The sequence below is a fragment of the Mesoflavibacter profundi genome, from assembly GCF_014764305.1.
GTDB classification, from domain to species: Bacteria; Bacteroidota; Bacteroidia; order Flavobacteriales; family Flavobacteriaceae; genus Mesoflavibacter; species Mesoflavibacter profundi.
This window is the reverse complement of sequence record NZ_CP061703.1, coordinates 2177646-2235316: the sequence shown is the minus strand read 5'-3', so window position 1 is coordinate 2235316 and position 57671 is coordinate 2177646. Positions and strand designations below refer to the sequence as shown.

Genomic DNA, 57671 nt, shown 5'->3' with positions numbered 1-57671 from the left:
TTATTTTTACTGCAGGATATTGCTCTAAGATTAGTTTTGTCGCATTTAGATTCGCTTCTTCTAAAATATTATGATCTAGAACTAAATTTCCGGAATTTACAGCTGCATGACAACAATAAATTATATCTATTTTGGATGGTATATCCTCTAAATTATTACAAACAGTAACTTTTGGATTTAATGTTCTAGATACAGTTTTATTATATAATCCATAAACTACATAATCTTGGTCTACCAAATGATTTGCTATAGCTGTACCTAAAAACCCATAAACTCCTGTTACCAGTATATTCATAATACTTTTATTAATCTAACTTCTCTTCAAAAGCTTTATCCCAATTAAATTGATATTCGTTTTTTAAAGGTTTTATAAAACCGCATGATTTCCATGGAGAATTAATATTATTTATTAAAAAATCTTTACTCCATTGATTTACCGGATTTATAGTTTTATAATAAATTTTATACCCTTTAATATCTTCTTCTAAAGTTTCATAATACCTTAAATATGGCAATAATCCTTTTTCGTACTTATTTAAATTAAAATGAGGTCCGTTAACTCTAAAAGTAGAATTAACCCAAAATGCTCCTCTTGCAACACTTTTTACAACCATTGCATCGTTATTTAATAATGGAATTATAGTTTCTTCATTTTTAGAATTTATTGAAACAACTTTAAAAACGTACTTATAATCTTCAAAATGATTTTTGTACATAAATACAGGATGATGAGTAAGACCTAAATAATCCTTGTATTCATCATTAAGTTTTTTGTAAGGATAACTTAAAACTTTATCTATTATAGAAACATTATAGTGTTGCTGAAATAATGGTGAAAACCAAATCATTAATACTTGTCCAAAAAACATTATAACTATTACTACCTTCCAAAAAAGTTTAGTAATTTTTAATGTAGTTACTCCAGATATATATAATTCTTCATTTTCTGAAATTGGATTTGTAAATACAGGTACATTACAATTATCTACCGTACATCTTTCTGTTATTCGATTTCCTGCTATTAACTGGTATAATTTACGTCCTAATACATTAATTAAAGGTAAACTTAAAATTAAACCTAAAGGATAGGTATAAATCATTGCTTTTAACAACTTTACGTAAGCGTAGTAACCTATGTAAACCTTTCCGTTTTTATCTACACCATGTATATTTATTAATACATCTTCTTCTGGTATATTCTTAAAAGCCTCTTCTTTAGTAAAGTTATTTTGTACATCTACACATTGTATTGCGTTAAAAACATCAAAATGTTTAATTATAATAATGATTTTATTGCATAACGGACATTCTAAATCATAATAAAATTTATAAAGTGGACTTTTTAATTTAAGGCTATTAGAAATCTTTAACCAAAAAGAAATTGGAACCATTAAAACATATACAACTATTGCTGTTAGTGCAAACCAAGGTATTGGATATGTAATTAAAATTCCTATATGCAAAAACAATCCTATAGATAGAAGTACAATCCTGTAGCGTTTAAACCAAAATAAAGCTATAAAAACGGTTTCAAACACTAAAACTAAGTATCCTAAAAATAACATTAACCATTTTTGGTTTAGAAGCCAAGTAGAATCTGTCCAAGTAACCATTGGTAAACTGGAAGGCAACCAAACGCCTAATCCTTTGGTCCACATAACACTTGATAATTTATGAAAAATAGAATCAAAATAAACTAATCCTAATGCTGCAAAAACAACAATTAGATAATTTATTTTTAAAATTTTTCTATCAATTTTATATTGCCTACTCATGACAGAGTATTTTAATTTTTCTATTAATGCATCTATAGACAATACCCTATTTATAGGCATAAACATTAATAAAAAATTTATACCTACGTAGGCATAAAACACATGATACTCAAATGTAATTGCAGAACTAAATATTACTACAGAAAATATGTAGTTTATTATTGTTGTTAATCTTTTAAATATACCTACACATAAAAACAATACGATAACAAACCAAAATTTAAAGATAAATGCTACATCTAATTCTCCTATAATTCTGTAAGGGTCTTTATCATAAATTAAATGTCTAAAGGTGTAAAGTTGTTTAATTTCAAAAAACAACACAATAGAATATAAAATTCTAAATATAGATAAGCCTATTGCATCTACTTTTTTATTAAAAACAGTATTAATCCACTTCATAAAAACTAGTTTATAATATTCCAATTTAATTTTGGTCTTACCATACCATTAACCTTACCTAAATAACCAGATTCGCGTTTAATATCCTTAACATCAAATGCTAATAATTCTCTGTTTTCAAATAGTTTGTACATATTACTATTATGAATATATACATGTACTTGATAAGTTATATTGTTTAAAAAATTGCTAGGAATTTCGCAATTTAATGTAATTGTTTCTTCCTTTTTAATTGAAATTAAATGACCTGTACTAAAAATAACTTCACCTCTAATTGTTTTTAAATCAAAGCCAACAGATAAGTCTTCAAAATTAGATTGGTTAAGGATTTGTAATTTAAAAATTGCTTTAGAAGAAACATCTATTACAGAATCTGAAGTATTCTCTGGTAAAATAGAAGCTTCTAAAATTTTAATCCCATTATTACCTATTGCTTCATTTACCGAAGCTGCTTTGTAAGTTTGAGTAGAAAATGATTTATCTTTTAAATACTCTGAAATGATATCTTTTGGTAATCCATTAGAAACTAATTTTCCGTTTTGCATCATTATTACTCTAGTACACAAACTCTCTACAGCTGCCATATTATGACTTACAAAAAGCACTGTTCTTCCTTCGCCTTTACTTAAGTCTTGCATCTTCCCTATAGCTTTTTTTTGGAAATCTGCATCACCTACAGCTAAGACTTCATCTACCACCAAAATTTCTGGTTCTAAAAATGCAGCAACAGCAAACGCCAGCCTAACTGTCATACCACTACTATATCTTTTTACAGGTGTATCTATGTATCTCTCGCAACCACTAAAAGCTATTATATCTTCAATTTTAGAAGAAATTTCTTTTTTAGTCATCCCTAAAATTGCACCATTTAAATAGATATTTTCTCTTCCAGTCATTTCGCCATGAAAACCTGTTCCAACTTCTAATAAAGACGCTATTCTACCTTTAGATTTTATTTCTCCTGTTGTAGGTCCAGTAACTTTAGATAATATTTTTAATAATGTAGATTTTCCTGCTCCATTTTTTCCTATAATACCTAGTACTTCTCCTTTTTCAACCTCAAAACTAACGTCTTGTAAAGCCCAAACGTAACTGGATTTTGCTTTTTTACTGCGATCGTTTTCTTCACCTATTTTTAAATAAGGGTCTTCTTTTCCTCTTATTCTATGCCACCATCTATTTAAATCATGACTTAAAGTACCAGTACCAACTAATCCTAATCGGTATTGCTTCGAGATATTGTCTACTTTTAATATTACTTTATCTTTTGTCATTTTTTTTCTCTAAAAACTATAAAACAAACACTAAACGTCAAGCACTAAACAGTGTCTATAAAAGATTTTTCTGTACGGTTAAAAATTACTAATCCTAACAAGAAAACGACTATACTAATTATTAGTGTGTATATAAATTTACTCCAATCAAAACTACCAGTATTTAATAGCATGTATCTAAATCCTTCAACCACTTGAGTTAAAGGATTATACTCTACAAAATTAGATATGTAAGTTGGGAATTTTGCTTTAGCTTCTGCAACTGGATAAGGAACAGCAGATAAATACATTAACAATGATACACCAAAACTAACTAATACGGTTAAATCTCTATATTTTGTAGTTAACGAGGATAAAATCATACCAAATCCTAGACCTAACAATGCCATTATTAACACATAAAATGGTAATAAAACTATGTGTGCATTAGGGGAAATATGACTTCCCGAAAAATAATAGTAAAGGTAAAACAACAAGAAGATAAGCAACTGAATTCCAAATTTTAATAAATTAGAAATAGTTACCGTCATAGGCATAATGACTCTTGGAAAATAAACTTTACCAAAAATAGCTTGGTTTTTTACAAAAGTATCTGATGTTCCTGATAAACATTCCTTAAAATAATTCCAAGCTGTTATTCCTGCCATATTAAATAAAAAAGCTGGAACAGCTCCAGTTTCTATTTGACCTAAATTATTAAAAATTAAAGTAAAAACAACAGCAGTAAATAAGGGTTGAATTAAAAACCATAACGGTCCTAAAATAGTCTGTTTATAAACCGTAATAATGTCTCGTTTAACAAATAAAAAAAGTAAATCACGATATCGCCAAATTTCTTTAAAATTAAAATCTACTAATTTTTTTTTTGGCGAAATGGTATATAACCAATTTTCAGACTTGTTTTCTGTATTCAAAATCTGTGAATTTATTTATAATAAGCAAATAAACGATTTTTTTGGTATTTTAACGCAAAAAAGATGCTGTTTATGGATAAAAATTTCAGAGTTTACTTAGATTTTTTAAAACTATCTTTAAATCTATTTAAAAAGCTTTTGTTGGTATTAGAATCTTCATGGTAGCCATTACCATACGCTCCATAGCCATAACCGTAGCCATAACCATAACCGTAGCCATAAGTTCCTTTTAAATCATAATAGTTATATAAGAAACTTATATTAGATACTTCTCCTTTTTTATGTTTATCCTGTATTAGATGTAACATGTCTTTTTTGGTATAGTCTTGTCGCACTACATATAAAGAGGCATCTGCATATTCTATAAGCTCTAAAGCATCTGCAACTAATCCTACTGGCGGCGTATCTAAAATAATATAATCGTATTTAGATTTTAACTCTTCTATTAAATCATCCATTTTTTCGCTAATAAGCAATTCTGATGGATTTGGTGGTATTGGACCAGATGTTATCACATCAAGATTTTCCATTAAAGTTCCTTGCGTAACTTCATCTAAACTCTTTTGACCAATTAAATAATTAACTGCTCCAATATTATTATCTATATTAAAATCTCCAAAAATCTTTGGTTTTCTTAAATCTAAACCTACTAACACGGTTTTCTTTCCCCCAAGTGCAAAAACAGACGCTATGTTTATAGAACAAAACGTTTTTCCTTCTCCACTAATTGAAGATGTTACCATTACTGTTTTAGATCCATCTAAATCATGTTTCTTGTAAATAAACTCTAAACTGGATCTTACAGCTCTAAAAGCCTCGGCAACAGCAGACTTAGGTTTATTTAATACCGCTAAATTATTATCGGTTTGATTTTTACCTACAACACCTAATAATGGTAATCTACTAAGTTTTGTTAAATCATTAGGAGAATGTATTTTATTATCAAAAAATGTAATTAAAAATGCTAGTAATAATATTGGTATTAATGCTCCTAAAAAAGCAAACACATATCTAATATTTAAATTTCTTGCGTTTCTTTTTTGACCTGTATCTTTTGCTGGCTCTAGTAAATTAATATCAGACACGTTAGAAGCTTTTACAAGCTCTGCTTCACCACGTTTAGCTAAATAAAGATTATATGTATTTTGGCTTAGTAAATACTCGCGCTCTATGGCTTCTAATTGTTGCTGGCTTTCTGGTAAATTAGAAAATTCTCTTTCTACATTATAAATCTTATTATTAATAGATCTAATTTGAAATCTTATATTATTTTTTGCAGACGAAATTGTTTCAAACAACACCTGTTTTAATCCATCTATTTGTCTATTTAAATCATCAAAAATAGACACATTGTCTCTTACCGAATATTGAAGTTTAGATTTTTCTGAAGAAATTTGAATTATTTGAGCTATTAAATTTTGTGTATTTCCATCTACTATACCTTCTATAACTGGCGCAGGAAAACTAGTAAAATCCTCACTTGTTTCTAAGTAATTTTTAAGTAAGTCGTAGGATAATAATTGCTTTTCGTAACCTTCTTTTTGGTTATTGTATTCTAAAATTTTATTTGATAACTCACTTGTTTCATTGTCTATATTAAAAAGCTTGTTATCTCTTTTAAAATCGTTTAAAGAGTCTGCTTTTTTAGTTAAATCGTTTTTAACTCTAGCCAATTGCTTATCTATAAAGTTTATAGTATTTACAGCATATTGATTTTTTTTCTGTAACTGATCACGATCTAATATATAAATTGAAGTATTTAAATAATCTACAATTTTAGCTTTATTTTTATTTGTTAATCTAACGCTAAGTAAAGGTGATCGCTCTTCATTTGTAACTACATAAGATCTTAAAAAACTTGATACAGTACTATTAAAACCATTATACTTTATAAAAAACACCTTACCTGGTTGGATTTTGGCATTTTCCTTTAATTCAATACTTCCTTTTAATATTGGTAAATCTATAAACTCTCCTACTTTATACGTTTGATTAAAAGTAGCAGAAGCTATAGATTGTCGTAAAACATTTTTAGTGACAAAATTTTGAGTAGCAACACTTTGTTCTTCACCAAAATCGTAAGATAATTCAAAAGAATTTTCATCTTTAAATTCTATTTTTATTGGATATCCAACAACTTGAAAAGCTGTATCTAATGGCTGAAATTTAAATGGTGCTGCTGTATATATATCTGTTTTATAAAATCGTCCTTGTGTAAGATAACTTAAATATAGATCTAAACTATCTACCACTTTTTCATGATGTTCTCTAGATTTTAGATTTAATAATACTTCTTGTACTTTACCAGATATTCCGCCATAATTAAATATTAAACTAGTATTAGATGTAAATAAAGGGTTTTTATCATCTTGCACAGTAATTTTTGTATCTAACGTGTAAGGAAATTCTTCTCTAATATTTTGTTGATACACAATGTATACACCAATAATTAGAAGTAAAACAAACCATTTCCAATAACTTAAAGCTCTAAAAACAAAAGCTTTAAAATCAAAGATTTGTTGATTTTGATCAATTGTATTAGACTCCATTGGCTATAAGTTTTTGGCTAAGAAATAAGTACTTACAATAACTGAAAATATACTCGCAACTGTAGTAATAGTTTGGGTTGCTGTTTGTCCAGCACCTAAAGCTTTACGCTTTAAAGGTTTAACCATAATGATATCGTTTGGCTGGATATAATAATATTCAGATTTCATAGCTGCAATATCTGTTAAATCTATATGATGAATTTTTTGTCCATCAGGATACTGCCTAACAATCAAAACATCTTTTCTATCTCCTGTTTGAGCAATATCACCTGCATTTGCAATTGCTTCTAAAATATTAACGCGTTCTCTGTATAAAACTTGTGTTCCTTTATTACCAATTTCTCCTAATGTAGTATAACGCAATCCTGCTAATTTTACAGTTACAAAAATTTGAGCAGTTTCTTTAAAATACTTTTCAAGCAATAACGCTTTTACTCTATCTTCTATTTCTTCGACAGTGTATCCTAAAACATTTATTTCACCTAAAATAGGAAACTCTATACTACCATGAAGATCTACGGTAAATCCATTAAAATATAATCCTTGTTCTGATAGCCCAATATTTCCAGAGGAAGAAGATGTTGTTGGATTAAAAATTTGTACTAATTCTTCATCTAAAGCCTTAACGTTGATACTTAATATGTCATTAATTTGTACACGATAAGGTTGTGCTAAAGATTTTATTTGTAAAGAATCATTTGCTACGGTACCTTTATTTTGCAAATAAACGACGTCTTTATTAGTAATACAAGATGTACTAAATACACCTAAAACAAGTAAAATACAAGCTATTAATGGCTTCATAAAGCGATTATTGTTAATTCACAAATATAACTTTTCGTCGTTAAAAACAAAACATTTACCGAATAATTTGGCGTGTTAACATAGCTAATTTTCATCATTACATTCAATTTAACTCAATCACTTAAAAATTATTAATTAAACCATAAATCTTACACTTTAAATGTTTAATCCTTGAACTTTAAACTAATATTCTCATCTTTGCAAAAAAGTACATTTTGAATTACTTAACAGTAGAAAATATATCAAAATCTTATGGAGAGCTTACGCTGTTTAAAGATTTATCCTTTAGCGTACATAAAGACCAAAAGATAGCTTTTGTAGCTAAAAACGGAACAGGTAAAACTTCAATATTAAATATACTTGCTGGTTTAGATACTGCAGATTCTGGTCAAGTTATTTATCGTAAAAACGTTAAAGTTTCTTTTTTACCTCAAGAACCTAATTTAGATCCTAATCTTACCGTAGAGCAAGCTATTTTTAATGCAGATAATCCTGTATTAGACATTATAAAAAATTACGAAAACGCCTTACTAAACCCAGAAGATACAGATGCTTACCAAAAAGCGTTTGAACAAATGGATAGGCATCAAGCATGGGATTTTGAAACCCAATACAAACAAATTCTTTTTAAACTAAAATTAGAGCAATTAGATCAAAAGATTAGTAGTCTTTCTGGCGGACAAAAAAAGCGACTTAGTCTTGCTAATGCATTAATTAACAAACCTGACTTATTAATTCTAGATGAGCCTACCAACCACTTAGATCTAGAAATGATAGAATGGCTTGAAGCGTTTTTTGCTAAAGAAAATATTACCCTGTTTATGGTGACTCACGATCGTTACTTTTTAGAACGCGTTTGTAACGAAATTATAGAGCTAGATCACGGACAATTATATAATTACAAAGGAAACTACTCTTACTTTTTAGAAAAAAAAGAAGAACGTATTTTAAGAGAACAAACCGAAGTTGACAAAGCCAAACAACTTTACAAAAAAGAACTTGGTTGGATGCGAAGACAACCTAAAGCTCGTACAACAAAATCTAAATCTAGAATAGACGACTTTGCCGAAATTAAACACAAAGCACATCAAAGACGCAAAGATCATGTTGTCGAACTAGAAATTAACATGGAACGTTTAGGAAGCAAAATTGTAGAGCTTGTAAAACTTTCTAAGTCCTACAAAGACAAGATAATCTTAGATAAATTTAGCTATAATTTCCAAAAAGGTGAACGTGTTGGAATAATAGGAAAAAACGGAACTGGAAAATCTACTTTTTTAAATATCCTTACCCAAACCACGCAACCTGATAGCGGTAAAATAATTTTAGGCGAAACCGTAAAATTTGGCTATTATACACAAGCCGGTATTACACCTAAACCAGATCAAAAAGTAATCGATGTTGTTAGAGATTTTGGCGATTTCATTCCGCTAAAAAAAGGAAGACAAATTAGCGCACAACAACTTCTAGAACGGTTTTTATTTGACCGTAAAAAACAATACGATTTTGTAGAAAAATTAAGCGGTGGAGAACGTAAACGACTGTATTTATGTACCGTATTAATTCAAAATCCAAACTTTTTAATTTTAGACGAACCAACTAACGATTTAGACATCGTAACACTTAACGTTTTAGAAGATTTTCTTTTAGATTTTCCTGGTTGTTTAATAGTCGTATCGCACGATCGCTACTTTATGGATAAAATAGTAGATCACTTACTTGTTTTTAAAGGCGAAGGTATTGTTGAAGATTTTCCTGGAAATTACTCAGATTACAGAACGTATGAAGATAGTAAAGCTCCAGAAAGTTCTTCAGACGATAAAAAAGAAAAGAAAACTTGGAAAAAAGACAGCAACAGTAACCTATCTTACAACGAACAAAAAGAATACAAAAATCTAGAAAGCAAGATTAAATCTTTAGAGTTTGATAAGAAAGAATTGGAACAACAATTTTTAAATCCAGATCTTACTCAAGATCAAATTACAGAGCTTTCTAATAAAATGCAAGATATTATAGACGATATTGAAGAAAAAGAATTACGCTGGCTAGAACTAGCTGAAAAAATGGAAAACGAATAAAAATAAATTAGTGTTTAGTGTTTAGTGTTTAGTGTTTAGTGTTTAGTGTTTAGTGAAAATATTTAGTAATCGTACAATCTAACTGTCTAACAAACCTAACCATCAACCTATTGACAAACCAAAGAAACACTATAATATCACACTAACCATAATACTCTAATGAGAAATCTAATCATAGCATATATAAAATTTTGGTTACGATCTACAAATCAACATGGCGTACATTCGCCTTTTGTTTATAATTTGGTTACAAAATGTTTTTACGATAAGTCAAATTTTAGCGCTTATAAAACGTTGTTAGACTATAGAAAAGCATTAAAATCTAATCAAACTAAAATTGAAGTCACAGATCTAGGAGCAGGATCACACGTTAGCAAATCTAATATCAGAATCGTAAAAGATATTGCTAAAAATGCAGGAACTACAAAACAAAGAGCTAAATTATTTTATAGACTCACCAATTATTTTCAACCTAAAAACATTTTAGAGTTAGGGACATCTATGGGAATTGCGACACATGCAATGCATTTGGGTTGTCCTGAAGCTAAAATCACGACTATAGAAGGTTGTCCAAACATATCCAAGTTTACAAGACAAACCTTTAACACATTTAAGGTAACAAACACAACTGTTTTAACTGGCGATTTTAAAGACGTTTTATCAAACATAACAGCAGAAAACTACGATATAGTTTACTTTGATGGTAATCATCAAAAAGATGCGACATTAGATTATTTTAATACATTATTACCAACTGCGCACAATAATTCCGTTTTTATTTTTGATGATATATATTGGTCTAAAAGCATGACCGAAGCTTGGGAAACCATAAAAAAACATCCTAAAGTTACAGTCACAATAGACACATTTTTTTGGGGAATTGTATTTTTTAGAGAAGAACAAGCCAAAGAACACTTTACTATTAGAATCTAGTTGTTAACTGTTAGTTGTTAGAAACTTATTTCGAATAATCTAAAGAATATAAAAATTTATTAATCCAAATATCTAATCATCGTCACTTCGTGTGATGCCGAAGCATGTGGCATTGTATCGAGAAGCATTAACTAGGAAGCACGAAGACAAATGACCGATGACCAATAACTGATAATTGTTAATTAATAAAAATACACCTTAGTCATTTCGAGCATAGCGAGAAATCACACAAGAGTGAGTAGTTTACAAATATCTCAAATCATCGAAACATCTAAACTTTTTAAAATCGAGTAATCGAAACATCTAATAATCTAAAAAACTTTTACTTTAAACTATAATCTCCTAACTTTGATTTTTATGAAAATATACACAAAAACAGGAGATAAAGGTACAACTGCATTATTTGGAGGAACAAGAGTACCAAAACACCATATAAGAATTGATAGTTACGGTACAGTAGACGAGCTAAACAGTCACATTGGATTAATTAGAGATCAAAAAATAGATAGTCATTACAAAGATATTTTAATAAATATCCAAGACAAGCTATTTACAGTAGGCGCAATATTAGCAACAGATCCAGAAAAAGCAACGCTTAAAAATGGTAAACAACGCCTTAACATTCCAAAAATAAATCAATATGACATTCAGTTATTAGAAGATGAAATGGATAAAATGGATGCGCAATTACCACCTATGACACATTTTGTATTACCTGGCGGACATCAAACCGTGTCATTCTGTCACATTGCACGTACAGTTTGTAGACGTGCAGAACGATTAGCATCTGCCTTATATGATTTAGAACCTTTTCAACAAGACACTTTAACTTACCTAAACCGTCTATCTGACTACCTTTTTGTATTGGCACGAAAGTTGTCTCAAGACTTAAAGGCTGAAGAAGTAAAATGGATTCCTAAAAAGGAAGATTAAACTTTTAACAGCAAACTTTAACACTGCAAAAGACTTAATAGTCAAGTAGTTTAAGAAAATAACACACGTTCATATTAATACTGAAAAAATAATTCACTTTTTTCTTGACTATTTAAACTAAAAATTTATTTTTGCAAAAAATTAAAACGAATAAAGAATGTATTGGACTTTAGAATTAGCATCGTATTTAAGTGATGCACCTTGGCCAGCTACTAAAGATGAGCTAATTGATTACGCAATTAGAACAGGAGCACCTTTAGAAGTTGTAGAAAATTTACAATCCATTGAAGACGAAGGAGATTCTTACGATTCTATCGAAGAAATATGGCCAGATTATCCAACTGACGAAGATTACCTCTGGAACGAGGACGAATATTAAATAAAACAATTAAAAAGTCTCTAAATAGAGGCTTTTTTTGTGACTAAAATTTAGCTTTACTACGCTAAAACCGTATATTTAAGCCCTTTTTAATAAGGGTTACTTTTGTATTTAATCATAAATACAAAAACTAACACAATGATAACCAAAAGACAACGAAACTTAACCATTTAAGTTTCAAATAAATAATATAAAAACTATGAGTTTTTTAAATTCTGTATTAAAAATGTTTGTTGGCGACAAGTCTAAACAAGACGTCAAAGCCATCATGCCAATTGTAGATAAAATAAAATCTTTTGAAAGCGCACTAGAAGCCTTATCTACAGATCAATTAAGAGATAAAACAAAAGAGTTTAAAGCAAAAATTGCCGATGCTAGACAACCTTTTTACTCTAAAATAGAAACTTTAGAACAAGAAGCAGAAGCTACAGAAGATATAGATAGACGCGAAGATATTTATCAAGAAATTGATAAAATAAAAGACGATGCGTATACCGCTACAGAAGCAGTATTAAACGATATCTTACCAGAAGCATTTGCTGTTGTAAAAGAAACTGCAAAACGTTTTAAAGACAATACATCTATAACTGTTGAAGCAAACGAGTTTGACCGTTTAATCTCTGGAGAACACGATTATGTTACGCTAGAAGGAGATAAAGCAATTTGGGCTAACTCTTGGGATGCAGCAGGAAAAGAAGTAACTTGGGATATGGTACATTACGATGTACAATTAATTGGTGGTATAGCCATGCACCAAGGTAAAATAGCCGAAATGCAAACTGGAGAAGGTAAAACACTAGTTGCTACATTACCAGTATATCTTAATGCTTTAGCAGGTAAAGGCGTTCATCTTGTTACAGTAAACGATTACTTAGCAAAACGTGATAGCGCTTGGATGGCTCCTATTTTCCAATTCCATGGGTTAAGTGTAGATTGTATTGACTATCACCAACCTAACAGTGATGCGCGTCGTAAAGCTTATAATGCAGATATTACATATGGTACAAATAACGAGTTTGGTTTTGATTACCTACGTGATAACATGGCGCATGCACCAGGAGATTTAGTACAACGTCCGCACCATTTTGCAATTGTAGACGAGGTAGATTCTGTATTAATTGACGATGCACGTACACCGTTAATCATTTCTGGTCCTGTACCAAAAGGTGACGAACATGAATTTACTTTACTAAAACCTAAAGTAGAAGACATTGTTAACGTTCAACGTAAATATTTAACTACCGTATTAGCAACTGCTAAAAAATTAATAGCAGATGGAGACGTAAAAGAAGGCGGTTTTCAATTATTACGTGTGTACCGTGGTATGCCTAAAAACAAAGCATTAATTAAGTTTTTAAGTGAAGAAGGTGTAAAACAACTACTTCAAAAAACTGAAAACTACTTTATGCAAGATAACAACCGCGAAATGCCAAGAATTGATGCGGAGTTATACTATGTTATTGAAGAAAAAAACAATCAAATAGAATTAACAGACAAAGGTGTAGATTATCTTTCTGGTAAAGACAATCCAGACTTCTTTGTCATGCCAGAAATTGGTGTAGAAATTGCCAAAATAGAAAACCAAAATCTTTCTAGCGAAGAAGAAGCAAATCTTAAAGAAGATTTATTCCGTGATTTTGCTATAAAGTCAGAACGTATACACACATTAAACCAGTTATTAAAAGCTTACGCATTGTTTGAAAAAGACGTACAATACGTAGTTATGGATAATAAAGTAATGATTGTAGACGAGCAAACTGGTCGTATAATGGATGGTCGTCGTTACTCAGACGGTTTACATCAAGCAATAGAAGCAAAAGAAAATGTAAAGATTGAAGATGCAACACAAACTTTTGCTACAATTACATTGCAAAATTACTTCCGTATGTACCGTAAACTTGCCGGTATGACAGGTACTGCTGTGACCGAAGCTGGAGAATTCTGGGAAATTTACAAACTAGATGTTGTAGAAATACCAACAAATAGACCAATTGCAAGAGACGACCGTGAAGATTTAGTATATAAAACAAAGCGTGAAAAGTATAATGCAGTTATAGAGGAAGTAACAAAACTTTCTCAAGCTGGACGACCAGTATTAATTGGTACCACAAGTGTAGAAATCTCAGAATTACTAGGTAAAATGCTTTCTATACGGAAAATACCTCATAATGTCTTAAATGCAAAACTTCATAAAAAAGAAGCAGATATTGTAGCAGATGCAGGTAAACCAGGACAAGTAACCATTGCAACAAACATGGCTGGTCGTGGTACAGATATTAAATTATCAGACGAAGTTAAAGCTGCTGGCGGATTAGCAATTATTGGTACAGAACGTCATGATTCGCGCCGTGTAGACAGACAGTTACGTGGTCGTGCTGGTAGACAAGGTGATCCTGGAAGCTCACAATTTTACGTATCGTTAGAAGATAACTTAATGCGTCTTTTTGGTAGCGAACGTATTGCCAAAATGATGGATAGAATGGGATTAAAAGAAGGCGAAGTGATTCAGCATTCTATGATTTCAAAATCTATTGAGCGTGCACAGAAAAAGGTAGAAGAAAACCAATTTGGTGTACGTAAACGTCTTCTTGAATATGATGATGTAATGAACTCGCAACGTGAAGTCGTTTACAAGCGTCGTTATCATGCATTATTTGGTGAAAGATTAAGAGTAGATTTAGCAAATATGCTTTATGATACGTCTGAGTTAATTGCTGAAACTAATAAAAACGCAAACGACTTTAAGAATTTTGAATTTGAATTAATTAGATTCTTCTCAATGTCGTCACCAATTTCTGAAGCAGAATTCAATAAATTATCAGCTTTAGATATAGCGCAAACCATATACAAAGCAGCGTTTGATCATTATAAAAACAAAATGGAACGCAATGCCGAAATTGCTTTCCCTGTTATAGAAAATGTTTACGAAAACCAACGTGATCGTTACAAACGTATTGTAGTACCATTTACCGATGGAACTAAAACATTACAAGTGGTTACCGATTTAGAAAAAGCATACGAAACTAAAGGAAAACAGCTAATAACAGACTTTGAAAAAAACATAACACTTGCCATTATCGATGATGCTTGGAAAACTCATTTACGTAAAATGGATGAGTTAAAACAATCTGTACAGTTAGCAGTACACGAGCAAAAAGATCCTTTATTAATTTACAAGTTTGAAGCTTTTGAACTGTTTAAAGGTATGATAGACAGTGTAAATAAAGACGTTATTTCATTTTTATTTAAAGGTGAACTTCCTACTGAAACTACAAATGCAATTAGTGAAGCAAAACAGGTGCGTCAAAAAGAAAATCTTAAAACTCAAAAAGACGAAATTCCGAACCTTGACGAACGTGCTGCGCAAAACAGAGCTGCTTCAAATACGCAACCGCAACAACAAGTTATAGAAACTATTGTAAGAGACCAACCTAAAATAGGTCGTAATGATAGAGTAACTATAAAAAATGTTATGACTGGCGAAAATAAAACAGTTAAATACAAACAAGCAGAGCCTTTAATTGCTAAAGGAGAATGGGTTTTAGTGAATAACTAAAAATTAAATTATAATCAATTAAAAAATCTCAAAGTATTTGCTTTGAGATTTTTTTGTAATTTTATTTAACTAACTAAATCAAAATTTATGCTTAAAAATATATTAGCAACTATTGTAGGGTTAATTGCTTCTAGCCTTTCAATATTTATCATAGAAAAATTAGGACACACTTTTTTCCCATTTCCAGAAGGTGCAGAACCTTCTAATATGGAATGGTTAAAAAATAATATAGAAGCGATACCAAAAGGCGCTATGTTTGCTGTTATAATTGCACATGGCGTTGGACTAGCTATAGGTATGTATGTTGCAGGACTAATTTCAAAAACATCTATAATACCAGCTTACATCGTAGCTGCTTTTATGGTGTTTGCGACTGTTGCAAATTGGATCATGATCCCTTCTCCTACATGGTTTTACATTTGTGATGGAATTAGTGTTATTGCTGGATTTTTCTTCGGAAAATCTTTAGCACATCGTAATATTTATGGTAAAATAGAAACTATTAGATAAATAATCATGCAACAACAATTTAAAGTTTTTAAAATTATCCATATAGCCTTAGTAATAGGTCTTATACTAGCTTATATTGTATTAAACAATAATAGTATTGATATTAAAAATTTATCTTTTCCAAAAGTGAATAGTGAAGATTTATTTTATGCTTTAATACCCTTAATCGCATATTTTATTAGTCAATTACTATATAAACAATTAATTTCTAAAATTGATACTACTCAAGACCAACAACAGATTTTACTAAATTATCAAAGCGCCAATATTGCTAGATGGGCAATTATTGAAGGTGCAGCTTTTTTAATTTTAATTCTAAAACCAGAATTTATCTTGTTTGGATGTATTCTAATAATATACCTAGCTTTATTACATCCTACAGAATATAAATACAAAAGAGATTTAAACCTTTTTAGTTAATCTAAACCTAAAACTAATTTTGGATCTATTGTGTTTTTAGTATAAAAATCTAAATCTTTAAGACTACAAACACCAGGATAATCTCCTTCTTTTTCTTCTATGTCAATAATAATTTGAAAATGAAGATGTGGCGCGTAATCTCCGTTTACTTCGGCTGTTCCTAATTGCGCTATAACTTCACCTTGCTTAACCTCTTTACCTTTAGCTAATTTTTCTAAAGAATTTATAGATAAATGTCCGTATAAAGTGTAAAAACTAAAATTGTCTATTTGGTGTTTTAAAATTATTGTAGGTCCATAATCACCAAAATTTGTGTTGTTATTAAAACTATGTACAACACCATTAAAAGCAGCTAAAACGTTTGTGTTTGCTGGACACCATAAATCAAGTCCTATATGAATATTTCTTTGATTTTCTTTAGATACAGTATTAAAATAACTACTTCTGTCGTATAGATTTCTAGTTTCTAAATAACCACCATACGCTAATTCTTTTTGATTTGATTTTAAATAGTCATTAATATATTTTTCCCAAGCACTAGAAGAAGACACGTCAAACTGCAACAAATCGTTGTTATTTTTAGACAAATCGATTGGAATATAATCTGACTTTTTAATTGAAGAATCAATTACATTAATTGAAGCAGGTTGGATAGTTTTAAGTAATTTTTCAGTTAGCATAATTTCTTTTTTTAGGGCATGTAAAGATAACATCTAAATTAATTTTTCGTTATGCGTATATTCAATTAATTTAATTTAATTTTGTTAACTTAATTAATCTTTAGTTTTAGAATGAATACATTTTTAAAGTGGGTAATTTACGCATTAATACTTTTAGCAATTTCGGTATTAGGATATCAATTTTTTACAAAAACTGGTGTTTTTGAACAGCGTTTAAGTCCACCTAAAACTGTTGCATTTAAAGTAGACGATTTAAAATTAGAAGTATTTTACAATAGACCTTCTAAAAGAAACCGTCAAATTTTTGGTGCTTTAGTCCCATTTGATCAAGTTTGGAGAACTGGTGCAAACGAAGCTACTACTTTTGAAACTAATCAAGACCTAACAATTCAAGGCATGTATCTTCCTAAAGGAAAATACACAATTTGGACTGTTCCAATGGAAAAGACCTGGAAAGTTATGTTTAATTCTAAACTATACGAATGGGGAGTAAATGAAAAAATGGAACCAATGTGGGATCCAAATTTTGATATTATCGAAGCTGAAGTTCCTGTAGAGAAATTAAAAAGTCCTGTAGAGCAATTTACTATCGCATTTGATAACTCCACAGATGATTTAAAAATGACTATGGCTTGGGATATTGTTAAAATAGAAATCCCTTTAAATAGATAAATACCAACTATTTAATTGGCAAAAAAATCGCAACATAAATCGGCATTATCAGAAAAAGAAGGTGTTTTAGACACTAAAAGTACTAATGCCAAAGCTATTGCAAAATTAAAAGCCAAACGTAAGTCTAAACGCAATACGCAAGATCTAATTAATGCGTTACTAAACGGAGATATCACTGCACTAAGCCAAGCTATTACTATTGTAGAAAGTAAAAATCCTAACCATAATTCTCAAGCAAATCAAATTATTAAAGCTTGCTTACCGCATGCTAACAAATCAGTTAGGATTGGTATTACAGGCGTTCCTGGTGTTGGAAAAAGTACTTTTATAGAAGCTTTTGGTAATTATCTAACGACTCAAGAAAAAAAAGTAGCTGTTCTTGCGGTAGATCCAAGTAGTACTTTAACCAAAGGAAGTATTTTAGGTGATAAAACTAGAATGGAATCTTTAGTAAATAATCCTAATGCTTACATACGTCCTTCAGCTTCTGGAGATTCACTTGGTGGCGTAGCCAGAAAAACTAGAGAAACTATAATATTATGTGAAGCTGCTGGATTCAATACTATTTTAATTGAAACTGTTGGTGTTGGACAAAGTGAAACTGCTGTACATAGCATGGTAGATTTCTTTCTACTTTTAAAATTAGCTGGTGCAGGAGACGAATTACAAGGTATAAAACGTGGAATTATTGAAATGGCAGATGCTATTGCTATTAATAAAGCCGACGGAGACAATCTAAAAGCTGCTAAACTAGCTAAAGTTGAATTTAACCGTGCTTTACATCTTTATCCTCCTAAAGCTTCTACTTGGCAACCTAAAGTCACTTTGTGTAGCGGACTAAAAAATGAAGGTATTGATAATATTTGGTCTGTAATTAATGATTACATTTTATTAACTACAGAAAATTCGTTTTTTAATCATAAACGAAAAGAACAAAATAAATTTTGGCTACTTCAAACTATTGAAGAACAATTAAAAAGTGATTTTTTTAATCATCCTACCATAAAAATAGAATTACAAAAACAATTGGATTTAATAGAAGCTAATAAAACTACACCTTTTGTTGCTGCTGAATATTTATTAGGATTAAAATAACTAAAAGTTTTCCTTATACCATTCTACTTGCTTCTTTACCGCTTCTAACAAGGTTGTTTTTGGATTATAATTAAGTAGCGTTCTAGCTTTATCTATATTAGCTTTTGTACGTAATTGATCACCTGCACGTTTAGGGATAACTTCAATTTTTATAGATTTTCCTAGAACTTGTTCTACTGCTTCTATACCTTCTTTGGTCGTATGTTCAACTTCTGTTCCTAGGTTAATAATTTCGCCATTTACTTTATTTTCATTATCAATAACGCTTACAACACCATCAACAATATCGCCTACATAAGTAAAGCTTCGTAAATGTTTATCACTGCCTTCATACAAAGGAAAAGCTTCATCATTTAAACCACAAGCAATAAGCTTAGTGTACATTTTCTCTGGACGTTCACGTGGACCAATGACAGAATACAACCTTAAAGAACAAGATTTAAACTGCTGTTCTCTGCTTTTTTGAAGTACTAATTGTTCAGCAGTTAACTTGGTTACACCATAATGCGAAGCAGGTTTTGGCGCTACATCTTCGGTGAACGTAGCCTCTAAGCCATAAATAGAAGATGTTGCTATGTTTACAAACAATTTTAAATCTTCTAATTGTAAAGCATAGTCAATAAGGTTTTTAGTTGCAATTACATTGTTAGTAAAATAATCTTCAAAAGTAGATGTTACAGATATTCCTGGTTGTGCAGCGTAATGAAAAATATAGTTTATATGCTTAGGTAATTTTTCTAAAGCATTAGCATCTCTTAAATCTAAATGCATAACAGAAATACCTTTGTCTTTTAAAGCATTTTCATTTAGTTGTTTTAATTCTAAACTGTAATAATCATTAAAATTATCTACTCCAATAACATGATGTCCTAATTCTTGTAAACGTTCTGCGGTATGAGAACCTATAAATCCTGCTGCTCCTGTAACTAATATATTCATTAAAAAATTATAATGTTTAACAAAATAACAACTTTTAAGTGAAACTTAAATTGCTATTCATAAAAAATAATACTTTTGCAAGACTAAGCCATGTATAATGAATTACGAATTTACAATTATAGTTCCTGTTTATAATGAAGAGGACAATTTAGCAAGAGTAGAAAAAGAACTTTTAGCTTACACAAAAATAGCTACTAAGACTACTAAAATCTTATTTGTAAATGATGGTTCTAAGGATAAAAGCCAGCAATTAATAGAAGACATTTGTAATCGTAATGAGGCTTTTTACTACATTCTTTTTAAAGAAAATAGAGGTTTAAGTGCTGCAATAAAAGCAGGCTTTGATTACACAGATACACCTTTTGTTGGTTATATAGATTCGGATTTACAAACTGCGCCTTCAGATTTTAATTTACTTTTAGAACATATTAATGAGTATCAATTAGTAACTGGCGTACGTGCAAATCGTAAGGATAGTTTTGTAAAAAATATGTCGTCTAAAATTGCAAATGGTATTAGACGTGCTTTTACAAAAGACGGTATGGACGATACTGGTTGCCCATTAAAAGTAATACGAACAGATTACGCCAAACGCATACCAATGTTTAAAGGACTACATCGTTTTTTACCGGCTATGATATTATTACAAAACGGTAAAGTAAAACAAGTTCCTGTGCAACATTTTCCTCGTATTGCTGGTCAAGCTAAATTTGGGCTTTGGAATAGGCTTTTAGGTCCATTAATGGATTGTTTTGCATATTTATGGATGAAAAAAAAGTACATTAATTACGAAGTTGCTAAGAAAAAATAGATGAGTGATTGGTTAATTTATAGTATTGGCTTTTTAGCGCAAATCTTATTTTCTTCTAGGTTAATTATACAATGGATTACTAGCGAAAAGCAAAAAAAAGTTATAACACCTACTCTATTTTGGACTTTAAGTTTAATAGCTTCTTTCCTGTTATTTATTTATGGCTATTTACGTAATGACTTTGCAATAATGCTCGGTCAAGGCTTAACGTATTATATCTACATTAGAAATCTTCAACTACAAAATCAATGGAAAAACTATCCAAAACTAATGCAATGGATATTGTTATTAATGCCTGTTTTTGTTACCGTTTTCTATTTTAATAATAATGAAATTGATACTGTAAAACTATTTAAAAACGAAGCTATTCCACTTTGGTTATTGCTTTTAGGAATAATATCGCAAATTGTATTTACCTTTAGATTTGTGTACCAATGGATGTATTCTGAAAAACATAAAGAATCTTCCTTACCTTTTGGCTTTTGGGCATTAAGTTTAATTGGATCTATTCTTATTTTAACGTACGCTATTTTTAGAAAAGATCCAGTGCTTTTAGTCGGTCATTTACTTGGTGCTACCATTTACGTAAGAAATCTAATAATTTTAAAAAAACAATATGCCTAAATACATAAAAAGTAATCCAATTGTAATACTGTGTTTATTTATTAGCATTATGTTGCTACCAAATCTAGACAGTTTACAAGTTACAATTATGGAAGCGCGTAATTTTATTACCGCTAGAGAAATGATTACAGATAACAATTGGTTACTAACCACAATGAATGGTGTACCACGTTATCAAAAACCACCTTTACCAACGTGGCTTACTGCATTTTCTGGATTAGTATTTGGTGTAAAGAGCGTTTTTGGAATGCGATTACCAGCTATATTAATGGTTATGGTTTTAGCTATTTTCACCTTTAAATTGTCTAAATTCATTTTAAAAAGTAGAGCGCATAGTGCTATAAATGCTTTTATTTTAATTACCTCTTTTTATGTAATTGGCATTACCATAGAAGCACCTTGGGATGTTTTTACTCACGGATTTATGATGGTGGCTATTTACTATTTGTTTCTTTTATTTAAAAATGAAACTGTTAATTGGCAACACGTCATTTTAGCAAGTTTAGGTATTGCTGCTTCCTTATTAAGTAAAGGACCTGTTTCGTTTTACGCACTGTTATTACCGTTTTTAATTGCGTTTGCACTAACATTTAAATTCAATAATATAACATATAAACTACCAGCTTTAATTACTATTTTGGTACTTGCTCTAATTTTAGGCGGTAGTTGGTATTTATACGTAAGACTAGAAGATCCTAAAACTTTTGAAGCTATAACAAGTAAAGAAACTGCAAATTGGACAAGCTACAATGTTAGACCTTTTTATTATTATTGGAGCTTTTTTACGCAAAGCGGAATTTGGACTATTCCTGCATTTATTGGGTTATTGTATCCTTACATGAAACGTAGAGCTATTCATTACAAAGCTTATAAATTCACGTTTTTATGGACTGTAATTGCTGTTATCTTGCTTTCAATTATTCCAGAAAAAAAATCGAGATACTTAATGCCTGTTTTAATTCCGTTAGCACTAAATACGGGATTTTATATAGAATATTTATTTAGAAGATTTAAATATTTAGATAGCAAAAAAGAAACTATTCCAGTGTATTTCAATTTCATATTAATTGCAATTATAGGTCTAGTAGCTCCATTTGGATTAGCATATTTGTTTTATGAACAATTCCATAATCATATCGTTACCTTTTCTGTATTTGGATTTGTGCTTTTAGTTATTTCAATTTTAATATTAACGCAACTATACAAGAAGAAAATTAAGCATGTATTTTTACTAACAGTAGTCTTTTTTGCTTCTATTTTTACTTTTGGCTTACCTGTTTTTAAAACCTTTACAAGCGAAAACTATAAACCAATTTCTAAGTTATTACAGAAGAATGAAACCGACGGTATTAAAACTTATAGCTTTGGTGATGCTACTCCAGAAACCATTTGGCAGTACGGTGAAAAAATTCCAACAATTCATAATTTAAATACTATTGAAAGTCTTCCAAAAGACTCAAAATTTGGATTGTTAACTTACGGATTATCTAAAGAACATATGGATGTCTTAAATCCATATTTCAACATTGAAAAGATAAATCGTTTTGATTTAAATGAAGCGGAACCTGAAAGTCGCCAATACAAAGACCGATTGACGTTTGACTATTATGAATTAAGCAGAAAATAAAAATTATCTAAGTGTAAAACGCTTATGTAAGTAGCCTTCAAACCTATAAAACATATATCCTGAAAGTCCGCCAAAAATCATTCCTGTAAGTACATCTAATGGGTAATGCACACCAATATAGATACGACTAAAGCCCATTGCAATAGCCCAAATTATCATAAAATATATCAAGTATTTAAAACGATATTTTAACATCATTCCAGAAAATATAGCAACTGCCATACTATTACTTGCATGTCCAGAAAAATAGCCATATGCGCCGCCACACCAAGATTTTACTAATCGCATTACATTAGATAATTCTTCTACATGACAAGGTCTTGGTCGTTGCAAACCATGCTTAAATAAGTTTGTTACTTGATCTGTAAATAAGATCATTAACGCTACAACAACTGCGGTTAGAATAATAGATTTATCATTTCTTTTTTTATACATAAAAAAGAAAAGGACAGCGTAAAAAGGAATCCAATGTAATTTATCTGTATAAAATAGCCAAAATCCGTCCCAAGTTGGACTTCCTAAGTTATTTAAATATAAAAAAAGTTGTTGATCTAGTTCTAAAAGTTGTTCAAGCATTTAATTAGTCTTCATATCTAGCTACTTCTCTATCGTAAAATGCGGTAGCTTCGTTGATTAAATTTTCCATTTCTAGCTCAAGTTGTTTTTCATCATGTTGATCAAAATCTTCAAGCCATTCTACTTCATCGTCCTCTAAATTAATAATAAATCGAGGAAAATCGGTATGAATTACAAAAATTGCGTTTGGAAAATCTGTATTATCGCCTAATATGTATTTTGGTAGTTCCATTTAATTAGTGTCTAAAGTTAAAAGTATTTAAAGTGGCTAAAGTTATGAGTACTTTTGATACAATATTTTTTTATTTTTCAAAGTTAAAACTTATTTGCGATAGAAGTGAAAAGTGCGAGTAGTTCTTTTGCTTCATTTCTTATTTCTTTTAAATTTTTACTTTCAACAAAACCTAATTCTTCTATAATTTCTAACCAATAATCTGTTTCGCTAGCTTCTGCTAAAGATATTTTTAGTTTATTAGAAAAGTCTTTTGTGCTTCTACTTCTATTGGCTTCTCTATAATTTGCTCCAATGCTAGTTCCTGATTTTGATAATTGATTTCTCTATACAAGTGCTTCTGGCGTATTGGGTAAACTTCCTGATAATTTTAAGATTTTAATAGCAAATGTTATTGTTCTTTTTTCTAAAACTTTAGCAAATTCTTTATTGGTCATAATCACTTATTGTTTAAACAAATATAACCAACAGAAATAATTAATCTTGAGTATTATCCAATACTTTAAACACTCTAGACACTCTAATCATTTTAGACACTTTAGACACTTTAGACACTTTAAATACTTAAAAAACTTTAAGAATGAGTAACCAAAAGTTTTTTTGTAAGATAATTAAACCTAATAAACAATAAAATTGCAGCACTAGTTAAGCCTGCTAATAAACCAATCCAAATTCCAAAGCTTCCGTACGCATCTTCTTTTCCTAAAATCCAGCTTATAGGAAAACCAATTAACCAATAGGCAATAAACGTGATTAGTGTTGGTATTTTTACATCTTGCAAGCCACGCAAAGCGCCTAAAACAATGACTTGTAAACTATCACTAATTTGAAAAATAGCTGACGCAATTAGTAACTGTGATGCTATTGTGACAACTTCAGTATTGTCTTTAAAATTTATTACATCATCAAAATCTACGTACAGTTTTGGCAAAGCTTCATTAAAAATCAAGAATAAAATTCCGAAAACTACCGCAAAAATAAATCCTAATAAAAACAACGAGAATGCAATACGACGTAACTCAAAATATTTTTGAAGTCCTTTTTGGTTACCTACTCTAATCATAGACGCTACACTTAATCCCATTGCGACCATAAAAGTCATAGAGCTTAAATTTAAAGCGATTTGATTTGCTGCTTGCGGATTTTTACCTAACAAGCCACTTAACCAGATTGCTGCTGTAAAAATAGCAACTTCAAAAAACATTTGCATTGCACTTGGTGCACCAAGACCAATAAGTTTATTAATCATTGTTTTGTCTAAAACCAATATTTTAATATTGGTAACAAAGTGTTTTGATTTTTCTCGTCCTTTTAATAACCACCAAATATGTGCTACCATTACAAAACGAGATATTAAAGTACCATAAGCTGCACCAACTATACCCATTTCTGGAAAACCAAACTTACCAAAGATAAGCACATAGTTAAAACCAACATTAACCACGTTGGCTACTATAGTGGCATACATTGGATATTTGGTTAAAGACAATCCATCACTAAATTGTTTAAATGCTTGAAAAACTACTAAAGGTATCAAAGAAAATGCGACCAAATCTAAATACGGAATAGCTAATTCTACAACCTCAACTGGTTGCTTCATTAAATACATTAATGGTTTCGCAAAAAACACTAACAGAAACAACAACACACCTAAAACAGTACATAAAAATAATCCGTGTTTAAAAGCAGATTTTCCTTTAGCAAAATCGTTTGCTCCATCTGCCTCGGCTACCAAAGGTGTAATAGCTGTACTAAAACCAATACCTAAAGACATAGCTATAAACATAAAACTATTGCCTAAAGACACAGCTGCTAACTGCGCCGTACCTAATTGACCAACCATAATGTTGTCTATAAAACTAACAAAGGTATGTCCTAACATACCTAACATGACTGGTGCTGCTAGTTGCCAATTGTACTTAAACTCTTTTGTGTAATTGCTCAAAACCATGAAGCAAAAGTAGTGGTTTTAAGCAGAAATTTTTATAGAAAGTTATTTTAATAATTCGTTAAAAATTAGCCACATCTTTTTTAGCCTTTTCAAACTCATCAACCATCTCTTTTACAATCTCAGCAACTGGTTTTATGTCATGAATTAATCCTGAAATTTGTCCAATTTCAAGCTCACCTTCATCTAAATCGCCTTCAAACATTCCTTTTTTTGCTCGAGCACGACCTAATAATTCTTTAAGTTGTTCTGGTGTTGGAGCTGTTTTATACAATGCTTCAACATCATTAAAAAACTTATTTTTTATTAATCGTACTGGCGCTAATTCTTTCAAAGTTAATTGCGTATCGCCTTCTTTAGCATCAACAACGACTTGTTTAAAAGCTTGATGCGCACTACTTTCTGTACTCGCTACAAAACGACTACCAACTTGTACGCCATCTGCGCCTAAAACCATACATGCCAACATAGCTTTTCCTGTTGCGATACCGCCTGCTGCCAATAAAGGAATTTTTAAATGTTCTTTTACCATTGGTATTAGCGTAAGTGTTGTTGTCTCGTCACGACCGTTATGTCCGCCAGCTTCAAAACCTTCTGCAACAACAGCATCTACACCAGCATCTTGCGCTTTTAATGCAAATTTCACACTACTAACCACGTGTACAACGGTTATCCCTTTGTCTTGCAACCATTTAGTCCAAGTTTTTGGATTTCCTGCAGAAGTAAATACAATCTTCACACCTTCTTCAACAATAATATTCATAATCTCCTCAATGTTAGGATATAACATTGGCACGTTTACCCCAAAAGGTTTATCGGTTGCTTGTTTACATTTTTGAATATGTTCTCTTAGCACATCTGGATACATACTTCCTGCGCCTATTAAACCTAAAATTCCTGAATTACTTGCAGCAGAAGCTAATCGCCAACCGCTATTCCAAATCATTCCGCCTTGTACTATTGGATATTTAATATTGAATAAGTCTGTAATTCTATTTTGCATTTTTATTATTGAGTTGTTGATTTATGACCTCTCGACTGCGCTCGAGGTGAATTAAATTTTACTTTTAATTTTTGCGAAAGTTTAAGTTTTTTTAAAACTAATTTTTTATAATTTTTTTGGTGATACTTAATCCGTTAGCTTCAATTTTTGCTAAATAAACACCTTTAGATAGATTACTTACATTGATTTTTTTCTGTGTTGAAGACACTGTTTTTTCAAGTACTTTTTTCCCTAAAATATCATATAATTTTACGTTTGCAGTATCATATTGGCTAGGAATTTCAACATACAATAAATTACTTACTGGATTAGGATATACTTTTAGTTTAGTATTTTCATTCTGAAATTCGACCAAAGACAATCCATTTGCTAATGCTAATGATAAATCAGGAATTCCATAACCTAAAAAGTTATCAGGACTATTGTATTGTGAAGCAGATTCACGAACCAATTGCATAATTTGCTGATTGTTTAATGTTGGTAATGCTTGCCACAAACATACAACGCCGCCAGCTAATATTGGTGAGCTAAACGAAGTACCGTTTAATGTAATAATAGCATCGTTTGTACCAATTACATAACTTGCTTGACCTTGCGCTACAACGTCTGGTTTTTGTGTTGGTTGTGCGCTACTTCCTTGAGAACTAAACGAGGCGTAATTACCAGATGCATTGACTGCTCCAACACTTAATACGTTAGGCGAATCTGCTGGCGCACCAACAATTTGCCATGAAGAATTACCAGAATTTCCTGCAGAATTAACCAATAACATTCCTTTTTGGGCTGCAAAATTAGCTCCACGAGTTATAAACGCGGTTTGCCCATCCATTTCGGCTGGAGTATAACTATAATTTGGATTATCAAAAGTAGTGTAACCAAGTGATGTATTAATCACATCTACACCCAAACTATCTGCACGTTCTGCGGCTTCAACCCAAAGTGTTTCTTCAATTGGAGTTTCTGTAGCTGCGTTTTCGGTTCTAAATAAATAATATTCTGCATCTGGAGCAGTACCAACAAATTGGTCTTGGACATAACCAGCCATATCACTTAAAACCCATGTTCCGTGTGCATTTCCTGTGTAAGCATATACGTCTGGATTTCTATCTACAAAATCATATCCGCCTAAAATTCCGTTATTGGTATTTAAACGGTTGAAGCCTGACATGGTTTGCACATTTGGGAAACCTGCATCTAAAACCGCAACGGTCATTCCTGTTCCTGTAAAATCTGCTAGATGCAAATCGTCGCCATTAAACATTTCTATTTGGTTAGCAGCGCTTCCGTAATTAAAAACCGTTTGGCTTGATTCGATATTAAATTTATTCTGATTTTGAGATTGTCTTGCATTAAGATTATCATCTGCAAATTCGATATGATCAACAAAAGGTAATCCTGTTAAGGCATTAATATCGGTTTCGGTTCCTAATACATGAACCACGTTTAACCATTTGGATTTAGCAAGAACTGAAATTCCTGTTTGGGCTTTGATTTGTGATATAAAACTTTCGTCTACAGGCACATCATTATAATCTACAGCAACATTATGCGCCGCTTTACGGTCTAGTGCTTTTTGAGTTAAAATTGAAATTGGATTTGCTAACGCAGTTGCACTATTTGGTTTGTCATTAAGATAAACCCAAGCGTGTTCTTGAGCAAAAACTGAATAGCTTATTAGAAAAGCAATTATAAGTAAAGTCTGCTTCATTTCAGTAACCATTTATAGTTACTGCAATTTAAGAAATAACTCCGGAACCAACTAATTCTTCACCTAAATACCACGCGACAAATTGACCTTCGGTAATTGCAGATTGTGCGTCTTTAAATTCGACATACAAACCAGTTTCTACTTTATGTAAAGTGGCATCTTGTAAGGGTTGTCTGTATCGTATTCTGGCATTAACTTGCATAGTTTCGCCTTCTTTTATTGATAAATCTTCACGAATCCAATGTAATTCGTCATTAGACACAAATAACACATGGCGTAATAATCCTGGATGATTTTTACCTTGACCTGTGTAAATCACGTTTTCATTTACGTCGGTTTCAATCACAAAAAGTGGTTCTACTGTACCGCCAACCGCTAATCCTTTACGTTGTCCTTTTGTAAAATAATGCGCACCTTGATGCTTGCCTACTACTTTTCCATCGGATAACGTGTAGCTTTTTTTCTGACTTAAAAAGTCTAGTTCTTCTAATTTATTATTGAAGTTTGGCTGTGTTTGATTATAGATTTGATTAGATTTTTCAACTTCAACAATAACACCTTCTTTTGGTTTTAATTGTTGTTGAAGAAATTCAGGTAATCTCACTTTACCTATAAAACACAACCCTTGCGAGTCTTTTTTATCGGCTGTAATTAAGTCTTGCTCTTTAGCAATTGCTCTAACTTCTGGTTTTAAAAGTTCGCCAACTGGGAATAAGGCTTTTGCTAATTGGTCTTGAGATAATTGACATAAAAAATAAGATTGATCCTTATTATCGTCTTTACCTGCTAAAAGTTGATAAATTTCTTTTCCGTCTTTTTCAATCGTACTTTTTCTGCAATAATGACCTGTTGCTACATAATCTGCACCAAGGTCTAAAGCAATTTTCATAAAGACATCAAATTTGATTTCTCTATTACAAAGTACGTCTGGATTTGGTGTACGACCTTTTTCATATTCGTTAAACATATAATCTACAATACGTTCTTTATACTGCTCGCTTAAATCTACAGTTTGAAAAGGAATACCTAATTTATTAGCAACTAACATGGCGTCGTTACTATCTTCTAGCCAAGGACATTCATCTGAAATTGTTACAGAATCGTCATGCCAGTTTTTCATAAATAATCCAATAACTTCGTAACCTTGTTGCTGTAACAAATAAGCTGCTACACTTGAATCTACACCGCCTGAAAGCCCTACTACTACTCTTTTACTCATCACTAATTTTTTGCAAATGCAAAGATACATTATTTAAAAAAAGTAATCACTTTCTACAAAGTATTTAGATACTTGATAAGTATTCCCAAAATAACTTTAACATAATTTAAAGATTTTTTTGTTTAACTTTTAATTACATTTGTTAAACAAAATTTACAAACCAATAAAAAATTGCTATGAAAAATTTAAAATTTTTATCGTTGTTATTACTAACAACTATCGTATTCTGGTCATGTAGTGATGACGATGACGGAACTATTGTTATTGAAGAACAACCACAAAACATTGTAGAATTAGCACAATCTAACCCTAACTTAAGTAGTCTAGTAGCTGCTGTAGTAGAAGCTAATTTAACAGTGACATTAAGCGGTCCAGGACCTTTTACCGTTTTAGCGCCAACAGACGAAGCTTTTGCTGAATTTATGTCTGATAATGGATGGAATACTGTTGCAGATATACCTGATGAGGCATTAGAACAGACTTTATTAAATCATGTGATCTCTGGAACTGTAACATCTTCAGATTTAATTAATTTACAATCGGGATACACAAGTACTCTTGCAAGTGGTCCAGCTAATTCAAATATTAGTTTAAAGTTTGATGCTACAAACGGTGTAATGTTTAATAGTGCTTCTGAAGTGACAATTCCAGACGTGATGGCTTCAAATGGTATAGTTCATGTTGTTGACCAAGTAATTACTTTACCAACTGTTGTAGACCATGCGGTAAATAATTCTAATTTTTCTAGTCTTGTTGCTGCATTAGGCGCTGCAGAAGGAGATCTTGTTACAGTATTATCTGGAGAAGGACCATTTACAGTATTAGCGCCAGATGATGCTGCTTTTACTACATTTTTAGACGGAGCAGATTTAGCCGATGTTGATGCTGGTGTATTATCTCAAATCTTATTAAACCATGTAATTAGTGGAGCTATAACATCTACAGATTTAACTACTTTAGTTGAAGGTTATTCTAATACAAACGCTTCTGGTCCAAATATGACCAATTTAAGTATCTATTTTAATACTTCTAACGGCGTTATGTTTAACGGATCTTCTACAGTTACAACAGCAGATATAGTAGGAACTAATGGAATTATTCATGCTGTAGATTCTGTTATAGACTTACCAACAATAGCTACATTTGCAACTTCTAACCCAGCATTATCTAATCTAGTAGCTGCATTACAATATGCAGACACAGGAATGCCTACTGTACCTTACATAAATACAGTATCTGATGCAGATGCTGGACCTTTTACAGTTTTTGCTCCTACAGATGCTGCTTTTGGAGATTTATTAACCGAGCTTAACGCAAATGCTTTAACAGATTTACCAACAGCGACAGTAGATGCTGTATTAACGTACCACATTGTTGCTGCGAATGTACAATCTAGCCAATTAACATCTGGAACAGTTAATACATTAGGAGGAAACATAACAGCAGATGCTACCAACTTTACATTAGTAGATGCTAATAATAGAACAAGTAATATAATTACAACACTTGTAGATATTCAAGCTACGAATGGTGTTGTACATGCAATAGATAAAGTTATATTGCCACCGCAATAGGTTTTAGTTAGTTGATGTTTATTTGAATGGTTAAAATTATTCTACAAAATTTATAGCTATTTTAACCATTTTTAAGTCAAAACGCCTCGAAAATTCGAGGCGTTTTTGTTATTGTTTTTTATAAGGATTTTTGCTGCGTCTGGTTTCATCTTTTTCTTCTAAAAGTTTACCGTTTTTATAAGTTTTCCAAATCCCATGACGGTAATCATTTTTATACTGTCCTTCTATAACTAAATTTCCTTTTTCGTCGTAAGACTTATATAAACCATGCAATTTATTTTCCAAATAGTTGTATTCTCTAATTAAGATACCATCACCAGAAAACCATTGTGATAGTCCATCTAATTTTCCGTTTTTATAGTTTGCCTTTTCTGCTAAATTTCCGTTTAGATAATAGGTCGTTCTTAATCCGTTTAATTCGCCTTTATCATTATAGAATTCAGATGTCATTAATTGGTCACTATTTTTATGATAATACGTCCATTTACCCACGTAAGTTTTACCTCGCATTGTCCCTTCACTAACTTTTTTTCCTGTTGATGTGTAAAATACAACTTGCGCTAAATCTGAATCTTTAGTAAAACTTCTGGTTGCTGCTAATACTGCTTTATTTTCTAAGTTTTGGTAAAATTTAAAAATACCAACTTCTTTACCATGGTCAAATTGACCTTCGTACCTTAGTACTTCTGTACCTTCAAAATTTTTCTTCCATTTTCCATGACGTTTACCATTACTATCAAACTGATTAAACTGTTGTCCTAGCATTGCTGTTGCAGATAATGTAAAGATGAAAAAAGTTAATATGTATTTCATTTTTAATATTGTTTCGCTTTCGCGGAAATTGAATTAAACTTATGAGTTGTTAACGAGCTAAAGCCTGTTTTGTTATAACAAAAAAGCTGCCAAATTTAATTTATTTTTTTGACAGCTTTAATTTTTGAAATTATAAATACTATTTACGTTTCTTTCTTTGTTGCTCTTGCATTTGTTTTTGCTTTTCTGCCTGCTCCATCATTTCTTTCATCTTTCTTTGAAATTTACTTTCCTTTTTAGGCTGCGCTTTTTTCACTTGGATGTTAGCATGGATTTTGTCTTCATCTAAAATAAAATTCTTGATGACTAATAAGATACCAATACTAATTAAGTTTGAAATAAAGTAGTATAAACTTAAACCAGATGCGTATTGGTTAAAGAAAATAAGCATCATAATGGGTGCAAAGTAAATCATGTACTTCATCATTTTTGCCATATCAGGCATACCTTCTTGTTGTGGCGCAGACATTTGGTTTTGTCCCGTTGTTAATTTCATATAGAAGAAAATAGCAATTGCTGCCAAAATCGGGAATAAACTTACGTGATCACCATATAATGGAATATTAAAAGGTAATTCTGCTACAACATCATACGATGATAAATCGTCTGCCCATAAAAACTTTTTCTGTCTTAAAGCAAATGCTGTTGGGAAAAACATAAACAACGCGTAAAACACTGGCATTTGGATTAATGCTGGTAAACAACCTGCAAGTGGACTAGCGCCTGCTTTGTTTTGTAGCGCCATAGTTTCTTGCTGTGCTTTTAACTTATTGTCTTTGTATTTTTCACGAATAGCATCTAATTCTGGCTTTAAAATTTTCATTTTCATTTGTGATAAATACTGCTTGTATTGCACAAATGACATGGCTAATTTGATTAAAACCGTCATTACAATAATTGCTATCCCGTAAGGTAAGAAACTACTTAAACCGCTAAATAATGGTATGAATAAAAACTTGTTAATCCATCCAAAAATTCCCCATCCAAATGGTATACTTTCTACAATATTTCCTTCGTATTGTTTAAGTATTTGACTATCTGTTGGACCGTAATATAATTTTAAATTACTGTTTAGGTTTGCTCCGCTTAACGGTAAATCTAATTTTGTAGAAAATTGCTTTGTGTAAATAGAATCTACTTCTTCGTCTTCTACAAGATTTTTAGATCGTAATGCAACATTATTAAATGGTTGATCTGCTACTAGAATTGTGCTAAAAAAATGTTGTCTGTAACTTAACCATTCTAACTCGTCTACAGTTTCATCATCATCACTCATTTGTGATAATTTATCTACATCACCATCGTTTTGATAAGTTAAACGTGTGTATCTATTCTCGTAAGAGATACTTTGATCGTGTCTATATAATTTTTGAGACCAATCTAAAGTTATTGGGTTAGATGTATTAATATCTGTCTCTATACCTTGAGATTTTATGGTAAAATCTACCATATACTCGTTTGGTTTAATTACGTATTGGTACTCTAAAAACTTATTTTGAGCAGTTTTTAGCTTCATAGATACAATAGTATTGGCTCCACTTTTTGTAACTGTTGGTTGGAAGTATAAATCTTTAGTATTTAAGGTACGGTTATCTGTTGTTTGAAATTGAAGATTAAATACTGAATTACCGTCTTTTACTATGTAAATTGGAACAGAATCAAAGTCTACAAATTGTTTTAATCTTACTTCTGAAAGATGTCCTCCTTTTGTATTAAATTTTAAATCTAAAACTTCGTTTTGAACATTAATTTCTTTTTCTGAAGATGTTGCTGTAGCTACAGAATAAGCAAATGCACCAATTTTAGATTGTAATGCAGCTACTTGAGCAGAGTCTGTTGCTGAAGTAAAATCTTCTGTAGTGACTACTTTTGTGTCTTCTTTTTCGGCTTCGGCTTTTTTCTGAGCATCTATTTTTACTTGCTTCTCTGCCTCTTGCGCTTTTAATTCCTCTTCAGATGGTGCATTTTGCCACATCATGAATAATAAAATTCCGAAAATTAAAATAAATCCAATTATCGAATTAATGTCTAGTTTTTTTTCTTCCATTCTGTTCTTCAGTTTAAGACCTGCCAAATTTAATAAAATCTAGCAGGTCTAAAATTTTGGTCAAATATACGACCACTTTTTATTTTAATGTCAAAGTGACATTATTTTGTCTTATGATGTTTTAAACTGGCTTTTACAAATGCCACAAATAATGGATGTGGATTAGCTACTGTACTTTTATATTCTGGATGATATTGTACTCCAACAAACCAAGGATGACTTGGATTTTCTACAATTTCTACCAATTTAGTTTCTGGATTATAACCTGTAGTTTTTAATCCTGCAGCTTCTATTTGATCTTTGTAATCGCTGTTAAACTCGTATCTATGTCTATGACGCTCTTTAATATCTTGTGATTGATATACTTTATAGGCAATAGAATCTTTTTCTATATGACAATCCCATGCACCAAGACGCATTGTTCCGCCCATATTTGTAATCGTTTTTTGGTCTTCCATGATATCGATTACAGGATTTTTGGTGTTTGGATCCATCTCAGTAGAATTAGCGTCTTTTAACCCTAAAACATTACGACAATATTCTATGACTGCCATTTGCATACCTAAACAAATTCCTAAAAACGGAATGTTGTTTTCTCTTACAAATTTAATGGCGTATATTTTACCTTCTATACCACGTTCTCCAAAACCTGGAGCCACAAGTACACCATCAAGATGCGCTAATTTCATCTTAATGTTATCTTCATTTAAATATTCTGAGTGTACAGATTCTACATTTACTTTAACTTCATTTTCTGCTCCTGCATGAATAAAAGCTTCTAAAATAGATTTGTAAGAATCTTGTAACTCTACATACTTACCGATTAGCCCAATTGTTATTTCTGACTTTGGATTTTTGTGTAACTCTAAAAACTTATTCCATTTTGTTAAATCTGGCGTATCGCTTTTTAATGCTAATTTTTTAAGCACTACTTTATCTAAACCTTGTTCTAACATTAAGTTTGGTACATCGTAAATTGTAGATGCATCTATAGATTGAATAATCGCCTCTTCACGTACATTACAGAATAATGCTAACTTACGTCTTAAATCACTAGGTAATTCGTGCTCTGTACGACAAACTAAAATATCTGCTTGTACACCGCTTTCCATTAGTGTTTTTACACTATGCTGTGTTGGTTTTGTTTTAAGCTCGCCTGCAGCAGATAAAAACGGAATTAACGTTAAATGAATAACTATAGCATTATCTTCTCCTAAGTCCCATTTTAATTGTCTTACTGCTTCTACATACGGTAAAGACTCTATATCACCAACGGTTCCGCCTATTTCTGTAATTACAATATCGTAATCTCCAGAGTTACCTAAAATTTGAATACGATGTTTAATTTCGTCTGTAATATGCGGTATCACTTGTACTGTTTTACCCAAAAATTCGCCACGACGTTCGCGCTCTATCACACTTTGATAAATACGACCAGTAGTTACATTGTTTGCTTGGCTTGTTGGCACGTTTAAAAAACGCTCGTAATGTCCAAGATCTAAATCGGTCTCTGCACCATCATCGGTTACATAGCATTCGCCATGTTCGTATGGATTTAAAGTTCCTGGATCTACGTTAATGTATGGATCTAATTTTTGAATGGTTGTCTTGTAACCTTGCGCCTGAAGTAACTTGGCTAGAGACGCTGCTATAATTCCTTTTCCTAATGAAGAAGTTACGCCTCCGGTTACGAATATGTACTTAGTTTTAGTTGTCATGTTGCGTTGTTAACGCGGGCAAATTTACAATTTTTAGTTGGAAATTAGGGATGATTTTGGGTTTTATTTTTAACTCAAATTCTATTATTTAGAATAACGCTTTTGTATCTCACGAACAATATATTCTAACCCATTTACTTTTAAAGTGTAAACAGTTTCTAACATTTGTCCTAATTTATTTTTTGGAAATCCTTTATTATGGTACCATACCACATAATGTTCTGGCAAGTCTATTAAGTATCTGTCTTTATACTTACCAAATGGCATTTTAGTATGTGCCAATTTTATAAGAAAGTCTTTGTCTGGCTCTAGCACTAAGATTTAGATTTAAATTTTTCTAAAGCTTTTAATTGTTTAGCAACTTCTTTTTGCCAATTTAATTGTGCTTCTTTATTTATAGAATTATCTGTTTGCTTATCGTAAGTGTCTTGAAATTCAGCTAATTCTTTATTAATTTCTTGATGTAAATCGTTTAACTTTTCGTTTAAATCTAAAGTAGGTTTTAACGTCGTAATACGTTTTCTAAATTTTCTTGCATGAAGCTCGGTGATATCAAAATGAAGCTGTTCATGTTTTAAAATATGATCGTCTACCATTTCTTTTTTACACCATGAATGCTCTGGATAAAAATGAGCCTTTACTAGAGTTTTAAAACTATGTACTTTTTGAGGTGTTTTATTTATTGAATAACTAAATGTTAATCCTGATGCTGTAATAGCTACAGCATCTGTTTCTTGATTTGGTTTACCCTTAAAATCTTCCCAAGTTAATTTGTAGTTCTCTGTCCAGGATAGCTCTTGGATTGTGTCACTTTTAAACACAAAAAACAAACTAAATATAAAAAGAAATCTAAGCATAAAAAACTAACGTACAGTATTTTAAAATATTATTCTGCTATTTCAACTATTTTTAAATCTTGATATTTTAAAATATAAATAGCATCGTTATAATAACCTCCAAATAATTTTTTCTTGTAAGAGAATTTATTTTCAACATAGGTAGTTAAACCTGCAGAAATCACAGAATTATATAAGTCTTCTGAAGTGACTAATCTTAACACAACATCCATTGTAATATCAAAACCTCTTACTGCATATGTGTTAGGTAATTCGTTAAATTGATTTTTATAACGTTTAGCAAAACTATTGTTTTCATCTTCATTAAAAGACTTATTAATATCTGCATAAGTAAATTGTAGGTTTGATAAGTGTGTATTTCTTACTTCTTCGTCCTCAAAAGCTCTGTCTTTTTTGGTTGTAGTTAAAATAATTTTTGTTTGATTGTTAATTTTAGAATTTAAAATACTTGCAACATTAGAGATAAATCCAGGATTGTCTGTTTCTAAAAACACAATGTTTTGACCTGGTTTTAATACACTAACAACATCTTGATCTAACACATAAAAAGCATCTTTACCGCTTTTGCGTTCTTTTCTTGAAGATAGTACTGATGCACGACTAAAAATAGTTTTTAATTTGTCGCTTACAGATTTATGTTTTGAATCTGAAATTATCACAAAATGCGCTGTTGAGTCTTTTTGAAAATGATTAATTACTGCATCTTCAATCATTTTTTCAGATGGTCTAGTTTGAAATACATTTTCACCTAAATCTACTGTTTTTGTTAATGGTGAAACCACTGCAACATTATCACTTTTTAATCTTGAAGCTACAGTATTAAAAAGCTTTGGCATTAATGGACCAATTACTACATCTGTATCTGAAAAATTATTGCTACTTAATATAGATGCTACTTTACTTTCTCTATTTTGTGTATCATAAACATCTACTTTTAAGTTTACGCCTAAATCTTTTAAAGAGTCTAAAGCTACTTTTACACCAGAATAAAAGTCTAAAGATACACTTAAGTATCTATCTTCTTTTATTTGTTTTTTGGTATCGTAAATAGAATCTGTATTGACTTTATGTAAACCAAAAGGTAGCATTACTGCAACAGTCTTTGTAGATCTATCTTTAGTTACATTTGTTAAGTTTACTTCTTCTAAGTTGGATTTAGTTTCGCTAACTACACCTTCTATCGTAGAATTTTCTGCTTTAAAAGGGATTTTTAAAACCATACCTTCTTTTAAACCAGACGCTTCTAATTCTGGATTAAGTTTTTCAAGTTGTTCTTGAGTTAAACCTGTTTTTAATTTAATACGATAAAAACCTTCTTTTGGTAAAACTGTGTAATAGCTATACTTTTCGTCTACCTCTTTAATGGTTTCTTCATCTTTATTTGGAACGTTAACAACATCTCCTGGTTGTAAAACGTCTTTCATGTTTGGGTTTAAATCTTCAAGTTCTTGAACAGTGATTCCATATTTATAAGCAATTCTCCATTTTCCTTCTTTTGGCTGAACTGTGTACGTAGTTAAAGGTGATTTAGCTTGAACAACTGTAGTTTCTATTTTGTACTCAGGAATTTTAATTTTATCGCCTTTACGAAGATTATTAGCATACAATTCTGGATTATGCTTTTTAATATCTTCTTGCGTTACATCATATTCTTTAGATAAGCTATAAAGTGTTTCTTTACGCTTTACTTTATGAGTTTTAAATCCTAATAACGTTTTTGTTTGTGTAGTCGTTGTTTCTGGTTGTTTTACTATTACACCAGGTTTAGGAATTATTAATACTGAACTAACTTGCAACTCTTGTCTAGCATCTGGATTTAAAGACATAATCGCAGATTTAGATACGTTGTATTGTTTTGCTATTTTTTCTAGAGTTTCGCCTGCTTGAACTTTATGTGTAGTATAATTTTGCGCATTAATTGTTGCACCACAAAAGATTAATAAAAGTCCTAAAATGTATAGTGTTTTCTTCATATTTTATTATACGTTCAAAAGTACGTTAGCGGTTGTAATGACTACTATATTTACTAAAATAGCTTAGTATTAATACCTTCTAAAATCACTCAAATAAGAGTGTTTTTATTCCCATTCAATAGTTGCTGGCGGTTTACTGCTTATATCGTAAACTACTCTATTAACGCCTTTTACTTTATTTATTATATCGTTACTTGTTTTTTGTAAAAATTCATAAGGTAAATTTACCCAATCTGCTGTCATACCATCTGTACTTTCTACAGCGCGTAATGCGACGCATTTTTCGTAAGTACGCTCATCTCCCATTACTCCTACGCTGTTTACAGGTAATAATATTGCTCCTGCTTGCCATACTTTATCGTATAATCCTGCTTCTTTTAATCCATTTATAAAAACAGCATCTACTTCTTGTAATATACGAACTTTTTCTGCTGTGATATCACCTAAAATTCTAATGGCTAATCCTGGACCTGGAAATGGATGACGACCTAATAAATTTTTATCCATACCCATTGATGCGCCAACGCGTCTAACTTCGTCTTTAAATAATGCTTTTAATGGTTCTACAATTTTAAGTTTCATAAAATCTGGTAATCCACCAACGTTATGATGACTTTTTATTGTTGCACTTGGTCCGCCAGTTGCACTAACACTTTCTATCACATCTGGATAAATCGTACCTTGTGCTAACCATTTTACATCTTCTATTAAATGCGCTTCGTCGTCAAAAACTTCTATAAACACTCGTCCTATAGCTTTACGTTTTTTCTCAGGATCGCTTTCATCTTTTAAGGCTTCCAAAAAGCGTGCCGAAGCATCTACACCTTTTACATTTAAGCCCATTCCTTTATATTGGTCTAATACGTCTTCAAATTCGTTTTTACGTAAAAGTCCATTATTAACAAATATGCAATATAAGTTTTTGCCTATTGCTTTATGTAATAGCATTGCTGCTACAGAAGAATCTACTCCACCAGATAATCCTAAAACCACTTTGTCTTGTTTTAGCTGTGCTTTTAAGCTATCTACTGTTTCTTCTACAAAAGCATTTGGTGTCCAATCTGGATTTACCTTTGCTATTTTTACTAAGAAATTTTCAAGTAATAATTTTCCGTCTGTTGAATGATAAACTTCTGGATGAAATTGTATTGCAAAAGTTGTTTCGTCTTCTATTTTGTATGCTGCATTTTGTACATCGTGTGTACTTGCTAGTAATACGCCTTTTTCTGGTAACACTTTAATTGTGTCACTATGGCTCATCCATACTTGACTACCAACGTGTATACCTTCTAAAAATGTTTCGTTTTCTTCTACAAAACTTAGTTTGGCTCTTCCGTACTCGCGCGTATTGGATTCGGCTACTTCGCCACCAGAAAAATGAGCTAAGTATTGTGCGCCGTAACAAACTGCTAGCAATGGTTTTTTACCACGTATACCTGATAAATCTGGATGTAACGCTTGGTCTGATCTTACAGACATTGGGCTACCAGATAAAATCACTGCTTTGTAGTCTTCTAAGTTGTTTGGAATTTTGTTAAATGGGTGTATTTCGGAATAGATGTTAAGTTCTCTAACTCTGCGCGCAATTAGTTGTGTGTATTGCGATCCGAAATCTAATATAAGTACTTTGTCGTGTTGCATGCACAAAAATAATAATTGCGTTGAAAATTACTATTTATGTGGTGTGAAATTTCTACTTATTTTTTAACAAAACTATCAACTAAAGCATAGATTCTAATATTGCTTTTATATCTTCTTCTGAAGTATCTGGATTTATAAAGCAGAAACGTGAGACGGTTTCAAAAGTATCTCCCGATTTCCATTTTGTTGGAGTTACTAAAGCAAATCCTTTGTTGTGATTATCAAAAGTCCAATTACGATAATCTTCTGCTTGCCAACCTTTTCTTCTATACAACACACATGATAAACTAGGATCTCTTACCAATTCTACATGCTTATAATCTTCAATCATTTTACCTGCAATGTTAGCTAATTCGATACCACGTTCTACAGCTTGTTTATATCTATCTGTACCGTGTGTTGCCAAGCTAAACCAAAGTGGCAAACCTCTAACACGACGTGTTAATTGGATTTGATAATCTGTTGGATTAAATCCATGCGCGCCTTCATCTTTAAAAATATCTAAATAAGATCCTTCTTGCGCATGTGCTTTTTTTGCTAATTCTGGTTGTTTATAAATAACTGCACCACAATCGTAAGGAGAAAACATCCATTTATGCGGATCTATTGTAATACTATCTGCTCGTTCTATACCATTAAATAAATGTCTAACTGAGTCTGCTACTAATGCGCCGCCACCATAAGCCGCATCTACATGAAACCATAAGTGCTCTTTATTGCATACTTTGGCTATTCCGTTAAGATCGTCTATTATTCCTGCATTTGTTGTTCCTCCTGTTGCAACAACTGCAAACAAACGTTGTCTTTGATGTGCTGTTAAACTATTTATTGTGTTTTGTAAAGCCTCACCTTGTAACTTATCTTCGGTATCTACCAATAACACATCTACATCAACAACTTTTGCCATAGCTTTTATTGAAGAATGCGCGCCGATAGATGTGATAATTAATCCTTTTTCGTTTTGATTTTTTTGGTCTAAACTACGCCAATATTCTCGAGCTGTGACTATTGCCGACAAGTTTGCAGCTGTACCGCCACTTGTAAACACACCAAATGCGCCTTGTGGTAATCCTGTTAAAGATACAATCCACTTCATTGCTTCGTTTTCGCAAAAAATTCCGCCTGCACCTTCCATCCAATATGCACCATGTATACTTGATGCAGATGTTACTAAATCAAACATTACTGCTGCTCTTGTTGGTGATGCTGGTACAAATGCTAAATGACGCGGATGATCTATTTTTACATTAGCGTGCATTAAATGTTTTTTCCACAAGTTAAAAGCATTTTCGCCACCAATTCCTTCTTTTGTTACGGTATCTCCTACTAATGCTTTTAAAGTTTCGGCTTTCTGTGGTTTACCAATAACATCATCTGTTTTTGATATTCTATCGATTGTATATTTCATGACGTCAAGCGTCATTTCAATTAAATCTATATCTATTTTATGCATGATTATCTTCTAATTGTAAAATTAAAAACTGAGCGTTTAACGGTTCTAAGTTTTGAATTAATTGCTTAATTAATTTATCGCCATATTCTAAATAAAACTGAGAAAAATTCACACTTCGCTCTTGTAAACTTTGATTAGGAAATAATTGATTTTGCAAATCTGTAATACGCTCTATATGATCTTTTAACTTTCTTTTTTGTGCGGTAAGCAAACGTTTTTCTAGATGTTCTAAACCTTTAATTTGTTTACGTCTTTGCGCATCTACTGCGCCTAAAAAAGATTTATCTGTTTGTTCTGCTATTTGATATAATGCTTCAAACTGCTTTTTTAGGTGTTTAATTTGAGGCGAAAAATCTATATCGATATTAGAAATTTCTCTTACACGTTTGTTTATAAATGTGTCTCTTTTTAAAAATAGTGTTTGAGTAGAAATATTAAGTTTTTCTAATTTTTTGACTTGTTGTTTTGTCTTTAACAACACCGAGTTTCTTAACAGTAAGATTGGAAAAGCGACATTATTTTGAGCAAAATTTTCTTTTAACTGAAACCAATAGGCCAACTCGCCGCCACCACCAATGTAACATAAGTTTGGTAAAATTACTTCTTGATATAATGGTCTTAAAATAACATTAGGACTAAATCGTTCTGGGTAATTATTTACTTCTTCTTCTAATTGTGCTTTTGTCCAAGTTATTTTGGTATTTAATACGCTATACGTATTGTCTTCAAAAACTATTCGTTCTCTTAAATTATCATTGATATAGAATAAGTTTATTTCTCTTGGATTGACCTGTATTTTATAATCTTGAGATGTTTGCTCTAATTCTAAATTGGTTTTAGAAACTGTTTTATATGACGTTTGTTCAAATAATTCTTTTTTTACAAATGGCGCAAAACACTGTTTTAAATCTTTATGATTTGCGTCTATAATTACCAATCCTGTATCTTTAAATAATTGGTTGGCTAAATACAATGTTGATTGCGCTAAATTGTCATGTTCTAAATATGCCGTTTTAAACCATTGACGTAATGTGTCTGCATTTTTACCTAAACCTAATTCTTGAGAAAACACATTAAAAACATCTTCTAAACCGTTTGTATGCAATTCTCCAACTGGTCCTGCAGCACTTTTATTCCATCGTAATTTTTTTCCGTTGAAATTGAAATAATTTATTTCTTCAAAATCATGATCTTCGGTTGCCATCCAATAGACAGGAACAAAATTATATTCTGGATAAGTTGCTTTTAGATTTTTTGTAAGATTTATTGTTGAAATAATCTTATATAAAAAATACAAAGGACCTGTAAATAAATTAAGCTGATGTCCTGTAGTTATTGTAAAAGTATTTGGATTACGTAATGCTTCTATGTTATTTAATGTCTGTAATGACACATCATGAGACTTATATTGCTTAACAAGAGTTTCAGCTAAAATTGTTCTAGTTTTTGTGTCAAACTCGGTTTGCTTGTCTTTAATTTGCTGTTTAAAGTTTTCTAATTTTGGAAACCTATTGTAAAAGGATTTAAGCTGATCACTTTCAGCTAAATAATCTAGAATAAGTTTTGAAAAATAACCTGTGTCTTTAAACGGTAAACAGTCTGTTGGCATAAACGTAATATTGTCTTACAAATATAAGACACTAATCGCTATATAGTGTCTTAAAATTAACATAAAACATCTTTACAAATTTTGATAAAATACGTATATTTATAGGTAACTATTTTACTTTTTAATGCTATGAAAACTACTATATTCTCTACAAAAAACACACTAATTCTTCTTTGCTTTACTCTATTTTATGTTAGCGCTTTTGCTCAAAAATTAATTGAGTTTAGAGGTAAAGTTTTAGACGCAGACTCTAACAACAAATTAGCTCTAGCAGATTTAACTTTAAGCAATTCTAACATTAGTACTATTACTAATAAAGAAGGTGAATTTTTACTAAAAATACCAGAAAATCAAGCTTCGGAAACTTTAATTGTTTCATTTTTAGGCTACAAAAAACTAGAAATAAAAATTAGTGAATTACCTAAAGAAAACGCAAAAATCTATCTACAACCAGCTGCTACAGTGTTAGCTTCAGTAGATATCATCGCGCCTAAAGACGCAAAAAGTTTAGTTTTAAAAACCTTAAAAACAAGAGGCGATAATTATATAAATGATAATATTTATATGACAGGTTTTTATCGTGAAACTATAAAAAAGCGAAACAGAAATGCATCTCTTGCCGAAGCGTTAGTATCCATAGAAAAACAACCTTATTTATCTTCAAAAACAGATCGTGTAACTTTAATAAAATCTAGAAAACAAACAAATTATGAGCGCTTAGATACACTTGCTCTAAAATTACAAGGCGGACCATTTGGAACTTTATACACAGATGTAATAAAGTATCCTGAATACATTTTTAATGACGATAATATTAACGATTACGATTTTACTTTTGAACGTTCAACTGAAAAAAATAATCGCTTAGTTTATGTTGTAAATTTTAAACAAAAACCGTTTTTTTCTCAACCAATGTATTACGGTAAACTATTTATAGACGCTCAAACTTTTGCTTTAACTCATGCAGATTATCATTTAAATGTTGAAAACGAAACTGAAGCTGCTAGTTATTTTGTAAAGAAAAAACCAAGAAAAGCAGAAGTAATTCCTACCGAAGCAAACTATAAAGTAAATTACAGAGTTAAAAACGGAAAATGGTACTATAGCTACAGTAATATTTTGCTAACTTTTAAAGTAAAATGGAAAACTAAATGGTTTAACAGTAAATACACACTTAATAGCGAAATGGCTATTACAGATTGGAATTTAGATAACAACACTATAAGTTCTAATGAAAATAAAAGATTAAGACCATCTAGTATCCTTCAAGATGAAGTTTCTGGTTTTACAGACCCAGAGTTTTGGGGCGAATATAATATTATTGAACCCGAAAAATCTATTGAAAGCGCCATTAGAAAAATTAGTAGGCACTTAGACAAGTCTTAAACTATTCTACAACTTGTGCGTACAAGTCAAAATCTTCTGCTTCTACAACTTTAACATTATAAAAATCTCCTGTTTTAAGGTAAGTTGTAGTTGCGTCGATTAGCACTTCGTTATCCACATCTGGACTATCAAACTCGGTACGACCAACAAAGTAGTTACCTTCTTTACGGTCTATAACGACTTTAAAGGTCTGTCCTATTTTTTCTTGGTTTAATTCCCAAGAAATTTGCGACTGTATTTCCATAATTTGATTTGCACGATCTTGCTTTACATCTTCTGGTACATCATCTTCTAGATTATAGGCGTGTGTATTTTCTTCGTGAGAATATGTAAAACAACCTAAACGCTCAAAGCGCATATCTGTTACCCATTGTTTTAAAGTTTCAAAATCTTCTTCTGTTTCACCTGGATAACCAACTATTAAAGTTGTACGTATAGTCATTTCTGGCACAGCAGTTCTAAATTCTTTTAACAACTTAGTCGTTTTTTCTTGTGTTGTACCACGACGCATACTTTTTAAAATCTTATCAGAAATATGCTGTAAAGGAATATCTAAATAGTTACAAATTTTTGGCTCGCGATTCATAACATCTAATACATCCATCGGGAAACCAGTTGGAAATGCATAGTGTAATCTTATCCATTCTATACCTTCAACTTTTACAAGGTTTTCAAGTAATTCGGCAAGATTTCTTTTCTTATATAAATCTAATCCGTAATAAGTTAAATCTTGAGCAATTAAAATTAATTCTTTAACTCCATTTGCTGCTAACTTTTCAGCTTCAACTACTAAATCTTCAATTGGTGTAGACTTGTGTTTACCACGCATTAAAGGTATTGCGCAAAAACTGCAAGGTCTATCACAACCTTCAGCAATTTTTAAATAGGCGTAGTTTTTTGGTGTTGTTGTTAAACGCTCGCCAATTAATTCGTGCTTATAATCTGCACCTAAAGCTTTTAGTAAACCAGGTAATTCTGTAGTTCCAAAATATTGATCAACATTAGGAATTTCTTTCTCCAAATCAGGTTTGTAACGCTCACTTAAACAACCAGTTACAAATACTTTATCAACTTCACCATCTTCCTTTTTCTGCATATAATGCAAAATAGTATTTACACTTTCTTCTTTGGCGTTGTTAATAAATCCGCAGGTATTAATAACCACAACGTTACCTTCTTGCTCATGCACAACTTCTTTACCATTTGCTTTAAGCTGTCCCATTAATACTTCACTATCGTACACATTTTTACTGCAACCTAAAGTAACAACGTTTATTTTATTCTTTTTAAGCGATTTAGTTCTCATACCTTAATTTTGGATGGCAAAGATACGTAATGATTTACGATTTTTAAGTGTCGAAATAATATTAAAAATCAGACATTAAACCTTTTTTGTATACTTTAGTCTAAAGTTGAAAACCAAACTGTTATGAAAAAACTGCTTTTTCTATTTTCATTTTCTTTTTTAATACTGAATTGCAGCAGTAATGACAATAATCAAATTGATGAAACACCAACTACCAATGAAGAGAGTTTATATTTTCCACCTATAAATTCAGACACTTGGGAAACTAAAACTTTAGCTGAAGCAGGTTGGAATGAAAGCCAACTTCAACCGTTATTAGATTTTTTAGATGAAAAAAACACAAAAGGTTTTATCATGCTTCATAATGGTAAAATAGTTGTCGAGTCTTATATGAATGGTCATAATGCCAATAGTATTTGGTATTGGGCAAGCGCTGGTAAAACATTAACCGCAACTGTTTCAGGTATTGCTCAAGATGAAGGTTTTTTAAATATTGAAAATAAAGTTTCTGATTATCTTGGTACAGGCTGGACAAGTGCTGAATTAAACAAAGAAAACCTTATTACATGCAAACATTTATTAACGATGACTTCTGGTTTAGACGATGAAACTGGAGATGATGTTTCTCCTGAAAATCTTCAATATTTAACAGATGCAGGTTCGCGTTGGGCGTATCATAATGTGTATGTTAAAATGCAAGATGTTGTCGCACAAGCTACAGGACAAGATTGGGACACCTATTTTAATGAAAAATTACGTGATAAAATTGGGATGACTGGTAGTTGGGTAGATTTAAATGCGTTAAGTGTGTATTGGAGTAACACACGAAGTATGGCTAGATTTGGTCTAATGACGTTAGCAAATGGTAAATGGGAAGACCAGCAAATTATTAGTGAAAGCTACACTAATCAAGCGACAAACACATCTCAAGACATTAATTTAGCTTATGGTTATTTATGGTGGTTAAACGGAAAATCCAGTTTTCACTTACCAACAACACAAGTTGAATTTACAGGTGAATTAATCCCAAATGCACCAGCTGATATGTTTGCTGGTTTAGGTAAAAATGATCAAAAAGTTTACGTTGTACCAAGTAAAAACTTAGTAGTCATAAGAATGGGTGAAGTTGCAAATGTTGACAACCCAACGTTTGGTTTGTCTAGTTTTGATAATGAGCTTTGGGAAAAAATTAATGCGGTAATTAATTAAGTTCTTTTGGTGACTGACGATACTTTGTCTTGTTTTCAAAAGCAAAACCTATTTGTAATAACTGATTTTCAGTTAGAGGTTTTCCTATAAAAGTTATTCCTTTAGGCGCTCCATTTTCTGCATATCCCATTGGAACTGTTAATGCAGGATATTCTGCTACAGCTGCATGTGCAGCATGATAATTATTAATTGACAAAATCACATCCAAATTACTTGCTTCCATAGGTTTATCAAAAAATAGTTTACCATTGGTTTTTAATTTTTCTTTAATAGACTCCAGTTCATTAACTGAAGCTTTATCAGCAACTACACCTTCAAATAACTTCTGTCCGTAAGGCATAATGTTTAATGAATCTTTTTTATTGAAATCGATAATATCATCTATAGTTTTAAAGCCTAAAGATGCATCAGCGTATGTATTAAAGTATTCTGGTAAGTCTTTTTGCATATCTAAATTAAGTAGTCTGATAAAATCTGGTAATTCAACGTTATCCATTTCTATTTCTACAACTTCAAAACCAATAGTTTTTAAATCGTTTACAGCTCTTAAGTATAAAGAATCTTTCATAAGAGATTTAATTGCTCCTAAACGTTTTTTTTCTACAGAAATATTTTTTAATTCATCATAATTTATAGTACTTGAACCAGTTTCAATAGATTTACTATCAGCAGCATCAAAACCAACTAAAGCATCCAAAAGTATAGCATTGTCAATTACATTTTTAGACATTGGTCCTGCTGTATCTAGTGTAGATGAAATAGGTACAATACCACTTCTACTTACTATACCAATAGTAGGTTTTAAGCCTACAACCGAGTTTTGGCTAGCTGGCGATAAAATAGATCCTGCAGTTTCACTACCAACAGCTGCAACACAAAAGTTAGCTGCTACTGCTACACCACTACCAGAACTAGATCCGCCTGTATCAATAACTCTTCTACCGTATGGATTTAATGTTTGTCCACCAATTGCACTATAACCGCTAGGACAATCTCCGCAGAAAAAATATGCCCATTCACTTAAATTAGCTTTACCTAAAATTAACGCGCCTTTTTCTTTTAATCGTTTAACAATTGATGCGTCTTCGGTTTTATTATTTTTTAAAGCAACAGCACCAGCAGTAGTTACCATATCTGATGTATTGATATTGTCTTTTAAAAGAATTGGCATACCGTAAATAGCATGTCTTAAATTTATATCTTGATCATCAACTTCATCTAAAACTCTAGCTTCCATTATTACGTTAGGATTGACAGCTATTACCGAATTTAATGCTAAATCATTTTCTCTATCAAATTTTCTAATTCTAAATAAGTAGAATTTTGTAAGACGCTCATAAGTTAGTTTGCCATCAATAATATGTTGCTGAAGCGTTGGTATATCTTGGTCTAAAATTAATGGCTTTAATTGTTCATAATTTTCTTCTGAAAAATCTTCTAATTGTGAATTTAATTGCTCCCAAATTGAAGTATTAGATATGTATTTAGAATCTAAAACTTTAAACTCTCTAAAATCTTTTGTAGAAATAGAACTTATATCATTTTCAACTTCGTCTTCTTTTACAGTTTTATTATTTTCTTTACAACTATTAAATAAAAAAAGAAATACAATTAAGAGTTTAGCTAGTTTCATGATTTTTTTTTTTCAATAAAAATACAAAAAAAAGCCTCTTATTTAAAGAGGCTTTTTTTATAATAATTTATGTTGAAAATTCCTATTTAAAGAAAGAATCTACAAATTCATATTTATTAAAAACTTGTAAATCTTCTATACCTTCTCCAACACCTATATATTTTACTGGTATTTGAAATTGGTCACTTATACCTATAACAACACCACCTTTTGCTGTACCATCTAATTTGGTCACCGCAAGACTTGTTACTTCTGTCGCTGCTGTAAATTGTTTGGCTTGCTCAAAAGCATTTTGTCCTGTACTACCATCTAAAACCAATAGTACATCATGTGGCGCATCACCAACTACTTTTTGCATCACACGTTTTACTTTAGTTAATTCGTTCATTAAGTTAATTTTATTATGTAAACGACCTGCAGTATCTATAATAATAACATCTGCATCTTGAGAGACACCAGACTGTAAAGCATCAAAAGCAACACTTGCTGGATCAGATCCCATTTCTTGTCTTACCATTGGCACATCTACTCTATCTGCCCAAACTTGTAATTGATCTATTGCTGCTGCTCTAAAGGTATCTGCTGCACCAAGCACCACTTTAAGTCCTTTCTTTTTAAACTGATAGGCTAATTTACCTATGGTTGTTGTCTTACCAACACCATTTACACCTACAACCATTAATACATAAGGTGTTTTTTGTCCGTTTTGTTGTGCTGGTAAATTTGGTATTGTGTATTCTGTGTCTTCTCCAGAATTGGTCTCGGATAACAACCCTGCAATTTCTTCACGCAAGATTCTGTTTAATTCATCTGTACCTAAATATTTATCTTTAGCTACACGCGCTTCTATTCGCTCTATAACTTTTAATGTTGTGTTTACACCAACATCACTAGTTACTAAAACTTCTTCCAGGTTATCTAAAACATCATCATCTACTTTAGATTTTCCTGCAACTGCTTTACTTAGCTTACCTAAAAAGCTAGTACTAGACTTTTCTAAACCTTTATCTAAGGTTTCCTTTTTTTCTGAAGAAAAGATTTTTTTAAAAAAACTCATATGGTTTTTAATGTTTGTTTGTTAGGAATGCAATTACAATAATAAAGCCAAATAATTAGACTGCTAAATTGTCATAATTACAATGTAAAGAAACACAATATTTTAAAATAAAAAAAGCCACTTTCTAATAGAAAGTAGCTTAAGAGGATTGCGAAAACGCAATTCTTATTTTTTTAACCAGTCGTTTACTAAGTCTGGCGCTATAATAGTTTCTACAAACATGTAAGCTCCTGTTTTTGGAGACTTAACCATTTTTATAGCTTTTGATAATCTTTTTGATCCTGTCTGTAACGTTGCTACTGATTTCTTTGCCATCTTTCTTTTATCGTTTTAAATTCTTTGCAATAAAGAATATTACTTAATTTCTTTGTGAACTGTCATACGCTTTAAGATTGGATTAAATTTCTTTAATTCCATTCTGTCTGGCGTGTTCTTTTTATTTTTTGTTGTAATATAACGAGAAGTTCCTGGTTTTCCAGACTCTTTGTGCTCTGTACACTCTAATATTACTTGTACTCTGTTACCTTTCTTTGCCATAATACTTTACTTTACCTAATTGGCTTATTATTTTACAAATCCGTTAGCTCTGGCTTTTTTTAATGCAGCAGAGATACCGATTTTATTAATTGTTTTTAACGCTGATGTAGATATTTTTAAAGTTACCCACTTATCTTCTTCAGGAATATAAAAACGTTTTTTAATTAAATTAGCTCCAAATGTACGCTTTGTCTTATTCATTGCGTGAGACACGTTGTTTCCAACCATTGCCTTCTTTCCTGTAAGTTCACAAACTCTTGACATTACTATATAACTTTAAAAGTGTTATTAAAAATCGAGGTGCAAATATACTAATAATTTACTATTTGACAATAGCTTAATAGTTAATTTTCAAAAATTTCTTTTTGAAGCAGCTCTAAACTCTTATTTACTGTTTTATTTATTACTCTTTCTCTATGGTTTCCCATATTAAATTTATAGGCTTTTACACCTAATTTTGTTGCAAAACCTATGTAAACGGTTCCTACTTCAGCATCTGAATCGCCTTTAGTTGGTCCTGCATTACCTGTTGTTGAAATCCCAATATCTGCATTTAATTTTTCTCTTACATTTATCGCCATAGCTTTTGCAACAGCTTCACTAACAACAGAATGTTCTTCTATAATCGCTTGATCTACACCTAAAATATCTATTTTACTTTGTGTTGCATAAGTGACTAATCCACCTTTAAAATAGGCTGATGCACCAGAATGTTGTGCAAAGGTTTGGGTTAATTTTCCGCCAGTACAACTTTCGGCAATAGCTAGTGTTTGATTGGTTTTTACTAATTGATTGGCAATAATTTGTTCTATACTATTATTATTGTCTTCAAAACCAACAAATATATCTTTTATTAGTGGTAAGATAGTGTCTACTTGTGTTTGGATATCGGCACTTAATACATCTTCATCATTCCCTTTACCTGATAATCTTAAACGTACACGACCTAAGCTTGGCAAATACGCTAATTTTATGTGTTTTGGTAATTGGTCTTCTATGTGTTCTAAACGCTCGGCAATTGCGCTTTCTCCTAAACCATAAGTTAAAATGGTTTTATGTAAGATAAATGGTCTTTTATATTTGTGCGCTAGTTTTGGCAATACTTCATCTTCGATTAGCGCTTTCATTTCATAAGGTACGCCAGGTAAGGAAACAAATGTTTTATTACCTTTTTCTAACCACATTCCTGGAGCTGTACCATATTTATTCATTAGTACGTTACAGGTTGATGGTACTAACGCTTGCTTTCTGTTTAAGTCTGAAATTGGTGTTGTTATGTACTTTTCAAAAAGTTGCTCTACGTGTGCTAATACTAAATCGTTTTGAACCAATGTATCATTAAAATACTCGGTTAAAGTGTGCTTAGTAATATCGTCTTTAGTTGGTCCTAATCCGCCTGTTACAATTATGATATCTGCATTTTCTTCGGCTTCTTTAAAGGCTTTAATTAGATGCTCTTTTTCGTCTTGAATAGAGGTTATTTGGTATACAGATACACCAATAGAATTTAACGCTTTACCGATAAATGCTGAGTTAGTATCTATAATTTGACCAATGAGAATTTCGTCTCCAATGGTTATTATTTCGGCTTGCATTATAAATTAAAATCTTCTTTAATTTCTTTTGTTGCGTTTTCTACTGCTTGAAGTACTTTTGCTAATTGATTGGTGACATCTTTATCTGTTTGTTCAAACTTTCCCCAATCTTGAACTTCTATTAAATCGTCTAACACACCAAGTTCAAACATGTCTACTGTTGGCTTCATTTTGTGTGCTGTTTGGTATGATAATAAATAGTTTTGGTTTTGTACAGCAGTTTGTAATATAGCAGCGTCTGCAGGAACTTCTTCTAAAAAAGTTTGTGCTAGAGCAAAGATAAAGTCTTGATCGTTATCTGCTAGTTCTTTAATTTTATCTAATTTGTAGTACTGTTCCATTATTTAACTTTAATCGAAAACATTTCTTTGTCTTCTATATAACCTTTTAACTCGTCATTAGCAACTACCTTGCCAACTCCTTCTGGCGTTCCTGTAAAGATAATATCTCCAATTTTTAATGTGAAATATTTAGACACATATTCGATAATCTCGTCGATTTTATAGAGCATGTGACTTGTATTTCCGCTTTGTACAGTTGTTTCGTTCTTTTTTAAGCTGAATTTTATAGCGTTAACATCTTCAATTTCAGACTTATCTATCCAATTACCAATTACTGCTGCACCATCAAAAGACTTTGCTTTTTCCCAAGGTAATCCTTTTTCTTTTAATTTTTGTTGAAGATCTCTTGCTGTAAAATCTATACCTAAACCTATTTGGTCATAATATTTGTGCGCAAACTTTTTATCTATATGTTTTCCAACACGATTTATTTTTACCAATACTTCTACTTCGTGATGAACATCGTTTGAAAAATCCGGAATAAAAAACGGTTGTTTTTTTAACAGTATCGCTGTATCTGGCTTGATAAACACTACTGGCTCTGTTGGACGCTCGTTTTGTAATTCTTCTATATGTTTGGTGTAATTACGACCTATGCAGATTAATTTCATATTATTTAAGAATCAAGAGTAAAGATCGCTTCACTGCTAGAAAATAGATGCTTACTCGATTATATATTGTTTTAAATTGCAATGTAATTTATTGTCTTTTACTTGATACTTCTCGATACAATGCCTCATACTTCGGCATCACTCGAAGTGATGTACTCAAATAAAGGCGACAGTTATTAGTTTTTAATTATTTTCTTCAAACTTCATGCTTTGTTCTTTTCACTTAACTAGGTCTCGACTGCGCTCGACCTGACAGACTTCTTGCAGTCTACTGTTTACTGTTTACTGTCAACTTAATCCAACTTATTATTAAACGCTCTTAACTTAATTGCTGTTAGCACTTTTTTAGTGTACAACGGAAAATCAGCATTTAACAACCATCCAAAATAACCTGGTTCGGTTTCTAAAACATCGGTTACTAATTTGCCTTTATGCTTCCCAAAACTAAACACTTCTTGTCCTTCTTTATTAAATGCAATAAAACCGGCGAAGTCAGCAAAACGCTTGCGCGAGCTAAACTCGGCTAAAAACTTCGCGTTGTTTTCTAAATCTTCATAACGTTCTACTTGTGCTTCTAACACTTCATAAGTTGCCAATGTATCTGCTGCTGCAGTATGAGCGTTTTCTAAAGTTTTATCACAGTAAAATTTGTACGCTGCGCTAAGAGTACGTTGTTCCATTTTATGAAAAATAGTCTGTACATCTATCGCAAGGCGCGATTTCATATCAAAATCCATATCGGCACGTAACATTTCTTCTGCTAACAACGGAATATCAAAACGGTTAGAATTAAAACCTGCCAAATCTGCATCTTTAATCATGTTGTTAATCTCTGTTGCAAGTTGCTTAAACGTTGGCTCGTTTGCTACTTTATCATCAGTTATACCATGTATTGCAGAGACTTCTGCTGGTATTGGCATTTCGGGATTAACTAGCCAAGTTTTGCTTTCTTTATTTCCGTTTGGATAGACTTTTAAAATTGAAATTTCGACAATTCTATCGTTAGTAATATTAATACCTGTAGTTTCTAAATCGAAAAAACAAAGTGGTTTTGTTAAATTTAAAGGCATGAATTTTGCTTTGATTTATGCAAATATAAATGTAATCTGTTACTTTTACTTTGTAAAGCTTTTTAAATAATGAAAAACTACCTACTTCTTTTACTTTTAACCCTTTTTACCATTGGCGCTAACGCACAAAACGACCACAAATACGTTAAGCTTATTGAAGAAATTAAAGGCAAACGTTATGAGTTATATATAGAAAACACAGACTCTATCTCTTACGATATTTTTTTAAAAGTAGATACAGAAGATTTTAGACGCAGTAGCGAAAGACCAATTTTAAAAACCATACCGCCAAAGTCCAAACAACGTGTGCTAACTATGGTTATTTTAAACGGAAAAGAAGGTAAATACACCTATACGTTAATCATAAACGAAGTTGCTTACGCCTTACAATTTGATAAAGATTTTGAACTGTTAGATACCAAATTAGACGAAGAGTTAAAGTCTAAAACTGTTGAAATTTACACCCAAAACGATTGTAGTATTTGTCCTGACGCCAAGCGTATTTTAACCAAAAACAAAATTGGCTATAAAGAGTATAACATAGACCAAGACACAACGCATTACAACAAATTAATTAAAGAATTTAAAGCCTTAAAACCTAATAGCGCTGTTAACCATATCCCGATTTTAAAAGTGGACAACAAAGTATATAACCAAATTGAAAGTTTGGAAGATTTTATTGAAGCTTTGCGTGATGGGTTTAATTAAACCTTTGGTCAATTGAATTTTTATTCTAACTTAACTTAACAACTAATAACATAAATTGAAAAACTCGCTTTACCTTTTCATTGGTAGTAATTTGTGAAATGACCAACTTAACCAGAAGAAAATTTATTAAAAGAGGAATTTTAGCCTCACTTGGCTTAGTTCTTTTGGACTCACTTTGGTTTGAGAAATATGTAATTGAATGGAATTACTTTGACATCTCAAAATCAGAAAAAGATAAAATAAAAATTATCCAAATTTCGGATTTACATTTTAACCAATTAAGATACTTCCATAAATCTATTGCAAAAAAAATAAACTCAATAAAACCTGATTTAATATTTATTACTGGAGATTCTGTTGATAAAACAGAAAAAATAAAACCTCTGAATAAATTTCTTGAATTAATTGATAATTCGATTAAAAAATATGCGATAACAGGAAATTGGGAGTATTGGGGAAATGTAAACCTGACAAAACTTAAAAGTATTTATTCTAAAAATAATTGCGAATTACTGATAAACGAAAATAGAACAATTTTTATTAAAAACCGAGAAATCTCAATAATAGGAATTGATGATTTTGTTGGCGGCAGCGCAAATTTTAGAAAAGCAGTTGAGAATATAAAAGAAACTGAAACCAATATAATTTTATCACATTGTCCTGAATACAGAGATATTATTACAAAACAAAAAGGAAGCTTAAATATTGATTTAGTACTTTCTGGACATACTCACGGAGGACAAATAACATTTTTAGGAATTGTTCCTTTCAAACCTCAAGGAAGCGGAAAGTACTTAAAAGGTTGGTATAAAGAATCTGAACCGAAAATGTACATTTCAAAAGGAATTGGAACAAGTATTTTACCAATCCGATTGGGAGCAAGAGCAGAAATGGTGGAAATGGAAATATAAAAAAAGCACAACTTTTAGGTTGTGCTTTTTTTATATCATTGAGATACCTGCCTAAGCAGGTAATTTAAATCTCTCTATTAATATCCCAAGCTTCTAAATAGTTTTTAACTGCTTGTACAAATTGTCCACCAAGCGCACCATTTACCACACGATGGTCGTAACTATGCGATAAGAACATTTTGTAACGTATACCTATAAAGTCACCTTCTGGTGTTTCTATAACTGCAGGTACTTTACGTATAGCGCCTAAAGCCAAGATACCAACTTGTGGCTGATTAATAATTGGCGTACCCATAACGCTACCAAACGTACCAACGTTAGTTACAGTATATGTTCCACCTTGTATATCGTCTGGTTTTAATTGGTTTTGTCTTGCACGGTTAGCTAAGTCGTTTACTTGCTTAGTCATACCAACCAAATTTAATTGGTCTGCATTTTTAATAACCGGTACAATTAAATTACCATCTGGTAAAGCTGCTGCCATACCAAGGTTTATGTTTTTCTTTTTAATAATGGTATCACCTTGCACAGAGATATTCATTAAAGGGAAATCGCGTAACGCTTTTGCTACCGCTTCCATAAAAATTGGTGTAAACGTTAAGTTTTCTCCTTCGCGCTTCGCAAAGTCGTTTTTAACTTTTTTACGCCAGTTCCAGATGTTAGTCACATCGGCTTCTATAAAACTTTGTACGTGCGCACTAGTTTGTACCGACTCTACCATGTGATGTGCAATTAACTTGCCCATTCTGGTCATTTCTATAATCTCATCACCGCCATTTACACTAACTGGCGCAGCAGTTTTTGGTGCTGCTTTTGGCGCTTCTGTTTTTTGTGGTGTTGCTGGTGCAGCTTGTGTTGTTGCAGGTTGACTACCTCTATTTTCTAGGTAAGCCATCATGTCGTTTTTAGTCACACGACCATCTTTACCTGTTCCAGGAATTGCGTCTAATTCCGATTGGCTTATTCCTTCGGCTTTAGCCATATTTTTAACTAAAGGCGAGTAAAAGCGATCACCGTTAGAAGTGATTGGTTCTGCAGTTTCTTTAGCAACCTCAACTGTTTTTGCAACTTCTTTAGCTGCTTCTGGTTCTGGTGTACTTTCTGTTTTTGGCGCTGCAGCAGTTTGTGGTGCATCACCATCGGTTTCTATAATTGCAATGGTTTGTCCAACGTTTACAACATCGTCTACGTTAAATAATTTTTCAACTAAAACACCATCTACTTCACTTGGTACTTCACTATCTACTTTATCTGTCGCAATTTCTAAAACTGCTTCATCTGCTTCAATTGTATCGCCAACTTCTTTAAGCCAAGAGGTAATTGTTGCTTCTGCAACACTTTCTCCCATTTTTGGTAATTTTAGTTCAAATCTTGCCATATTAATAATCGAAATGTCTTTTTAATGATTGAGATTGCAAAATTAATAAAAAATAAGCTATTTTAATGTTTATTTTTTATCATTTTACTTTATTAAAATGTAATCACTTCTCCTTTATGTTTTGAAGTGTTACTTCCGAGTATAAAATTAGAGTTTTTTGGAAGAATTTTAAATGTAATATTTTTATTTTTTTTGCTTGCAGACATACAATTTATTATCTGCTTGAAACTTAAATAATTTGCATCCAAAATAACCTGTGTATTTGGCTCAAATTGGTCTATTTTATCTGTTTTAAGTATCGACTTATCTAAAGAATTATGTAATTCTGGATAATCTTTATCACTAATTAACACATAATTATTTACGCTAATGTTTTCCGCGACAGCGTTATTATTAAATAGTTTTGCCAATTGTATTCCTACGCTTACAATTGCATTAAAGAAAGGATTACTATTAAAATGTTTTTTGTAAAACACTTGCATTGCACCATAAAAACGTTTTGCATAAACATTATCTTTTAAAGTGCTTTCTCCTTTAAAATGAATGACTTGTATTGGTCCATAATACATATTATCATAACCTT

The 57671-nt window shown here is 31.3% G+C and carries 53 protein-coding genes (2 of these 53 cut by a window edge); 17 read left to right on the top strand and 36 right to left on the bottom strand.

Annotated elements, in window-relative coordinates; all coding sequences use genetic code 11:
- The 6 genes from IFB02_RS10050 to IFB02_RS10025 all read right to left on the bottom strand — a co-directional run.
- Nucleotides 1–295 carry the 5' end (the start) of an NAD-dependent epimerase/dehydratase family protein gene (locus IFB02_RS10050; protein ID WP_191072719.1) on the bottom strand. Its footprint begins 548 nt before the window's first position, so only the first 295 of its 843 coding nucleotides appear in the window; its start codon is at nt 293–295; the stop codon falls past the left edge of the window.
- A gap of 10 nt (nt 296–305) precedes the next feature.
- Complete coding sequence (locus tag IFB02_RS10045) at nt 306–2177, bottom strand: DCC1-like thiol-disulfide oxidoreductase family protein (RefSeq protein ID WP_191072718.1); 1872 nt, start codon at nt 2175–2177, stop codon at nt 306–308.
- 5 nt (nt 2178–2182) lie between these two features.
- Nucleotides 2183–3451 (bottom strand): ABC transporter ATP-binding protein, encoded by a 1269-nt coding sequence (locus tag IFB02_RS10040; protein ID WP_191072717.1) that lies wholly within the window; start codon nt 3449–3451, stop codon nt 2183–2185.
- A gap of 44 nt (nt 3452–3495) precedes the next feature.
- Nucleotides 3496–4365 (bottom strand): ABC transporter permease, encoded by an 870-nt coding sequence (locus IFB02_RS10035; RefSeq protein ID WP_191072716.1) that lies wholly within the window; start codon nt 4363–4365, stop codon nt 3496–3498.
- Nucleotides 4366–4457: 92 nt separating this feature from the next.
- The gene (locus IFB02_RS10030) at nt 4458–6914 is read right to left on the bottom strand and encodes an exopolysaccharide transport family protein (RefSeq protein ID WP_191072715.1); all 2457 of its coding nucleotides are present in this window, start codon (nt 6912–6914) and stop codon (nt 4458–4460) included.
- Nucleotides 6915–6917: 3 nt separating this feature from the next.
- Nucleotides 6918–7718, bottom strand: coding sequence for a polysaccharide biosynthesis/export family protein (locus IFB02_RS10025; protein ID WP_191072714.1), 801 nt, complete (start codon nt 7716–7718; stop codon nt 6918–6920).
- Between the two features lie 215 nt (nt 7719–7933).
- On the opposite strand from IFB02_RS10025, the gene IFB02_RS10020 reads away from it, so the two are divergent.
- The 7 genes from IFB02_RS10020 (at nt 7934) to IFB02_RS09990 (ending at nt 16527) form a co-directional block, all read left to right on the top strand.
- Complete coding sequence (locus tag IFB02_RS10020) at nt 7934–9796, top strand: ABC-F family ATP-binding cassette domain-containing protein (RefSeq protein ID WP_191072713.1); 1863 nt, start codon at nt 7934–7936, stop codon at nt 9794–9796.
- A gap of 159 nt (nt 9797–9955) precedes the next feature.
- On the top strand, nt 9956–10729 hold the full coding sequence (locus tag IFB02_RS10015) for an O-methyltransferase (RefSeq protein ID WP_191072712.1): 774 nt from the start codon (nt 9956–9958) through the stop codon (nt 10727–10729).
- Nucleotides 10730–11086: 357 nt separating this feature from the next.
- Nucleotides 11087–11662, top strand: coding sequence for a cob(I)yrinic acid a,c-diamide adenosyltransferase (locus tag IFB02_RS10010; RefSeq protein ID WP_191072711.1), 576 nt, complete (start codon nt 11087–11089; stop codon nt 11660–11662).
- A 157-nt stretch (nt 11663–11819) separates the two neighbouring features.
- Nucleotides 11820–12041 (top strand): DUF2795 domain-containing protein, encoded by a 222-nt coding sequence (locus IFB02_RS10005; protein WP_006989959.1) that lies wholly within the window; start codon nt 11820–11822, stop codon nt 12039–12041.
- A 199-nt stretch (nt 12042–12240) separates the two neighbouring features.
- A complete protein-coding gene (gene secA, locus IFB02_RS10000; protein WP_191072710.1) occupies nt 12241–15597 on the top strand; it encodes a preprotein translocase subunit SecA in 3357 nt (1118 codons plus the stop codon).
- Nucleotides 15598–15684: 87 nt separating this feature from the next.
- Nucleotides 15685–16107, top strand: a complete 423-nt coding sequence (locus tag IFB02_RS09995) for a hypothetical protein (RefSeq protein WP_106687229.1) — start codon at nt 15685–15687, stop codon at nt 16105–16107.
- Nucleotides 16108–16113: 6 nt separating this feature from the next.
- The gene (locus tag IFB02_RS09990) at nt 16114–16527 is read left to right on the top strand and encodes an MFS transporter (RefSeq protein WP_106687228.1); all 414 of its coding nucleotides are present in this window, start codon (nt 16114–16116) and stop codon (nt 16525–16527) included.
- Here IFB02_RS09990 and IFB02_RS09985 read toward each other — a convergent pair.
- On the bottom strand, nt 16524–17207 hold the full coding sequence (locus tag IFB02_RS09985) for a peptidoglycan DD-metalloendopeptidase family protein (RefSeq protein WP_106687337.1): 684 nt from the start codon (nt 17205–17207) through the stop codon (nt 16524–16526). The two genes, IFB02_RS09990 and IFB02_RS09985, sit on opposite strands and share 4 nt — an antisense overlap.
- Nucleotides 17208–17318: 111 nt before the next feature.
- Here IFB02_RS09985 and IFB02_RS09980 point away from each other — a divergent pair, with 111 nt between their 5' ends.
- Nucleotides 17319–17879 (top strand): DUF2911 domain-containing protein, encoded by a 561-nt coding sequence (locus tag IFB02_RS09980; RefSeq protein WP_106687227.1) that lies wholly within the window; start codon nt 17319–17321, stop codon nt 17877–17879.
- 15 nt (nt 17880–17894) lie between these two features.
- Entirely contained in the window at nt 17895–18974 is a 1080-nt protein-coding gene (gene meaB, locus IFB02_RS09975; protein WP_106687226.1) for a methylmalonyl Co-A mutase-associated GTPase MeaB, read from the top strand.
- Here the strand turns inward: meaB and IFB02_RS09970 are convergent, their stop codons facing one another.
- On the bottom strand, nt 18975–19913 hold the full coding sequence (locus IFB02_RS09970) for an NAD-dependent epimerase/dehydratase family protein (protein WP_106687225.1): 939 nt from the start codon (nt 19911–19913) through the stop codon (nt 18975–18977).
- A gap of 97 nt (nt 19914–20010) precedes the next feature.
- Here IFB02_RS09970 and IFB02_RS09965 point away from each other — a divergent pair, with 97 nt between their 5' ends.
- Genes IFB02_RS09965 through IFB02_RS09955 form a run of 3 tightly spaced genes read left to right on the top strand, consistent with a single transcriptional unit; the run spans nt 20011 to nt 22975 of the window.
- On the top strand, nt 20011–20724 hold the full coding sequence (locus IFB02_RS09965; protein WP_106687224.1) for a glycosyltransferase family 2 protein: 714 nt from the start codon (nt 20011–20013) through the stop codon (nt 20722–20724).
- On the top strand, nt 20725–21348 hold the full coding sequence (locus IFB02_RS09960) for a lipid-A-disaccharide synthase N-terminal domain-containing protein (protein ID WP_106687223.1): 624 nt from the start codon (nt 20725–20727) through the stop codon (nt 21346–21348). It abuts the gene before it with no gap.
- Nucleotides 21341–22975 carry an ArnT family glycosyltransferase gene (locus IFB02_RS09955; RefSeq protein ID WP_106687222.1) on the top strand — a complete coding sequence of 545 codons (1635 nt, stop codon included), beginning with the start codon at nt 21341–21343 and terminating at the stop codon, nt 22973–22975. The genes IFB02_RS09960 and IFB02_RS09955 overlap by 8 nt, the downstream gene beginning before the upstream one ends.
- Nucleotides 22976–22978: 3 nt before the next feature.
- Here IFB02_RS09955 and IFB02_RS09950 read toward each other — a convergent pair whose 3' ends face one another.
- The 7 genes from IFB02_RS09950 to mnmA all read right to left on the bottom strand — a co-directional run bounded on the left by IFB02_RS09950 (nt 22979) and on the right by mnmA (nt 29661).
- Complete coding sequence (locus IFB02_RS09950) at nt 22979–23551, bottom strand: phosphatase PAP2 family protein (protein WP_106687221.1); 573 nt, start codon at nt 23549–23551, stop codon at nt 22979–22981.
- Between the two features lie 4 nt (nt 23552–23555).
- Nucleotides 23556–23783 (bottom strand): hypothetical protein, encoded by a 228-nt coding sequence (locus tag IFB02_RS09945; protein ID WP_106687220.1) that lies wholly within the window; start codon nt 23781–23783, stop codon nt 23556–23558.
- An 83-nt stretch (nt 23784–23866) separates the two neighbouring features.
- Entirely contained in the window at nt 23867–24079 is a 213-nt protein-coding gene (locus tag IFB02_RS09940; protein WP_106687336.1) for a four helix bundle protein, read from the bottom strand.
- Between the two features lie 278 nt (nt 24080–24357).
- The gene (locus IFB02_RS09935) at nt 24358–25734 is read right to left on the bottom strand and encodes an MATE family efflux transporter (protein WP_106679437.1); all 1377 of its coding nucleotides are present in this window, start codon (nt 25732–25734) and stop codon (nt 24358–24360) included.
- Between the two features lie 58 nt (nt 25735–25792).
- Nucleotides 25793–26734, bottom strand: coding sequence for an NAD(P)H-dependent flavin oxidoreductase (locus tag IFB02_RS09930; RefSeq protein WP_106687219.1), 942 nt, complete (start codon nt 26732–26734; stop codon nt 25793–25795).
- 97 nt (nt 26735–26831) lie between these two features.
- Nucleotides 26832–28442 carry a S8 family serine peptidase gene (locus tag IFB02_RS09925; RefSeq protein WP_106687335.1) on the bottom strand — a complete coding sequence of 537 codons (1611 nt, stop codon included), beginning with the start codon at nt 28440–28442 and terminating at the stop codon, nt 26832–26834.
- 28 nt (nt 28443–28470) lie between these two features.
- A complete protein-coding gene (gene mnmA, locus IFB02_RS09920) occupies nt 28471–29661 on the bottom strand; it encodes a tRNA 2-thiouridine(34) synthase MnmA (protein ID WP_106687218.1) in 1191 nt (396 codons plus the stop codon).
- Nucleotides 29662–29837: 176 nt separating this feature from the next.
- Between mnmA and IFB02_RS09915 the strand changes: the two genes are divergently transcribed.
- Nucleotides 29838–31235 (top strand): fasciclin domain-containing protein, encoded by a 1398-nt coding sequence (locus IFB02_RS09915; protein ID WP_106687217.1) that lies wholly within the window; start codon nt 29838–29840, stop codon nt 31233–31235.
- A 108-nt stretch (nt 31236–31343) separates the two neighbouring features.
- Here IFB02_RS09915 and IFB02_RS09910 read toward each other — a convergent pair whose 3' ends face one another.
- From IFB02_RS09910 to bshC, 9 genes are all read right to left on the bottom strand, one after another.
- A complete protein-coding gene (locus tag IFB02_RS09910; protein ID WP_191072709.1) occupies nt 31344–32048 on the bottom strand; it encodes a toxin-antitoxin system YwqK family antitoxin in 705 nt (234 codons plus the stop codon).
- Nucleotides 32049–32187: 139 nt separating this feature from the next.
- A complete protein-coding gene (gene yidC, locus IFB02_RS09905; RefSeq protein WP_191072708.1) occupies nt 32188–34095 on the bottom strand; it encodes a membrane protein insertase YidC in 1908 nt (635 codons plus the stop codon).
- 101 nt (nt 34096–34196) lie between these two features.
- Entirely contained in the window at nt 34197–35813 is a 1617-nt protein-coding gene (locus IFB02_RS09900) for a CTP synthase (RefSeq protein ID WP_106687214.1), read from the bottom strand.
- An 84-nt stretch (nt 35814–35897) separates the two neighbouring features.
- Nucleotides 35898–36128, bottom strand: a complete 231-nt coding sequence (locus IFB02_RS09895) for a DUF3820 family protein (RefSeq protein ID WP_106687213.1) — start codon at nt 36126–36128, stop codon at nt 35898–35900.
- Nucleotides 36128–36670 carry a DUF922 domain-containing protein gene (locus tag IFB02_RS09890; protein ID WP_191072707.1) on the bottom strand — a complete coding sequence of 181 codons (543 nt, stop codon included), beginning with the start codon at nt 36668–36670 and terminating at the stop codon, nt 36128–36130. The genes IFB02_RS09895 and IFB02_RS09890 overlap by 1 nt, the downstream gene beginning before the upstream one ends.
- A gap of 29 nt (nt 36671–36699) precedes the next feature.
- Nucleotides 36700–38643: a LysM peptidoglycan-binding domain-containing protein gene (locus IFB02_RS09885; RefSeq protein ID WP_191072706.1), complete on the bottom strand. Its 1944-nt coding sequence runs from the start codon at nt 38641–38643 to the stop codon at nt 36700–36702.
- 105 nt (nt 38644–38748) lie between these two features.
- Nucleotides 38749–40284, bottom strand: a complete 1536-nt coding sequence (gene guaA / locus IFB02_RS09880; RefSeq protein WP_106687210.1) for a glutamine-hydrolyzing GMP synthase — start codon at nt 40282–40284, stop codon at nt 38749–38751.
- A gap of 79 nt (nt 40285–40363) precedes the next feature.
- Entirely contained in the window at nt 40364–41737 is a 1374-nt protein-coding gene (locus IFB02_RS09875; RefSeq protein WP_106687209.1) for a pyridoxal phosphate-dependent decarboxylase family protein, read from the bottom strand.
- Complete coding sequence (bshC, locus tag IFB02_RS09870; RefSeq protein ID WP_106687208.1) at nt 41730–43346, bottom strand: bacillithiol biosynthesis cysteine-adding enzyme BshC; 1617 nt, start codon at nt 43344–43346, stop codon at nt 41730–41732. Before bshC ends, IFB02_RS09875 begins: the two co-directional genes overlap by 8 nt.
- 129 nt (nt 43347–43475) lie before the next feature.
- Between bshC and IFB02_RS09865 the strand changes: the two genes are divergently transcribed.
- Nucleotides 43476–44732 (top strand): carboxypeptidase-like regulatory domain-containing protein, encoded by a 1257-nt coding sequence (locus IFB02_RS09865; RefSeq protein WP_106687207.1) that lies wholly within the window; start codon nt 43476–43478, stop codon nt 44730–44732.
- A gap of 1 nt (nt 44733) precedes the next feature.
- Here IFB02_RS09865 and rimO read toward each other — a convergent pair whose 3' ends face one another.
- Nucleotides 44734–46038, bottom strand: a complete 1305-nt coding sequence (rimO, locus tag IFB02_RS09860; protein ID WP_106687206.1) for a 30S ribosomal protein S12 methylthiotransferase RimO — start codon at nt 46036–46038, stop codon at nt 44734–44736.
- Nucleotides 46039–46161: 123 nt separating this feature from the next.
- On the opposite strand from rimO, the gene IFB02_RS09855 reads away from it, so the two are divergent.
- Nucleotides 46162–47247: a serine hydrolase domain-containing protein gene (locus IFB02_RS09855; RefSeq protein WP_106687205.1), complete on the top strand. Its 1086-nt coding sequence runs from the start codon at nt 46162–46164 to the stop codon at nt 47245–47247.
- On the opposite strand, the gene IFB02_RS09850 is transcribed toward IFB02_RS09855, so the two are convergent.
- The 9 genes from IFB02_RS09850 to IFB02_RS09810 form a co-directional block, all read right to left on the bottom strand.
- Nucleotides 47240–48880 carry an amidase family protein gene (locus IFB02_RS09850; RefSeq protein WP_106687204.1) on the bottom strand — a complete coding sequence of 547 codons (1641 nt, stop codon included), beginning with the start codon at nt 48878–48880 and terminating at the stop codon, nt 47240–47242. The genes IFB02_RS09855 and IFB02_RS09850 overlap by 8 nt on opposite strands.
- An 82-nt stretch (nt 48881–48962) precedes the next feature.
- Nucleotides 48963–49937, bottom strand: a complete 975-nt coding sequence (gene ftsY / locus IFB02_RS09845; RefSeq protein WP_106687203.1) for a signal recognition particle-docking protein FtsY — start codon at nt 49935–49937, stop codon at nt 48963–48965.
- Between the two features lie 165 nt (nt 49938–50102).
- The gene (locus IFB02_RS09840) at nt 50103–50252 is read right to left on the bottom strand and encodes a DUF4295 domain-containing protein (RefSeq protein ID WP_106687202.1); all 150 of its coding nucleotides are present in this window, start codon (nt 50250–50252) and stop codon (nt 50103–50105) included.
- Between the two features lie 39 nt (nt 50253–50291).
- Nucleotides 50292–50474 (bottom strand): 50S ribosomal protein L33, encoded by a 183-nt coding sequence (gene rpmG, locus IFB02_RS09835; protein ID WP_027880093.1) that lies wholly within the window; start codon nt 50472–50474, stop codon nt 50292–50294.
- A 27-nt stretch (nt 50475–50501) separates the two neighbouring features.
- Nucleotides 50502–50738, bottom strand: a complete 237-nt coding sequence (rpmB, locus tag IFB02_RS09830) for a 50S ribosomal protein L28 (RefSeq protein WP_106687201.1) — start codon at nt 50736–50738, stop codon at nt 50502–50504.
- Between the two features lie 80 nt (nt 50739–50818).
- Nucleotides 50819–52069: a competence/damage-inducible protein A gene (locus IFB02_RS09825; protein ID WP_106687200.1), complete on the bottom strand. Its 1251-nt coding sequence runs from the start codon at nt 52067–52069 to the stop codon at nt 50819–50821.
- Nucleotides 52069–52410: an Hpt domain-containing protein gene (locus tag IFB02_RS09820; RefSeq protein ID WP_106687199.1), complete on the bottom strand. Its 342-nt coding sequence runs from the start codon at nt 52408–52410 to the stop codon at nt 52069–52071. Before IFB02_RS09820 ends, IFB02_RS09825 begins: the two co-directional genes overlap by 1 nt.
- Nucleotides 52410–53021, bottom strand: coding sequence for a fumarylacetoacetate hydrolase family protein (locus tag IFB02_RS09815; protein ID WP_106687198.1), 612 nt, complete (start codon nt 53019–53021; stop codon nt 52410–52412). Before IFB02_RS09815 ends, IFB02_RS09820 begins: the two co-directional genes overlap by 1 nt.
- 293 nt (nt 53022–53314) lie before the next feature.
- Nucleotides 53315–54091, bottom strand: coding sequence for a 3'-5' exonuclease (locus tag IFB02_RS09810; RefSeq protein ID WP_106687197.1), 777 nt, complete (start codon nt 54089–54091; stop codon nt 53315–53317).
- A gap of 69 nt (nt 54092–54160) precedes the next feature.
- On the opposite strand from IFB02_RS09810, the gene IFB02_RS09805 reads away from it, so the two are divergent.
- The gene (locus IFB02_RS09805; protein ID WP_106687196.1) at nt 54161–54799 is read left to right on the top strand and encodes a glutaredoxin family protein; all 639 of its coding nucleotides are present in this window, start codon (nt 54161–54163) and stop codon (nt 54797–54799) included.
- Between the two features lie 98 nt (nt 54800–54897).
- The gene (locus IFB02_RS09800; protein ID WP_106687195.1) at nt 54898–55710 is read left to right on the top strand and encodes a metallophosphoesterase; all 813 of its coding nucleotides are present in this window, start codon (nt 54898–54900) and stop codon (nt 55708–55710) included.
- 64 nt (nt 55711–55774) lie between these two features.
- On the opposite strand, the gene IFB02_RS09795 is transcribed toward IFB02_RS09800, so the two are convergent.
- A complete protein-coding gene (locus IFB02_RS09795) occupies nt 55775–57088 on the bottom strand; it encodes a dihydrolipoamide acetyltransferase family protein (RefSeq protein ID WP_106687194.1) in 1314 nt (437 codons plus the stop codon).
- Between the two features lie 92 nt (nt 57089–57180).
- A protein-coding gene (locus IFB02_RS09790; protein ID WP_106687193.1) for a glycosyltransferase family 2 protein crosses the window boundary here: on the bottom strand, nt 57181–57671 show its 3' end. Its footprint extends 607 nt past the window's final position; 491 of the gene's 1098 nt are visible here — the last part of the coding sequence; its start codon lies off the right edge, out of view — the gene reads right to left on this strand; its stop codon occupies nt 57181–57183.

Coding starts and splice junctions, on each gene's coding strand:
- IFB02_RS10045 (WP_191072718.1), bottom strand. CDS start 2,177: ATGAAGTGGATTAATACTGTTTTTAATAAAAAAGTAGATGCAATAGGC.
- IFB02_RS10040 (WP_191072717.1), bottom strand. CDS start 3,451: ATGACAAAAGATAAAGTAATATTAAAAGTAGACAATATCTCGAAGCAA.
- IFB02_RS10030 (WP_191072715.1), bottom strand. CDS start 6,914: ATGGAGTCTAATACAATTGATCAAAATCAACAAATCTTTGATTTTAAA.
- IFB02_RS10025 (WP_191072714.1), bottom strand. CDS start 7,718: ATGAAGCCATTAATAGCTTGTATTTTACTTGTTTTAGGTGTATTTAGT.
- IFB02_RS10015 (WP_191072712.1), top strand. CDS start 9,956: ATGAGAAATCTAATCATAGCATATATAAAATTTTGGTTACGATCTACA.
- IFB02_RS10010 (WP_191072711.1), top strand. CDS start 11,087: ATGAAAATATACACAAAAACAGGAGATAAAGGTACAACTGCATTATTT.
- IFB02_RS10005 (WP_006989959.1), top strand. CDS start 11,820: ATGTATTGGACTTTAGAATTAGCATCGTATTTAAGTGATGCACCTTGG.
- secA (WP_191072710.1), top strand. CDS start 12,241: ATGAGTTTTTTAAATTCTGTATTAAAAATGTTTGTTGGCGACAAGTCT.
- IFB02_RS09995 (WP_106687229.1), top strand. CDS start 15,685: ATGCTTAAAAATATATTAGCAACTATTGTAGGGTTAATTGCTTCTAGC.
- IFB02_RS09990 (WP_106687228.1), top strand. CDS start 16,114: ATGCAACAACAATTTAAAGTTTTTAAAATTATCCATATAGCCTTAGTA.
- IFB02_RS09985 (WP_106687337.1), bottom strand. CDS start 17,207: ATGCTAACTGAAAAATTACTTAAAACTATCCAACCTGCTTCAATTAAT.
- IFB02_RS09980 (WP_106687227.1), top strand. CDS start 17,319: ATGAATACATTTTTAAAGTGGGTAATTTACGCATTAATACTTTTAGCA.
- IFB02_RS09970 (WP_106687225.1), bottom strand. CDS start 19,913: ATGAATATATTAGTTACAGGAGCAGCAGGATTTATAGGTTCTCATACC.
- IFB02_RS09965 (WP_106687224.1), top strand. CDS start 20,011: ATGAATTACGAATTTACAATTATAGTTCCTGTTTATAATGAAGAGGAC.
- IFB02_RS09960 (WP_106687223.1), top strand. CDS start 20,725: ATGAGTGATTGGTTAATTTATAGTATTGGCTTTTTAGCGCAAATCTTA.
- IFB02_RS09955 (WP_106687222.1), top strand. CDS start 21,341: ATGCCTAAATACATAAAAAGTAATCCAATTGTAATACTGTGTTTATTT.
- IFB02_RS09950 (WP_106687221.1), bottom strand. CDS start 23,551: ATGCTTGAACAACTTTTAGAACTAGATCAACAACTTTTTTTATATTTA.
- IFB02_RS09945 (WP_106687220.1), bottom strand. CDS start 23,783: ATGGAACTACCAAAATACATATTAGGCGATAATACAGATTTTCCAAAC.
- IFB02_RS09935 (WP_106679437.1), bottom strand. CDS start 25,734: ATGGTTTTGAGCAATTACACAAAAGAGTTTAAGTACAATTGGCAACTA.
- IFB02_RS09930 (WP_106687219.1), bottom strand. CDS start 26,734: ATGCAAAATAGAATTACAGACTTATTCAATATTAAATATCCAATAGTA.
- IFB02_RS09925 (WP_106687335.1), bottom strand. CDS start 28,442: ATGAAGCAGACTTTACTTATAATTGCTTTTCTAATAAGCTATTCAGTT.
- mnmA (WP_106687218.1), bottom strand. CDS start 29,661: ATGAGTAAAAGAGTAGTAGTAGGGCTTTCAGGCGGTGTAGATTCAAGT.
- IFB02_RS09915 (WP_106687217.1), top strand. CDS start 29,838: ATGAAAAATTTAAAATTTTTATCGTTGTTATTACTAACAACTATCGTA.
- IFB02_RS09910 (WP_191072709.1), bottom strand. CDS start 32,048: ATGAAATACATATTAACTTTTTTCATCTTTACATTATCTGCAACAGCA.
- yidC (WP_191072708.1), bottom strand. CDS start 34,095: ATGGAAGAAAAAAAACTAGACATTAATTCGATAATTGGATTTATTTTA.
- IFB02_RS09900 (WP_106687214.1), bottom strand. CDS start 35,813: ATGACAACTAAAACTAAGTACATATTCGTAACCGGAGGCGTAACTTCT.
- IFB02_RS09890 (WP_191072707.1), bottom strand. CDS start 36,670: ATGCTTAGATTTCTTTTTATATTTAGTTTGTTTTTTGTGTTTAAAAGT.
- IFB02_RS09885 (WP_191072706.1), bottom strand. CDS start 38,643: ATGAAGAAAACACTATACATTTTAGGACTTTTATTAATCTTTTGTGGT.
- guaA (WP_106687210.1), bottom strand. CDS start 40,284: ATGCAACACGACAAAGTACTTATATTAGATTTCGGATCGCAATACACA.
- IFB02_RS09875 (WP_106687209.1), bottom strand. CDS start 41,737: ATGCATAAAATAGATATAGATTTAATTGAAATGACGCTTGACGTCATG.
- bshC (WP_106687208.1), bottom strand. CDS start 43,346: ATGCCAACAGACTGTTTACCGTTTAAAGACACAGGTTATTTTTCAAAA.
- IFB02_RS09865 (WP_106687207.1), top strand. CDS start 43,476: ATGAAAACTACTATATTCTCTACAAAAAACACACTAATTCTTCTTTGC.
- rimO (WP_106687206.1), bottom strand. CDS start 46,038: ATGAGAACTAAATCGCTTAAAAAGAATAAAATAAACGTTGTTACTTTA.
- IFB02_RS09855 (WP_106687205.1), top strand. CDS start 46,162: ATGAAAAAACTGCTTTTTCTATTTTCATTTTCTTTTTTAATACTGAAT.
- IFB02_RS09850 (WP_106687204.1), bottom strand. CDS start 48,880: ATGAAACTAGCTAAACTCTTAATTGTATTTCTTTTTTTATTTAATAGT.
- ftsY (WP_106687203.1), bottom strand. CDS start 49,937: ATGAGTTTTTTTAAAAAAATCTTTTCTTCAGAAAAAAAGGAAACCTTA.
- IFB02_RS09840 (WP_106687202.1), bottom strand. CDS start 50,252: ATGGCAAAGAAATCAGTAGCAACGTTACAGACAGGATCAAAAAGATTA.
- rpmG (WP_027880093.1), bottom strand. CDS start 50,474: ATGGCAAAGAAAGGTAACAGAGTACAAGTAATATTAGAGTGTACAGAG.
- rpmB (WP_106687201.1), bottom strand. CDS start 50,738: ATGTCAAGAGTTTGTGAACTTACAGGAAAGAAGGCAATGGTTGGAAAC.
- IFB02_RS09825 (WP_106687200.1), bottom strand. CDS start 52,069: ATGCAAGCCGAAATAATAACCATTGGAGACGAAATTCTCATTGGTCAA.
- IFB02_RS09820 (WP_106687199.1), bottom strand. CDS start 52,410: ATGGAACAGTACTACAAATTAGATAAAATTAAAGAACTAGCAGATAAC.
- IFB02_RS09815 (WP_106687198.1), bottom strand. CDS start 53,021: ATGAAATTAATCTGCATAGGTCGTAATTACACCAAACATATAGAAGAA.
- IFB02_RS09810 (WP_106687197.1), bottom strand. CDS start 54,091: ATGCCTTTAAATTTAACAAAACCACTTTGTTTTTTCGATTTAGAAACT.
- IFB02_RS09805 (WP_106687196.1), top strand. CDS start 54,161: ATGAAAAACTACCTACTTCTTTTACTTTTAACCCTTTTTACCATTGGC.
- IFB02_RS09800 (WP_106687195.1), top strand. CDS start 54,898: ATGACCAACTTAACCAGAAGAAAATTTATTAAAAGAGGAATTTTAGCC.
- IFB02_RS09795 (WP_106687194.1), bottom strand. CDS start 57,088: ATGGCAAGATTTGAACTAAAATTACCAAAAATGGGAGAAAGTGTTGCA.